At 62.4% G+C, this 55692-nt stretch carries 59 protein-coding genes (1 of these 59 only partly in view); 21 read left to right on the top strand and 38 right to left on the bottom strand.

What is annotated here, in order from left to right:
* The 3 genes from V7M64_RS13000 to V7M64_RS12990 all read left to right on the top strand — a co-directional run.
* Positions 1-1114: the 3' portion of an efflux RND transporter periplasmic adaptor subunit gene (locus V7M64_RS13000; protein ID WP_333679600.1), read on the top strand. The gene continues 146 nt to the left of window position 1, outside the view; 1114 of the gene's 1260 nt are visible here — the last part of the coding sequence; the start codon falls outside the window, past its left edge; its stop codon occupies positions 1112-1114.
* A gap of 141 nt (positions 1115-1255) precedes the next feature.
* A complete protein-coding gene (locus V7M64_RS12995; RefSeq protein ID WP_333679599.1) occupies positions 1256-4441 on the top strand; it encodes an efflux RND transporter permease subunit in 3186 nt (1061 codons plus the stop codon).
* A 1-nt stretch (position 4442) separates the two neighbouring features.
* Positions 4443-5876: an efflux transporter outer membrane subunit gene (locus V7M64_RS12990; protein WP_333679598.1), complete on the top strand. Its 1434-nt coding sequence runs from the start codon at positions 4443-4445 to the stop codon at positions 5874-5876.
* Positions 5877-6076: 200 nt separating this feature from the next.
* Here the strand turns inward: V7M64_RS12990 and V7M64_RS12985 are convergent, their stop codons facing one another.
* The 7 genes from V7M64_RS12985 to V7M64_RS12955 form a co-directional block, all read right to left on the bottom strand.
* Positions 6077-7087: an AI-2E family transporter gene (locus V7M64_RS12985; protein WP_333679613.1), complete on the bottom strand. Its 1011-nt coding sequence runs from the start codon at positions 7085-7087 to the stop codon at positions 6077-6079.
* A 155-nt stretch (positions 7088-7242) separates the two neighbouring features.
* Positions 7243-7551 carry a hypothetical protein gene (locus tag V7M64_RS12980; protein ID WP_333679597.1) on the bottom strand — a complete coding sequence of 103 codons (309 nt, stop codon included), beginning with the start codon at positions 7549-7551 and terminating at the stop codon, positions 7243-7245.
* Position 7552: 1 nt separating this feature from the next.
* Entirely contained in the window at positions 7553-8014 is a 462-nt protein-coding gene (locus tag V7M64_RS12975; RefSeq protein WP_333679596.1) for an ABC transporter ATP-binding protein, read from the bottom strand.
* A gap of 32 nt (positions 8015-8046) precedes the next feature.
* Positions 8047-8409, bottom strand: a complete 363-nt coding sequence (locus V7M64_RS12970) for a hypothetical protein (RefSeq protein WP_333679594.1) — start codon at positions 8407-8409, stop codon at positions 8047-8049.
* Positions 8410-8484: 75 nt separating this feature from the next.
* Positions 8485-8640, bottom strand: coding sequence for a DUF1328 domain-containing protein (locus tag V7M64_RS12965; RefSeq protein WP_333679593.1), 156 nt, complete (start codon positions 8638-8640; stop codon positions 8485-8487).
* Positions 8641-8986: 346 nt separating this feature from the next.
* Positions 8987-9985, bottom strand: a complete 999-nt coding sequence (locus V7M64_RS12960; RefSeq protein ID WP_333679592.1) for an alpha/beta fold hydrolase — start codon at positions 9983-9985, stop codon at positions 8987-8989.
* Positions 9982-10782 carry a lysophospholipid acyltransferase family protein gene (locus tag V7M64_RS12955; protein WP_333679591.1) on the bottom strand — a complete coding sequence of 267 codons (801 nt, stop codon included), beginning with the start codon at positions 10780-10782 and terminating at the stop codon, positions 9982-9984. Before V7M64_RS12955 ends, V7M64_RS12960 begins: the two co-directional genes overlap by 4 nt.
* A 617-nt stretch (positions 10783-11399) precedes the next feature.
* On the opposite strand from V7M64_RS12955, the gene V7M64_RS12950 reads away from it, so the two are divergent.
* On the top strand, positions 11400-11648 hold the full coding sequence (locus V7M64_RS12950) for a hypothetical protein (protein ID WP_333679590.1): 249 nt from the start codon (positions 11400-11402) through the stop codon (positions 11646-11648).
* 1 nt (position 11649) lies between these two features.
* Here the strand turns inward: V7M64_RS12950 and V7M64_RS12945 are convergent, their stop codons facing one another.
* Entirely contained in the window at positions 11650-12126 is a 477-nt protein-coding gene (locus V7M64_RS12945) for an Lrp/AsnC family transcriptional regulator (protein WP_333679589.1), read from the bottom strand.
* A gap of 138 nt (positions 12127-12264) precedes the next feature.
* Here V7M64_RS12945 and phhA point away from each other — a divergent pair, with 138 nt between their 5' ends.
* Positions 12265-13161: a phenylalanine 4-monooxygenase gene (gene phhA, locus V7M64_RS12940; protein WP_333679588.1), complete on the top strand. Its 897-nt coding sequence runs from the start codon at positions 12265-12267 to the stop codon at positions 13159-13161.
* A 97-nt stretch (positions 13162-13258) separates the two neighbouring features.
* On the opposite strand, the gene V7M64_RS12935 is transcribed toward phhA, so the two are convergent.
* From V7M64_RS12935 to V7M64_RS12885, 11 genes are all read right to left on the bottom strand, one after another.
* Positions 13259-13924: an SGNH/GDSL hydrolase family protein gene (locus tag V7M64_RS12935; RefSeq protein ID WP_333679587.1), complete on the bottom strand. Its 666-nt coding sequence runs from the start codon at positions 13922-13924 to the stop codon at positions 13259-13261.
* A 62-nt stretch (positions 13925-13986) separates the two neighbouring features.
* Positions 13987-14673, bottom strand: a complete 687-nt coding sequence (locus V7M64_RS12930; protein ID WP_333679585.1) for an RES family NAD+ phosphorylase — start codon at positions 14671-14673, stop codon at positions 13987-13989.
* Positions 14674-14773: 100 nt separating this feature from the next.
* Complete coding sequence (locus V7M64_RS12925) at positions 14774-15172, bottom strand: MbcA/ParS/Xre antitoxin family protein (RefSeq protein ID WP_333679583.1); 399 nt, start codon at positions 15170-15172, stop codon at positions 14774-14776.
* Between the two features lie 68 nt (positions 15173-15240).
* Positions 15241-16992 (bottom strand): DUF885 family protein, encoded by a 1752-nt coding sequence (locus tag V7M64_RS12920; protein WP_333679612.1) that lies wholly within the window; start codon positions 16990-16992, stop codon positions 15241-15243.
* A 23-nt stretch (positions 16993-17015) separates the two neighbouring features.
* Positions 17016-18662, bottom strand: a complete 1647-nt coding sequence (locus V7M64_RS12915; protein WP_333679582.1) for a SulP family inorganic anion transporter — start codon at positions 18660-18662, stop codon at positions 17016-17018.
* Positions 18659-19273 (bottom strand): ParB/Srx family N-terminal domain-containing protein, encoded by a 615-nt coding sequence (locus tag V7M64_RS12910; protein ID WP_333679580.1) that lies wholly within the window; start codon positions 19271-19273, stop codon positions 18659-18661. Before V7M64_RS12910 ends, V7M64_RS12915 begins: the two co-directional genes overlap by 4 nt.
* 214 nt (positions 19274-19487) lie before the next feature.
* Positions 19488-20192, bottom strand: a complete 705-nt coding sequence (locus tag V7M64_RS12905; protein WP_333679578.1) for a YafY family protein — start codon at positions 20190-20192, stop codon at positions 19488-19490.
* A 121-nt stretch (positions 20193-20313) separates the two neighbouring features.
* The gene (locus V7M64_RS12900; protein ID WP_333679577.1) at positions 20314-20940 is read right to left on the bottom strand and encodes a glutathione S-transferase family protein; all 627 of its coding nucleotides are present in this window, start codon (positions 20938-20940) and stop codon (positions 20314-20316) included.
* Between the two features lie 23 nt (positions 20941-20963).
* A complete protein-coding gene (locus V7M64_RS12895) occupies positions 20964-21368 on the bottom strand; it encodes a GFA family protein (protein WP_333679576.1) in 405 nt (134 codons plus the stop codon).
* Between the two features lie 24 nt (positions 21369-21392).
* Positions 21393-21656: a hypothetical protein gene (locus V7M64_RS12890; RefSeq protein ID WP_333679574.1), complete on the bottom strand. Its 264-nt coding sequence runs from the start codon at positions 21654-21656 to the stop codon at positions 21393-21395.
* A gap of 11 nt (positions 21657-21667) precedes the next feature.
* Complete coding sequence (locus tag V7M64_RS12885; protein WP_333679572.1) at positions 21668-22288, bottom strand: DJ-1/PfpI family protein; 621 nt, start codon at positions 22286-22288, stop codon at positions 21668-21670.
* Positions 22289-22437: 149 nt separating this feature from the next.
* On the opposite strand from V7M64_RS12885, the gene V7M64_RS12880 reads away from it, so the two are divergent.
* Complete coding sequence (locus V7M64_RS12880; protein ID WP_333679571.1) at positions 22438-23454, top strand: class 1 fructose-bisphosphatase; 1017 nt, start codon at positions 22438-22440, stop codon at positions 23452-23454.
* 109 nt (positions 23455-23563) lie between these two features.
* Here V7M64_RS12880 and V7M64_RS12875 read toward each other — a convergent pair whose 3' ends face one another.
* The gene (locus V7M64_RS12875; protein ID WP_333679570.1) at positions 23564-24442 is read right to left on the bottom strand and encodes a 2OG-Fe(II) oxygenase; all 879 of its coding nucleotides are present in this window, start codon (positions 24440-24442) and stop codon (positions 23564-23566) included.
* Positions 24443-24592: 150 nt separating this feature from the next.
* Positions 24593-26650 carry a M3 family metallopeptidase gene (locus V7M64_RS12870; RefSeq protein WP_333679569.1) on the bottom strand — a complete coding sequence of 686 codons (2058 nt, stop codon included), beginning with the start codon at positions 26648-26650 and terminating at the stop codon, positions 24593-24595.
* A gap of 103 nt (positions 26651-26753) precedes the next feature.
* Between V7M64_RS12870 and V7M64_RS12865 the strand changes: the two genes are divergently transcribed.
* A complete protein-coding gene (locus V7M64_RS12865; protein WP_333679567.1) occupies positions 26754-28520 on the top strand; it encodes a patatin-like phospholipase family protein in 1767 nt (588 codons plus the stop codon).
* A 9-nt stretch (positions 28521-28529) separates the two neighbouring features.
* The gene (locus tag V7M64_RS12860) at positions 28530-29066 is read left to right on the top strand and encodes a gamma carbonic anhydrase family protein (RefSeq protein ID WP_333679566.1); all 537 of its coding nucleotides are present in this window, start codon (positions 28530-28532) and stop codon (positions 29064-29066) included.
* A gap of 86 nt (positions 29067-29152) precedes the next feature.
* On the opposite strand, the gene V7M64_RS12855 is transcribed toward V7M64_RS12860, so the two are convergent.
* The 4 genes from V7M64_RS12855 to V7M64_RS12840 form a co-directional block, all read right to left on the bottom strand.
* Positions 29153-29671 carry a hypothetical protein gene (locus V7M64_RS12855; protein ID WP_333679565.1) on the bottom strand — a complete coding sequence of 173 codons (519 nt, stop codon included), beginning with the start codon at positions 29669-29671 and terminating at the stop codon, positions 29153-29155.
* Positions 29672-29810: 139 nt separating this feature from the next.
* Positions 29811-30107 carry a hypothetical protein gene (locus tag V7M64_RS12850; RefSeq protein ID WP_333679563.1) on the bottom strand — a complete coding sequence of 99 codons (297 nt, stop codon included), beginning with the start codon at positions 30105-30107 and terminating at the stop codon, positions 29811-29813.
* 104 nt (positions 30108-30211) lie between these two features.
* Positions 30212-31984, bottom strand: coding sequence for a peptide-N4-asparagine amidase (locus V7M64_RS12845; protein WP_333679562.1), 1773 nt, complete (start codon positions 31982-31984; stop codon positions 30212-30214).
* Positions 31985-32133: 149 nt separating this feature from the next.
* Positions 32134-33282 carry an alcohol dehydrogenase catalytic domain-containing protein gene (locus tag V7M64_RS12840; protein WP_333679561.1) on the bottom strand — a complete coding sequence of 383 codons (1149 nt, stop codon included), beginning with the start codon at positions 33280-33282 and terminating at the stop codon, positions 32134-32136.
* 99 nt (positions 33283-33381) lie between these two features.
* On the opposite strand from V7M64_RS12840, the gene V7M64_RS12835 reads away from it, so the two are divergent.
* On the top strand, positions 33382-33750 hold the full coding sequence (locus V7M64_RS12835) for a MerR family transcriptional regulator (RefSeq protein WP_333679560.1): 369 nt from the start codon (positions 33382-33384) through the stop codon (positions 33748-33750).
* Positions 33751-33831: 81 nt separating this feature from the next.
* Here V7M64_RS12835 and aroE read toward each other — a convergent pair whose 3' ends face one another.
* Positions 33832-34668 carry a shikimate dehydrogenase gene (gene aroE, locus V7M64_RS12830; protein WP_333679559.1) on the bottom strand — a complete coding sequence of 279 codons (837 nt, stop codon included), beginning with the start codon at positions 34666-34668 and terminating at the stop codon, positions 33832-33834.
* Between the two features lie 124 nt (positions 34669-34792).
* Positions 34793-34915 (bottom strand): hypothetical protein, encoded by a 123-nt coding sequence (locus tag V7M64_RS12825; RefSeq protein ID WP_333679558.1) that lies wholly within the window; start codon positions 34913-34915, stop codon positions 34793-34795.
* A 455-nt stretch (positions 34916-35370) separates the two neighbouring features.
* Between V7M64_RS12825 and V7M64_RS12820 the strand changes: the two genes are divergently transcribed.
* A complete protein-coding gene (locus V7M64_RS12820) occupies positions 35371-35628 on the top strand; it encodes a hypothetical protein (RefSeq protein ID WP_333679557.1) in 258 nt (85 codons plus the stop codon).
* Between the two features lie 161 nt (positions 35629-35789).
* On the opposite strand, the gene V7M64_RS12815 is transcribed toward V7M64_RS12820, so the two are convergent.
* On the bottom strand, positions 35790-37274 hold the full coding sequence (locus tag V7M64_RS12815) for a RimK family protein (protein ID WP_333679556.1): 1485 nt from the start codon (positions 37272-37274) through the stop codon (positions 35790-35792).
* Positions 37275-37569: 295 nt separating this feature from the next.
* Here V7M64_RS12815 and V7M64_RS12810 point away from each other — a divergent pair, with 295 nt between their 5' ends.
* The gene (locus tag V7M64_RS12810; protein WP_333679555.1) at positions 37570-38046 is read left to right on the top strand and encodes a GNAT family N-acetyltransferase; all 477 of its coding nucleotides are present in this window, start codon (positions 37570-37572) and stop codon (positions 38044-38046) included.
* Positions 38047-38102: 56 nt separating this feature from the next.
* On the opposite strand, the gene V7M64_RS12805 is transcribed toward V7M64_RS12810, so the two are convergent.
* A complete protein-coding gene (locus V7M64_RS12805; RefSeq protein ID WP_333679554.1) occupies positions 38103-38378 on the bottom strand; it encodes a hypothetical protein in 276 nt (91 codons plus the stop codon).
* Positions 38379-38499: 121 nt separating this feature from the next.
* Positions 38500-39189 carry a hypothetical protein gene (locus V7M64_RS12800; RefSeq protein ID WP_333679553.1) on the bottom strand — a complete coding sequence of 230 codons (690 nt, stop codon included), beginning with the start codon at positions 39187-39189 and terminating at the stop codon, positions 38500-38502.
* Positions 39190-39506: 317 nt separating this feature from the next.
* Between V7M64_RS12800 and V7M64_RS12795 the strand changes: the two genes are divergently transcribed.
* The 7 genes from V7M64_RS12795 (at position 39507) to V7M64_RS12765 (ending at position 44937) form a co-directional block, all read left to right on the top strand.
* The gene (locus V7M64_RS12795) at positions 39507-39704 is read left to right on the top strand and encodes a lipoprotein (RefSeq protein WP_333679552.1); all 198 of its coding nucleotides are present in this window, start codon (positions 39507-39509) and stop codon (positions 39702-39704) included.
* Between the two features lie 11 nt (positions 39705-39715).
* Complete coding sequence (dapF, locus tag V7M64_RS12790; RefSeq protein WP_333679550.1) at positions 39716-40552, top strand: diaminopimelate epimerase; 837 nt, start codon at positions 39716-39718, stop codon at positions 40550-40552.
* A gap of 43 nt (positions 40553-40595) precedes the next feature.
* Positions 40596-41279 (top strand): DUF484 family protein, encoded by a 684-nt coding sequence (locus V7M64_RS12785; protein ID WP_333679548.1) that lies wholly within the window; start codon positions 40596-40598, stop codon positions 41277-41279.
* Positions 41280-41287: 8 nt separating this feature from the next.
* Complete coding sequence (gene xerC, locus V7M64_RS12780) at positions 41288-42175, top strand: tyrosine recombinase XerC (RefSeq protein ID WP_333679611.1); 888 nt, start codon at positions 41288-41290, stop codon at positions 42173-42175.
* A 98-nt stretch (positions 42176-42273) separates the two neighbouring features.
* A complete protein-coding gene (gene hslV / locus V7M64_RS12775) occupies positions 42274-42807 on the top strand; it encodes an ATP-dependent protease subunit HslV (RefSeq protein WP_333679546.1) in 534 nt (177 codons plus the stop codon).
* A 75-nt stretch (positions 42808-42882) separates the two neighbouring features.
* Entirely contained in the window at positions 42883-44223 is a 1341-nt protein-coding gene (gene hslU, locus V7M64_RS12770; protein WP_333679545.1) for an ATP-dependent protease ATPase subunit HslU, read from the top strand.
* Between the two features lie 99 nt (positions 44224-44322).
* The gene (locus tag V7M64_RS12765) at positions 44323-44937 is read left to right on the top strand and encodes a hypothetical protein (protein WP_333679544.1); all 615 of its coding nucleotides are present in this window, start codon (positions 44323-44325) and stop codon (positions 44935-44937) included.
* Positions 44938-44981: 44 nt separating this feature from the next.
* On the opposite strand, the gene V7M64_RS12760 is transcribed toward V7M64_RS12765, so the two are convergent.
* Positions 44982-45668 carry a glutathione binding-like protein gene (locus tag V7M64_RS12760; protein ID WP_333679543.1) on the bottom strand — a complete coding sequence of 229 codons (687 nt, stop codon included), beginning with the start codon at positions 45666-45668 and terminating at the stop codon, positions 44982-44984.
* Positions 45669-45821: 153 nt separating this feature from the next.
* On the opposite strand from V7M64_RS12760, the gene V7M64_RS12755 reads away from it, so the two are divergent.
* From V7M64_RS12755 to V7M64_RS12745, 3 genes are all read left to right on the top strand, one after another.
* Positions 45822-46277: a hypothetical protein gene (locus V7M64_RS12755; protein WP_333679542.1), complete on the top strand. Its 456-nt coding sequence runs from the start codon at positions 45822-45824 to the stop codon at positions 46275-46277.
* Positions 46278-46362: 85 nt separating this feature from the next.
* Positions 46363-47259: a ribokinase gene (rbsK, locus tag V7M64_RS12750; protein WP_333679541.1), complete on the top strand. Its 897-nt coding sequence runs from the start codon at positions 46363-46365 to the stop codon at positions 47257-47259.
* Between the two features lie 416 nt (positions 47260-47675).
* Entirely contained in the window at positions 47676-49427 is a 1752-nt protein-coding gene (locus V7M64_RS12745; protein ID WP_333679539.1) for a ShlB/FhaC/HecB family hemolysin secretion/activation protein, read from the top strand.
* 76 nt (positions 49428-49503) lie between these two features.
* On the opposite strand, the gene V7M64_RS12740 is transcribed toward V7M64_RS12745, so the two are convergent.
* The 7 genes from V7M64_RS12740 to rpmH all read right to left on the bottom strand — a co-directional run.
* On the bottom strand, positions 49504-50211 hold the full coding sequence (locus V7M64_RS12740) for a hypothetical protein (protein WP_333679538.1): 708 nt from the start codon (positions 50209-50211) through the stop codon (positions 49504-49506).
* A gap of 167 nt (positions 50212-50378) precedes the next feature.
* Positions 50379-50687: a hypothetical protein gene (locus V7M64_RS12735; protein ID WP_333679536.1), complete on the bottom strand. Its 309-nt coding sequence runs from the start codon at positions 50685-50687 to the stop codon at positions 50379-50381.
* Positions 50688-51065: 378 nt separating this feature from the next.
* Positions 51066-51848 carry an integrase arm-type DNA-binding domain-containing protein gene (locus V7M64_RS12730; protein WP_333679609.1) on the bottom strand — a complete coding sequence of 261 codons (783 nt, stop codon included), beginning with the start codon at positions 51846-51848 and terminating at the stop codon, positions 51066-51068.
* Positions 51849-52010: 162 nt separating this feature from the next.
* Positions 52011-53363 carry a tRNA uridine-5-carboxymethylaminomethyl(34) synthesis GTPase MnmE gene (gene mnmE, locus V7M64_RS12725; RefSeq protein WP_333679534.1) on the bottom strand — a complete coding sequence of 451 codons (1353 nt, stop codon included), beginning with the start codon at positions 53361-53363 and terminating at the stop codon, positions 52011-52013.
* Positions 53364-53414: 51 nt separating this feature from the next.
* A complete protein-coding gene (gene yidC, locus V7M64_RS12720; RefSeq protein ID WP_333679533.1) occupies positions 53415-55106 on the bottom strand; it encodes a membrane protein insertase YidC in 1692 nt (563 codons plus the stop codon).
* 60 nt (positions 55107-55166) lie between these two features.
* Positions 55167-55547 (bottom strand): ribonuclease P protein component, encoded by a 381-nt coding sequence (rnpA, locus tag V7M64_RS12715; protein ID WP_333679531.1) that lies wholly within the window; start codon positions 55545-55547, stop codon positions 55167-55169.
* Between the two features lie 12 nt (positions 55548-55559).
* On the bottom strand, positions 55560-55692 hold a 133-nt coding region (gene rpmH, locus V7M64_RS12710; protein ID WP_333679608.1), incomplete at its 5' end, for a 50S ribosomal protein L34.

Below are 55692 nucleotides of genomic sequence, written 5' to 3'. Positions count from 1 at the left end.
GCGCCCGGTCAGCGACAGCGCCGACTTCACCGGCCAGTTGCAGGCGGTCGATACCGTCGACGTACGCCCGCGCGTCAGCGGTTACGTCAATAGTGTGCTGTTCAAGGAAGGTACCGAAGTACACAAGGGCGACGTGCTGTTCGTGATCGACCCGCGCCCGTTCCAGGCCGAAGTCGATCGGCTGAGCGCCAACGTGGCGCAGGCGAAAGCGCAACTCGCACTGGCCCAGGCCAATGCCGACCGCGCACGCCGCCTGCTTGCCCAGCACGCGGTATCGCAGGAAGACGCCGACAGCCAGAACACTGCCGAGCAAAGCGCAAAGGCCACGCTGGAAGCGTCCACCGCGGCGCTGGCCACGGCCAAGCTCAACCTGGACTGGACGCAGGTACGCGCACCGATCGATGGCCGCGTCAGCAATGCGCACATCCAGGCGGGCAACCTGGTGTCGAGTTCCGACGTGCTCACCAGCGTGGTGTCGGTCAATCCGGTCTACGTCTATTTCGACGTGGATGAACACACCTGGCTGAAACTCGACCGCCTGCGCCGCGATGCGATCAAGAACGGCCGCACCCCGCGCATCGAAGCCACCATGGGCCTGTCCGACGAACAAGGCTATCCGCATGAGGGTCGCATCGACTTCGTCGACAACCAGGTACGTCCGGGCTCCGGCACGATGCGTCTGCGCGCCGTGTTCGACGAAGAAAACGGCCTGCTCACCCCTGGCTTGTACGCACGCGTGCACCTGCAGGCCGGTCAGCCGCGTTCGCGTGTGCTGATCGACGATCGCGCCGTCGGCACGGATCTGAGCAACCAGTTCGTGTATGTGGTGGATGGCCAGCACAAGGTGCAGTACCGCAAGGTCGACATCGGTCCGCTGTTCCATGGCCTGCGCGTGATCGATGACGGCCTCAACGCCGGCGACGTGGTGGTGGTCAATGGCCTGCAGCATGTGCGTCCGGGTGCGGAAGTGAATCCGCAGCAGGTGGCGATGGATTACCGGCTGGATGCGCAGGACAAGGCCTTGGTCGATGCGGCGGAGACGAATCCGGACAACAAGGATTCGCGCACGGCGCAGGCGGATGGCAGGAATGCGCAGAAGCGTTCGCAGGGCTAAGCAGTTTGCTTCTAGTGAGGCTAAGCGCCTACACGTCTCGGTGAACACACTATGCCGTCATCCCCGCGAAAGCGGGAATGACGGCAAGGAAATACATGGCTCCTCGCAAACGAGGAGCGCATTGAATTTAAGAGAACTTCAATGAAAAACATCGCACAGTTTTTCGTCGACCGGCCGATCATGGCCGCCGTGCTTTCGCTGATCTTCGTGATCGCGGGCAGCATCGCGGTATTCAAGTTGCCGATCAGCGAATACCCCGAAGTGGTGCCGCCCACCGTAGTGGTGCGCGCGAACTACCCGGGCGCCAGCCCGGAAGTGATCGGCGAAACCGTCGCCACGCCGCTGGAAGAGCAGATCAACGGCGTGGAAGGCATGCTGTATTCCTCCTCGCAGGCGACCAGCGACGGCCAGATGACGCTCACCGTCACCTTCGCGCTGGGCACCGATCTCAACAACGCGCAGGTGGAAGTACAAAACCGCGTCTCGCAAGCCTTGCCGCGCCTGCCGGAAGAAGTGCAGCGCCTGGGCGTGACGACGCAAAAAAGTTCACCCGACCTCACCATGGTGGTGCACCTGACCTCGCCGGATAAGCGCTACGACATGCTCTACCTGTCGAATTACGCGCGCCTGCACATCAAGGACATCCTCGCCCGGCTTGATGGCGTGGGCGACGTGCAGCTGTTCGGCGCCGGCGAATACAGCATGCGCGTATGGCTGGACCCGAACAAACTGGCCCAGCGCAGCTTGACCACCGGCGACGTGGTGCACGCGATCCAGGAGCAGAACGTCGCCGTGGCTGCCGGTGCGCTGAATGCGCCGCCGGTACCGGGCAATACCGACTTCCAGCTCAATATCCACACGCAAGGCCGCCTGAGCACCAAGGAAGAATTCGGCAACATCATCGTGCGCACCGATCCGGATGGCAGCGTGGTGCATCTGCGCGACGTCGCGCGCATCGAACTGGGTTCCAACCAATACGCCTTGCGCAGCTTGCTGGACAACCAGCCGGCGGTGGCGATTCCGATCTTTGCGCGGCCTGGTTCCAATGCAATCCAGATCTCAGACGAAGTCCGCGCGACGATGAAGGATCTGAGCAAGGACTTCCCGCAGGGCATTGAGTACCACATCGTGTACGACCCGACGGTATTCGTGCGCGGTTCGATCGAAGCCGTGGCGCATACGCTGGTGGAAGCGATCTTCCTGGTCGTGCTGGTGGTGATCCTGTTCCTGCAGACCTGGCGTGCGTCGGTGATTCCGCTGGTGGCCGTGCCGGTGTCGCTGATCGGTACGTTCGCGGTGATGTACGTGGCGGGCTTTTCGCTCAACGCGCTGTCGCTGTTCGGCCTGGTGCTGGCGATCGGCATCGTGGTGGACGACGCGATCGTGGTGGTGGAAAACGTCGAGCGCAATATCGAGCTGGGCTACACGCCGCGTGAGGCCACGCGACGCGCGATGAACGAAGTGACCGGGCCGATCATCGCCACGGCGCTGGTGCTGTGCGCGGTGTTTATCCCGACGGCGTTCATCAGCGGCCTCACCGGCCAGTTCTATCGCCAGTTCGCGTTGACGATTGCCATTTCCACGGTTATTTCCGCCTTCAATTCGCTCAGCCTGAGCCCGGCGCTCGCCGCCGTGCTGCTGCGTGGACACGATGCGCCGAAGGATCGCGTGGCGATCCTGATGGACAAGGCCTTCGGCTGGCTTTTCCGTCCGTTCAATCGCTTCTTCCATCGCAGTGCTGATCGCTACGTCGGCGGCGTGCGTCGCATCGTCGGCCTTGGGCCGGTGGCGCTGGTGGTATATGCAGGCCTGATTGCGCTCGCCGGCTTCGGCTTCCATCACGTGCCGACCGGCTTCGTGCCACAGCAGGACAAGCAATACCTGGTGTCGTTCGCGCAGTTGCCGGATGCCTCCTCGCTCGACCGCACGGAGGACGTGATCCGCCGCATGTCGGCGATTGCGCTCAAGCAGCCCGGCGTGCAGAGCGCGGTGGCATTCCCGGGCCTGTCGATCAACGGCTTCACCAATGCCACCAACGCAGGCATCGTGTTCGAGACGCTGAAGCCGTTCGAGGAGCGTCGCGATCCTTCGCTCTCCGCGGGTGCGATCGCTGCCGCGTTGAACCAGAAGTTCGCCACGATCCAGGATGCGTACATCGCTACCTTCCCGCCGCCGCCCGTGCAAGGCCTCGGCACCATCGGGGGTTTCCGTATCCAGATCGAGGATCGCGGCCAGCTTGGTTTCGACGAGTTGTACAAGCAAACGCAGAACCTGATCACGCAGAGCCGCAAGGTGCCCGCGCTGGCGGGACTGTTCTCCAGCTATCAGGTGAGCGTGCCGCAGATCGATGCGGATGTGGATCGCGAGAAGGCGAAGAAGGAAGGCATCGACCTGAATGACGCGAACGAAGCGCTGCAGGCCTATCTGGGCTCGCTGTATGTCAACGACTTCAATCGCTTCGGCCGCGTGTACCAGGTGAATGTATCGGCCGAGCCCGCGTTCCGGCATGAGCCGCAGAACATCCTGCAGCTGAAGACCCGCAACGACAAGGGCGAGATGGTACCGCTGGGTTCGTTCCTGACGGTGCGCCGTACCGCAGGCCTGGAACGCGTACAGCATTACAACGGCTACATCACGGCTGAAATCAACGGGGGTCCGGCGCCGGGCTTCAGTTCGGGCCAGGCGCAGGCGGCGATGGAAAAGCTCGCGCAGGAAAACCTGCCCAACGGCATGAGCTACGAGTGGACCGAGCTCACCTATCAGCAGATCCTTGCCGGCAACACCGCCATCCTGGTGTTCCCGTTATGCGTGCTGCTGGTGTTCCTGGTGCTGTCCTCGCTGTACGAGAGCTGGTCGCTGCCGCTGGCGGTAATCCTGATCGTGCCGATGGTGCTGCTGTCAGCGATTGCCGGTGTATGGCTGTCGGGAGGCGACAACAACATCTTCACCCAGATCGGCTTGATCGTACTGGTGGGCCTGGCGTGCAAGAACGCGATCCTGATCGTGGAATTCGCACGCGAACGCCAGCATGAAGGCATGACCCGTTATGACGCGGTGCTGGAAGCGGCTCGCCTGCGCTTGCGCCCGATCCTGATGACGTCGATTGCCTTCATCATGGGCGTGGTGCCGCTGGTGACCTCGCACGGCGCCGGGGCGGAAATGCGCCATGCGATGGGCGTGGCGGTGTTCTCCGGCATGCTCGGCGTGACCATCTTCGGCCTGATCTATACCCCATTGTTCTACGTGCTGATCCGCGCCGTGGTGGAACGCCGCGAAGCGCGCAAGAAGCAGCACGCATCCAACTTGCCCGCCTTGGAGGGGCATTGAGATGACTCGTCTTCTACGTAATACCACCTTGTTTGCGGCACTCGCGCTGGCCGGTTGCGTCAGCGTGGGACCGAACTACAAGGCGCCGAACACACCACCGGCCAACGTGCAGAACGTCGATACGGCGCGTGAAAGCAACGCACAGTTCCAGGCCACGTGGTGGAAGCAGTTCAACGATCCGGTGCTGGATGCGCTGATCCAGCGTGCGGCCAAGGGCAGCCTCGATTTGGCGCTGGCACGGGCGCGGCTGGCCGAATCGCGTGCGCTGCTCGGCACGGCGAAATCGGATCAGATTCCCACCCTCGACACGACGATCGATTTCCAGCGTGCGCGTGAGCAGCAGCCCGGCTTCACCACGCAGCGGGTGACGACCGATACGTATCAGGCAGGTTTCGATGCCTCGTGGGAACTCGATCTGTTCGGCGGCATTCGTCGTTCGGTGGAGGCGGCGCGTGCGGATCTCGGCGCCAGCGAAGCTTCCATGCACGACGCACAGGTAAGCCTGTTCGCCGAAGTCGCACGCAACTACTTCGCGTTGCGCGGTACGCAACAGCGCCTGGCGATTGCCCAGCGCAATATCGCCAACCAGGCGGATTCGCTGAAGCTGATCAATGCGCGGGCGCAAATCGGTACCGCCTCGGAACAGGACGTGGCGAGCGCCAGCGCACAGCTCAGCGCGGCCAAGGCGCAATTGCCGGTGCTCGATGCGCAGATTCGCAGCTACGAATACCGGCTTGCGGTGCTGGTGGGCGAGCGTCCGGGCGAGCTGGACGTCGACGTATCGCCGACCACGTTCAAGCCGATCACGACCGTGTTGCCGATCGGCGAGAACGGCGACGTGCTTGCACGCCGCCCCGATGTGCGCATCGCGGAACGGCAATATGCAGCCGCCACCGCACGCATCGGCGTGGCGAAGGCGGATTTCTTTCCGCATATCACGCTGGGTGGCTTCGTCGGATTTCTCGCCGGACAAAGCAATAATTTTGGCGGTCCTGCGTCGCGGGCCTGGTCATACATGCCTAGCATCACCTGGAACGGTTTGAACGTGGAACGCGTGCGTTCGAACCTGCATGCCAGCGAAGCGCGTGCCGATGCCGCCGAAGCGAATTACCGGCGCACGGTGCTGCAAGCAGTGGAAGATGTCGACAACGCTGTAGTCAACTACAACGCCGAGCACGCACGCGTGGAGCAGTTGATGGCGCAGGCGGACCAAAGCCGGCGTGCGGCCGAATTGGCACGTGTGCGTTATCGGGAAGGCGCGACCGGTTATCTGGAATTGCTGGATGCCGAACGCGTGCAGCTGTCCGCCGAAGATGCGCTCGCGCAATCGGAAAGCGCGATCGATACGCGCGCGGTCGCGTTGTACAAGGCGCTTGGCGGTGGCTGGCAAGCGTGTGACGACGCCAGCTGCTCGAACCTCGCCGAGGCACCATGACGTAAACCCACCATCCACCGCCGTCATTTCCGCGAAAGCGGGTGTCCATTCATTGGTGCACCGGAGCAAATGGATTCCCGCTTTCGCGGGAACGACGGCCATACATAGCGACGTAGGTTGCGTGAGGCGGTGAGGCGGACCCGAACCCCAACATCACCGCTCATTGGCATACCGTTGCCGTAATGTTATTCCGGTAAATCTCAGCGCTGCACCATCCGTGCAAACCACTCCCATCCGCGCACGCGCTCGGCGATCAGCTTCGCGCTGGTCAGCATCGGTACCGCCAGCAGCGCTCCTGGCACGCCCCATAGCCAGCCCCAGATCAACAGCCAGATCAGGATGGCGATGGGGCTCACGCGCATGCGTCGCCCCAGAATCATCGGCGTAATGAGATTGCCCTCCACCGCCGTGATGCATGCGAAGCACAGCGCGGGCAACAACGCGTCGGCCAGCACTTCGAAATGGATCAGCCCCACGAACAGCAAGGTGGTGGTGGTAACGATCGCGCCCACGTAGGGAATGAAGTTGGCGAACATCGCCACCGTGCCCCATAGCAGCGGATCGGGCATGTGCAGCAGGTACAGCATGCCGGCGGTGGCAACGCCGAGCGATGCGTTGATGAGGATGGTGGTAAGGATGTAGCGCGACACTTCGGTCTGGATGCCGCGCACGATGCTTACCGCGTGCCGCTTATAGCCGAAGCTCGGGGCGATCTCGACCAGCCGCCGCAGGATGAGGTCGCCATAGACCAGGAAGAAATACACCAGCAGCAATACGGTGAGCACAGCGGCCAATACCTTCGGTGCGCCGGCCAGCACATCCCACGCGCTGATCGCAACGTCCCCGGGATTTTGCGCCGACAGGGTGGGGTGGCCGTTGACCAAGGTCTGCGTGGCGCGGCTTGCCGCTTCCAGCGGGCGGGTGAGGTGTTGCAGCTTGGGAACAAAGCTGCGGATCTGCGACGGCGCGCTATGCAGCCAGCTCAGTGCGGGCTGGGTCAGCATGCTGATGCCGGCGACGATGCCCGCCATGAGCGTGACCATCAACACGCTCGCGCCGAGCCAGCGCGGTATGTGGTGGCGCGTGCCGCGCGCGACGATGGGGTTCAACGCCAGGCCGATGAAGGCGGCCAGCACCAGCGGAATGATCAGCGCCTTGACCAGGGTGACGGTGTAGAGCAGGGCGAGGATCAGCAGCGCGTTGAGCGTCATGCGGATGGCGCGCACATGGCCGCGCAGGCGATAGACGCCCCGCGTGGCCTGTTGCACCTGTTTCGCCCGGCCGGCGGAAACCCGCGCGGACGGCGCTCCGCGCGGTGTTTCATCCACGGGGGCCACACTGGGCCGCGCCGTGGGGTCGACGGCGGTCATGGTTCGTCGCTGTGGCTGGCGTAGGTGCCGTCGTCCATGCCCATTTCGGCGATCAGGCGCGTGCCGTACGCGACCACTTCCGCCAACCCGGCGCTTACGGAGGCGAGCAGCCCCGGCACCCTGAGCGGGCCTACGCCCAGGCTGCCGAGCACGAACCCCGCGCCGGCAGCGGCACCGACCGTCGCCAGTGGATGGTGGTAGCCGCGTTCGAGCAGGGCGGCGGCCGGCCTGGCCATTTCCTCGCGATGCCGGGCCACGCGCTGGCGCGCCTGGTCCACTCTGGCCAGTTGCTTGAACAAGCCCATGTCAGACCCCCTTGCCGGTATCGATATCGCGCTCGGCCTTGTAGAGCGTATCGCGCATGATCGCACGCCATTCCTGCCGCGTGCCCGGCAGGCTCATCCAATGCATGCAGCGGCGGAAGAGCAGGATGGTGCCAAGCAGTACCAGCACTTCCAGCACGGAGAGCACGGCCAGCGCCCAGATCCACGAACCCAGCCATTTGGCCAGCAGAAAACCGATCAAGCTGAGCAAGGTGAGCCCGAGCCCCACCCCCGCGATGGTGGCACCCAGGCCCGCTGCAAGCAGCCAGGACACGGCGCTGCGCGCCAATCCCAGTTCGGCCGCGAGCAGGCTCAGTTGCGCGCCGAACAGGCTGCGCACCGCGCGCGCGAGCCGGCCCAGGTCGTCGAGCAAGCCGTTCGATTCGGCTTCGCTGCCTGGCTTGGGCTGCGCATCTGCTTGGTTGTCGCGCACGGAATCGTGCATCGCCCGCCTCCGTGCCTAGTAACCGGCCAAGTTCAACGACGCAGGATGCGGCCGAGCAGCCAGCCGGCACCAAGGGCAATGGCTACGGCCTGCACAGGTTTCTCGCGCACGTATTCGCGTACTTCTTCCAGCCATTCGTCGGCGCGTTCCCTGGCATGGTCATACGCTTCGCGCCCACGCTCGGTGGCCTCGCTGACCTTGTCGCTGGCGCGATTGGCGGCGTGCGCGGCCTTGTCGGTGGCGTGATGCACGCGTTCTTCGACGCGATCGGCAGCGCGATCAAATTTTTCCTTGCTGCTCGCTACGGCATCGGAAGTGGCCTGTTTAATGCGCTCGGCGCCTTGGTCGATGCGTCCGTGGACGTTGTCGTCGTTCGTCTGGACTTCGTTGTTCATGACGTTGCTCCGTGAGATCAGAAGGTTCACTCTAACGGTTTGCCGCGCTGTTGGCTGAATCATTCCGCACATTGTTCAGCTGGCCCGGCGGAAAAAAGCGATCACCGCCAGCACCAGAAACAGCACGAACAGCAGCTTGGCAATCCACGTGGCCGTACCGGCTATGCCGGTAAAACCAAGCAGGGCAGCGATCGCGGCGATGACCAGAAAGACCAGGGCGTAGTGCAACATGCCAGCATTCCTCCTCGATCCGAAGGACATCCTGTCGCGGCCCGTATTCCATGTGCCATACAGCGTGCTGTGCCGGCGTGAAAATTGCTCTTTTCGGCTTGTTCTGCGAACGGGTACTCAGGCAGCCACGCCGGATTGAGGCGACGGGTGACGCTCAGCAAGATCCGCCGGCACGTGCCCGGCCGTCGCCGCGCACAGTTCCTCCAACGAGAACGCGTGCAGCAACGGCAAAGCCGGCGTGTCCAGCGCGTAAACGCGGACGTGGTAGCCGGCTAATCGTTTGTCATGACATGCAGTTTTGCCCCCGGACCGTCATCCCGATAAGCAGGTATGACGGCCACTGGGGTTATGCGATGGCGTTGAAACGTGCAGAGATGTAGTCGTCGCAGAAGCTGGTCATGTCCCAGCCGCGGATAAAGCCGCAGTGTCCGCCATAGGTGGCGATATCGAGTTCGACGTTGTTCGGCAATTCCAGTCTCTCGAACGCCGTGACCGGAATCACCGGATCATCGCGCGCGGTCAGGATGGTGGCCGGAATCTGCATCTGCTGGAGGATGCGGCCAGCTACCGAATAGCCGTCCAGATAGGCTTCGAGCGAACCGAAATCGGTATGGCGCAAGACCAGCGATTCGGTCAGGCCGCGCAGGTTCTGCTTCAATTCCTGCAACTCGAAGTACTGCACTTCCGGAAACGCTTTCTGCTTGGCGCGCAGCGAGCGCCGCCACTTGTTCATGAAATACGCCTGGTAGAACCATGGCGCGGATTCTTCCAGCGAGAACAGACCTTCACTGGGATCGATGATGGGACACACCGCCAAGGCATAGTTGAGCGGGATGCCATGCGCCGGCGCCTGCATCGCTACGCGCAGCGCGAAATTGCCGCCGAGCGAAAATCCCGCCAGCGCCATCACGCGGGCAGGCCAGCGGCGCGCGATATCGCCCAGCGCATGCACCACTTCATCGATGCGGCAGGAATGGAACAGCGCTTCGTTGAGCCTGTGGCTTTCGCCGTGGTCGCGGAAGTTGAGGCGGAAAACATCCCAGCCGTCTTCCAGCAGGCGGCTGCCGGTTTGCAGCACGTAGGTGGAATCGACACTGCCTTCCCAGCCGTGGAACAGCACGGCCAGGCCGCGCGCTGCCGATTGCCGTTTTTGCGGTGTGAAAGAACCGGTCAGGCGAATGCCGCTGCCACCGTCCACCATTACTTCCTGCGCACCATCCAGCACGCGATACGCACGGCGCGGCAGCAATGTGCGCCGCACGCCGCTGGAAGAGAGCATGGTTTGGATATGGCCGCTGGTCAGCGGCCACGGCGGTTGAAAGTCGCGTCCTTGCGGCAACGTCATGCAGCGCGATCCTCGAGCGCGGCGGCAATGCGTTCGCGCGACAGCTCCGCCATGCGGCGACGGCCGTCGGGACTGGCCGGTACCGGCTCCAGGAAATGCACTTCCGCATCCATCGCCGCGCCACCGAGCATGCGCAGGAAATTTTGCAGGAAGTTCTCGTTGTCGCGGAAACCGGCATCGATCTGCCGCTTGCCAGCGCGCACAAAGCGCAGCGCCACCGGCTGCACGGGAACTTCTGCATCGAGCGCCGCCTGGAAGATGCGCGCATGGAACACTTTCAGCACACCGTTGTGGCCGGTGCCGCCTTCGGGAAACACCGCCACGGACCGGCCGGCGCGCATGCGTTCCACCATCACCTGCATCACCGCCGCCAACGAGTGGTTGCTGCCGCGCCGATGGAAGATGGTGCCCCCGCTCGCCGCCAGCCAGCCGACCAGCGGCCAGCTGGCGATTTCCGCCTTGGCCACGAAGCAGGCCGCGCGCTGGCTGTGCAGCAGCTCGATATCGATCCACGAGGTGTGATTGGCGACGAACAGCACCGGATCGCTCAGCGGCTGCCCGACGCGTACGGAGCGCAAGCCGAAGACACGCATCAGTCCGGTGGACCACGCGCGGATCATGCGATGGGTGAACGGTTCGCGCCCGTTCTTCATGACGTCATCGCGGCGCCAGGTGAGGATGAACCCGCACAGCATGATGCCAAGCACTATGTGCACCAGCAGCAGCGGCACGCGCCACAGGTAACGCAGCGGGCGCAACAGGTCACGGTCGGAGGGGGTAACGGCGTCGATGCTCATCAGGGTGGTTAGTTTAGCGTTAATCGACCACGTAAACGCACTCTCCCGGCTGTCGCGTGTTGAACACAATGCTTGACCTTGACCCGAGGTCAATTCCTGAGCTCGACGCCGGTATGAAGAAACCAAATCCTAAGCTGTCCATCAGCGTTGCCGAATGCGCCCGCCGCACCGGCCCGAGCGCACGCGCCCTGCGTATCTACGAACGCGCAGGGCCGATCAAGCCATCGCGGTCGGCGAACGGTTGGCGAGTCTATGGCATGAGCACCTGGTGCGGCTCGACGCCATCGTGGTCCTGAAGGCCGGGGGCTGAGCCTCGCGCAGATTCGCGCGGCCCTTTCCAGCCCTTCGCCGCTCGCACTTCGCGAAGTGCTGCACATGCAACTGGACGTCTGGCGCAAACGCAGGATCGCCGCCGACGAGGGCGCAAGTCTGGTGCAGATGGCGCTTGCCAACCTTGATGGCCACGAGCTGTTATCGATCGACGATCTCTGCCAACTGGCCAGGGGATTGGAAATGCACAACCTTCAAGCCATACGCCGCGAGGCCTGGATCCAGCCGACCACGCAGCGTGGAACTACGACGCGTCGATCAACCACCGCGCCACCGAGCCGCCTGCGTTGCGCCTTACCACCCATGCATTCGGCGAGCACGATGCGCCGGTGGTGTTCGGCTGGGTGGTCGCAAGGCATCAAGTCGTTGCGGCGACGGCGGCATTCATGGCGGGCGTGTTGCGCGTGCAGCTAGGCAGCTATCCCACGCCGTTTGTCATCGCAGGTGCGACAGGTGTGATGGCAGCGTTCCTCGCATTGCGCAGTCGGCGCCGCGATGATTCGGTGCCGCTGCAGCTGGCGAACGAGAACGGCTGAATCACCGTTCCAGTTGCGTCAACGGCAAAGCCCCTGCCCGCTTTACCGTGCGCAGCACGAAGCTTGAGTTCACGTCCGCCACGCCGGAGGCATTGAGCAGACGATCGAGCAGGAAGCGCGAGAAGTGCTGCAGGTCCGCCACGTAGATGTGCATGAGGTAATCCATGTCGCCGGTGAGCGCGTAGCAACTCACGACCTCATCCCAGCCATTTACACGCTCTACGAAGCGCTCGATCACATCGCTTTCGTGGCGCGTCAGCTGCACGCGCACGAATGCCTGCAAGCCCAGCCCGACGGCTTCCGGATCGACCTGCGCGCTATAGCCGGTAAGCACTCCCTCCCCCTCCAGCCGTTGCAGGCGGCGCAGGCAGGCGGAAGGCGACAGGTTCACCCGCTCGGCCAGCTCCGCATTGGTAATGCGCCCCTCGGCCTGCAGCACGGCCAGCACACGCAAATCGGTGCGATCCAGGGTGACCATGCACGATATCTCCTGCCAAAACTCGTATGACGCATGATTATTGCGCGTATGGCGCTTTTCCGCACAACAACACAAGGAACATGCGCGATGTGGGACGTATCCTATGGATAACCCCGCACGTCCTTTTCGGAGCCGTCGATGGACACGTCCAGCCCCCCACGCCGCGTCGAACACCAGCAGACCGACCGTGGTTATGTCCCCGTCTACGCCACCGGCGTGGTGGAACAGCCGTGGTCCAGCTACAGCCGCACAGACCATGAGGTGTGGGACACGCTGTACAAGCGCCAGCGCGAGCTGCTGCCCAGCCGGGCCTGCCGTGAATTCCTGGCAGGCGTCGAACGCTTCGGCCTGGGCGACGGTGGCATTCCCAAATTCGCCGATCTCAACCAGGTGCTGGGCAAGACCACCGGCTGGGAACTGGTCGCCGTGGAAGGCCTGTTGCCGGACGAAGTGTTTTTCGACCACCTCGCCAACCGCCGCTTCCCGGTGTCCTGGTGGATCCGCAAGCCCGAACAGCTGGACTACCTGAGCGAACCGGACCTGTTCCACGACCTGTTCGGCCACGTGCCGCTGCTGCTCAATCCGGTCTTTGCCGACTACATGCAGGCCTATGGCCGCGGCGGCATGAAGGCCTTCGGCATCGGCCCCGAAGCGCTGATGAACCTGACGCGCCTGTACTGGTACACGGTGGAATTCGGGCTCATAAATACCGGCGAAGGCATGCGCATCTACGGCGCGGGCATCGTCAGCTCCAAGGGCGAATCGATCTACTGCCTGGATTCAGCCGCCCCCAACCGCATCGGCTTCGGCCTGGAGCGCGTGATGAACACGCGCTACCGCATCGACACCTATCAGCAGACGTATTTCGTCATCGACAGCTTCGAGCAACTGTTCGAAGCGACGCGGCCGGATTTCACGCCGATCTATGCCAAGTTGCAACAGCAGACGGCGCGCGCGGCGGCGGATGTGCTGGAAAGCGATCGCGTGTTCAATCGCGGCACGCGCGAAGGATTTGCGACCGACGCGGATACTTGATGCGCCAGTTGTCGCGTAGGACGATTTAGCGCAGGGTAACCCGATGTCTTCGAAGCACATGGCGGGGTTACGCTGTTAACCCAGCCCACGCGTTACGTCACCGCCCGTGTGCGTCCACCCACGGCTTGAGCAGCCCGATCCACAGCTCATAACCCGTGCGGTTCATATGCAGCCCATCCTCGACGAACCATTTCGGCTGCGGTTGGCCATCAGCCCCGAGCATCGGCGTGAATATATCGATATACGCCACGTTCTTCTGTGTCGTCGCGTAGTGGCTCACCAACTCATTAGCCTGCCTGATCTTCGGCAACAGTGCCTTGCGCGCCATGCTCGGTTTGATCGCGACAAAAGCAATCGCCACCCCGGGATCGAACGAGCGCACCTTGTTCACGAACGCCACGAAATCGTCGTGCACTTGCTGCGGCGTGTGGCCGTCATACAAATCGTTGTCGCCCGCGTACAAGACGATCGCGCGCGGATGGTAGGGCTTGATGATGCGGTCGGCAAAATAAGTGGAGTCGCTCAGCTCTGAACCGCCGAAACCGCGGTTGATGACGTTCACTTCGGGGAAGTCCGCCGCCACGGATTTCCAATGCTCGATCGACGAACTGCCGATAAACAGCACCGCATACTGCGGCGGTGGGTTGGCGCGATCGGAGGATTCGAACGCCTCGATCGCGGCATTCCACTGCGCATGATGGGTCTGCGCGACACAAGCGAAAGACGGTAGCAGGGCAAGCAACAGCGGCAGCAGGATCTTCATGATGTTCCCGCGAGGATCGTGGAAGTGGCGATCATAGTCCCGTGACGGACATCGCCAGCGCATCAACGGCGCTTCAATTCGCTCACCTCAAGAACTTGCGCAATATGCTGGCCATCCCAGCGATAGATCAGGTGCTGCGCCTGCACGCAGGGTGCAACCACGTCGGGATAGAACGCCGCCAGGCATTCGCCACCGCGATGACGCACGCTGTCGTACACGATGCCGTTGGAGCCTTCTTCAAGCAGCTTGCGCGCAAGCTTGATGCTGTCGGCGTAGCTGTCCGGGTCATGCGCCTGCATCCAGCCGCCGCGGATGTCGTGCAGCTTGCAGTCGATGCTGGTGCGGTAGCAACGCATCTCCGCATCGCATGCAGGCTCTGACGTAGCCGCAAGAAAGCGCTCGCGGTGGTAGACGGTTTCTTCCACGGCGGTGATCACGTTGCGCGCCGCATAAAACACGCCCCAGGTGCCGTCGGAAAAGCGGCTGCCTTCCGGATTCAGATGAGTGAATGCGGCCATCACCGGTGTCGAGCCAGGGCCGCTGATACGGCGATCCCGCGGCACCAGGCGCAAGGCATCCGCCTCTTCGCGCAGGCGCGGATTGGTCATCGCTTCGATGGCGAAGATTGCATCCATATCGGCCGGATCGGCAATGCGATCGAACAAGCCGGCTGGCGGAAAGCGGCTCGGCACGATGCGATAGGCATGCGCCCAGCGGATGCGGCGTAGGGGAGGCGTGTCGGTAGGCATGGCGTGGGCCGCGGCACATCACCGCAGCATCGTGTTCGTCCGTGTTCGACGTTGAGGGAAATGATGCCGGAACGACTTCTCGCCAACTGCGACGGTGCGCTTACCAGCCGCGTTGCGCGTCCAGGTATTGTCGAACGACGTACAGATCGGCCACGTTGCCCGACAGCATGCGATCCAGCGCCGATTGCCCGCCGAACAGCGGCGAGCGATTGGGTTTGTGCAGCCAGGCATCGGCTTGGTCGTGATTGGGAAACAGGATCTGCAGTGCCTTGTAGATGCCGAGCAAATAGCTGATGCGCTCCAGCGTATCGCGTCCCAGTGCACCGTCCTGGTGACGCTTCCATTTATAGAAGGTGGATTCGGGTGGTTCGCCCAGCAGCCGGCGCTGTTCGCTGATGCGCAGGTTCCAGCGTTCGGCCATGTTGAAAAAGGCGCGCAGGGCGGGGCCGCTCATTTCCTCGGCAGGGGCAAACCGATGATGGAGGGCATGGGCTGTCATGGCTGACTCTCCCGATAAAGTTTAAATGCATACTACTTCATCTGTGAAGTTCGTGCCAAGGCCCCCATTTATGGCTGATGCTTGGCGCAATCGCAGCCGGGATCCGGCTCCGGACCGCCTTCGGCAATAAAACGGTCGATGCGCTGCGCCAGCACCGGCAGCGGTACCGAGCCGATGGACAGCACCGTATCGTGGAAGGCACGCAGATCGAACTTCGGCCCCAGCGCCTTCTCGGCCTTGGCCCGCAAATCAAGCATCTTCAAATAACCCAGCTCGTACGATAGCGCCTGTCCCGGCCAGCTGATGTAGCGGTCGACCTCGTTGGCGATCTCGCGATCGGAAAGCGCCGTGTTTTCGGTCATGTAGTCGATGGCCTGCTGGCGGGTCCAGCCGAGGTGGTGGATGCCTGTATCGACCACCAGGCGGCAGGCGCGCCACATCTGGTAGGTGAGATAGCCGAAGCGCTGGTAGGGCGTCTTGTAGATGCCCATCTCGTTGCCGAGATATTCCGCGTACAGCGCCCAGCCTTCGCCATAGGCGGAGATGTAGCTGTTGCGGCGGAACGCGGGCTGGTCGTGCTGTTCTTCGGCCAGTTCCAGTTGCAGGGCATGGCCGGGATACGACTCGTGCAAGGTCAGCGCCGGCATGTTGTAGAGCGGGCGCGATGGCAGGTCGTAGGTGTTGACCAGATAGACGTCCGGACCGCCGCGCCCGGAGGTGTAATACGGCGCGATCGCATCCGGCACTGGCTCGATGGTGAAGCGCGAACGCGGCAGGTGGCCGAAGAACTTGCCCAGCTGGCCATCCACTTCCTTGGTGACCCACGCGGTCTTGTCGAGCAGCTCCTCTGGCGTCTTGGCGTAGAACTGCGGGTCGGTGCGCAGGAAATGCAGGAAGTCGGCGAAGCTGCCCTTGAAGCCGGTGGCATGCAGGGTGTCGAGCATCTGGGCGTGGATTTTTTCCACCTGCTCCAGGCCGATCTTGTGGATGGCGTCAGGGTCCAGATCGAGCGTGGTGTATTCGCGGATCTGTTGGCGGTAGTAATCCTTGCCGTCGGGCAGGGCTTCCGCCGCCAGCGTGGTACGCGCTTGCGGCACATATTCCGTGCGGAAAAAAGCGAGCAGCTTTTGATAGGCCGGAATGACGGCGCGGTTGATCTTTTCGCGCGCGTCCGCCTGGATCGCCGCCGCCGTCACCGCTGGAATGCTCGATGGCATGTGCTGCAGCGGCTCATAGAAAGAGGTTTGCGTGGGGTCTTTCGCATCGGCGACGGCCGCGATGGAAACATCGCGTCCTGCCAATACCGCCTTCGGCACGCTGAAGCCGCGCTTCAAGCCCGCGCGCATGTTGGCGATTTCCTGGTCGAAATACGCGGTCACCTGGCCCAGTCGATCGACATACCGGCGGTAGTCGGTCTCGTTATGCAGCGAATCGGCGCCCAGGTCGCCGTCGAGTTCGCTCCAGAATGCCGAGTCGCTGTTGAACGGCATCTGCCATTGCTTGAACTGCTGGTCGGCGATGAAATTGCGGATCTGCTCGCGATAGATGGCGTAATTCACCTGCTGCGCGGGCGAAAGCTCCTTCGGGTTGATCGCCTCCAGCTGGCTCATGACTTTTTGCCAGTAATCGAGCCGCTCTTGTTGGCGCCTGGCATCGACCTGGTCGAGGCGGCCATTGTTCGGCTGCCCTTCGCCGGAAGCGCTCACACCGGCCTGTCCGGTACGCCAGGCCCATTCCTGCTCGTAGAGATGCTTGAAGCGTGCGTCCGCGCTGGATTGTTGTGCGAAGGCCGGCACGGTCAGCAGCAAGCCTGTGACCATGCAACCGATACGGATGGCGTGTTTCACTGCGTTTGATTCCCTGTGGAAGACATGGCGGCCATGGAAGCCGACACGGCATCTTCCACGCTCCAGCTGTCCAATGCCTGTGACGAAAGCTGGGGCAGGGCGGCGCGCAGCAGCAAGGCGCGTGTTTCATCCTTCACGCGGGCCACGCGCAAGGCGACACCGCGCGCCTGCAACCAGCTGGAAAAGTCGCCCAGCGATTCGAGCGCTGTGCTGTCCAGGTCGGGCGATGCCTCCAGGCTCAACACCACCTGCTGCACGTCGCTGCGTGCTTCGATCTGCTTGCGCGCAAGCGCCATGACGGCTTCGGCATTGGCGAAGAACAGCGGTTCTTCCGGGCGCAGGATCAGCATGGCCATCGGTTGTACCGCCTTCGGGTGCTGCGCGATGTCGACGAAATCATGGCTCCCGGCAAGCCGGCCAAGCACACTGACGCGCGCCGAAGCGAGTTGGCGCAGCAGCAGGACCAGGCTGAAAGCGATCGCGAATAGCAAGCCATTGAGGATGCCCACCGACAACACCGCGACCACCGCAGCCAGCGCCAGCAGACGATCACGCTTCCATTGCAGATACGGGTGAAAGACCGACAGGCGCCACGACTTGCTTACCGCATGAATCACAATCGCGGCCAGCACGGCGAGCGGAATGCGTTCGATCCAGCGCAACAGCAGCAACACCATCAACAGCACGGTGGCCGCGGCGATCAGCCCTGCCAGCTTCGATTGCGCGCCCGCCGCTTCATTGGCGGAAGTGCCGGAATAACCCGCGCCCACCGGCACGCCCTGGCACAAGCCGCTCAACACGTTCGCCACACCCAGTACCAGCAGGTCGCGATTCGGCGACCCCGTGTCGTTGTGCTTCAACGCAAAACCGCGGATCGAGCTGTACGACTCGGCATACAGGATCAACAGCAAAGCGGCCGCCAGTTCCGCGCTCGGCAGCCATTGGCCGCTGGATGGCCACATCGGCATGCCGATGCTCATCTGCAAATGGATTGCCCCGGTAAGCGGTACGCGATGTGCCGCCAGCCAGTCGGAAGCGGCCACGCCCAGTGCAATCACCAGCAAGCTGCCCGGCAGGCGACGCAAGCGCTCGCAGGCATACAGCACCAGCAGCGCGAGCACTCCTGTGAGCAAGGTCAACGCGTGAACCTGCCCGGAGGTGCGCACCAGAGTCACTATCAGCAAGGGCACGAAATCGCCGCGCAAATCCGGCCAGCCGCCCAGATGCGGCAGTTGCTTGAGCGCGATGACGATCGCCAGCCCGAACGTGTAGCCGCGCAACACCGGCCGCGCGATCAGATGCGACAGGCCACCCAGGCGCGCGGCACCCGCGATGAGGAAACATCCGCCACCCAACAGCACCAGCGTGGCGGCTACTGCGACCCGATTTGCGCCTCCGCCGGCCAGCAAAAGCGTGCCCGCTGCCAGCACCGCTGCCGAGGACGATGTGGACGAGACGATCGCGAAACGGCTGGTACCCAGCAATCCATAACAGACCAGGCCGACAAACAACGCCACCACACCCGCTTGTGGCGGCATGCCTGCTATCCCGGAGTAAGCAACAGCCTCCGGTAACAGCAAACCCGCGATCCCCAGGCCGGCCAGCACGTCGGCGATGCGGGCCGACGAGGTGGCAGCGCTCATGGGATCTTTCCGCTCCAGCCAGGCAAATAGGCAGCTTCATGCGAATGGGCGAGCAGCAGGGCGTCCTGCAACAGCTTGGGCGTCACGCGATCGCCCTTGAGTTTGAGGTTGCGCCGATAGAATTCCGCCCACAGGAATTCCGAATAGGGCGTGGCGTCTTTGGCATAGCCGCCGCCAGTGCGCACGCGCGCAGCCAGGGCGCGATAAGGATCATCGGCCAGGTCGGTGAGGTTGCGCGGAATCGCGTCGTATTCCTGCCGCTGGCCGTGTTCGTTGTACGGATGCGCCCAGCGGTTGAATTCCATGGTGCGCCAGAACACGTCCGCGTCCAGCCAGGAAAAATCGCGCTGGATCATTACCGGCACTGCCTTGACGCCTTCCTCGCACAGGGCAAGGCCAAGGTGATGGTGATCGACGATGAAGACCTGATGCTTCGGCCCCAATACGCCGGGAAACCAGTGCGCGGCGAGCAGCTCCTTGCGTTTCTTCTTGCCTACCTTTTCCCACTGCGCGCGTTTCTCCGCTACTTCCGCCTTGCCCACGGTCATCTGGGTAGGGCGCAGCTTGGCCGGCGCAATCGACAACAGAGGATGACGCACGCCTGACGACATGGGGATGCTCCTGCGATGGCCCTGGTTGGCGCAGGGTAGCGTAAGAGCACAGGCGTTGGTTGAGCTATCCCGCACTGATCCCCATGGCACTCACTTGAGGTGGGACGCTCGATGTTCGCGAGGAACTGTTTGCTCCCCAGCATGCGGGGAGGGAGAAGATCACTGTGAGCGTGACGTTTCGTGGCTGGAATTAGTGCATTGACGCTAACCAAACCTACTCAAGGCCCGAGTAATAGCCGCGCATCGCCTGCATGTAGGAACCCAGGTCACGATCCGGCGCGCTCTGGAATACCTCGCCGGTCTTGTCCATGCGGTCGATGCGATCCGGCCGGAAATTGCGGAAATCCTTGCGCAGCCGGCACCAGGTGCCGAGTGTCCACTTGCCGCCCCAGAACGCCAGGCATAGCGGTTCCACCTCGCGTTCGCTGGCGCGGCCCGCCTCGTCTTTGTAGAGCAGGCGCAACACATGCTGCGCTTCGATCGCGGCGTGCAATTGGTCGATGCGTTCGGCAAACGCGGTGGAATGCTCGTCACGCCAGATCGGTGCGTAGATGCGCGTGCGTGACGAACGCTCGCGCAGTTCCGGCGGCAGCACCGCCTCGATCTTCATCAGCGCGGCTTGCGCGCCGGCAGCCAGTTTCTCACCTGCGAACGCACGGACGAATCGCGTGCCGACCACCAGTGATTCGAGCTCTTCGGCGGTAAACATCAGCGGAGGGATGTCCGAGCCCTTGCGCAGCATGTAGCCGACGCCGGCCTCGCCTTCGATCGGTACGCCCGAGAGCTGCAGGTCCGCCACGTCGCGATAGACCGTGCGCAGCGATACCCCCAGCGTTTCCGCGAGCTGGCGCGCCTGCAGCGCGGTACGTCGACCGCGCAGGGCATTAATGATGAGGAAGAGGCGGTCAGCACGACGCATCCATGCATGATCGCCCAGGTTGAGCTTGCGGGCCAGCGTCCGAAGTCATGCAGGCCCGTCGCAACGGGTGAGACATGGCTATGCGCGACGAATGAAAACATGCCCATGGCCATCGACCATCTCACGCAGCCTGCTGCGCCAGGAATTCAGCATCGCGGGCGGCGACGCGCTGCATGGCCGGGCGCGTGACCACGCGATCGATATAGGCGCGGATCTGCGGCGTTTCCGGCACCAGCTTGAACAGGGTAGTCCAATGCAAAGCGCCGCCCCATAGCACGTCCACCGCGGTGAACCGCTCGCCGAGCATGTACGGCCCTTTGGCCAGTTGCAATTGCAAGGTGTTGACGACATCGTCCCAGGTGCCATAGGGCGACGTGGAAGGTGGCGCCGGTTCGCGATTGAGCGAGCGATCGACCAACGCCGGCTCGAAGCACGAGCCATAGAACACCAGCCAGCGCAGATAAGCACCACGCAGCGGATCGTTGATCGCCGGTGCCAATCCCGCCTCCGCATACAGATCGGCCAGATACATGAATATCGCCGGCTGCTCGGTAATCAGCACGTCGCCATGCCTGATCGCGGGTACCTTGCCCATCGGGTTGATCGCCCGATAATCCGGCTGGCGCGACTGGCCGGCCTTGAGGTTGACCAAGTGCAGTTCGTAATCGGCATTCAATTCTTCGAGCAATGAAAACGTGCCGCCCGAACGGCTGTTGGGTGCGTGATAAAAAGCGATCTTGCGATTCATGTCGTCACCTTTGAACTGGAGGTTTATAGATGCCGCGTTTCAGCCGGCGCGTTTTGCCAGTTGTTGTTGCGGCCATCGGAAAAATGCATCGGCGCCTCGATAAGCTCCGCCGGTTCGACGTCGTCCAGGCAGAACACGTTGACGAAGTAGAACTCGCCGCCGAGCACGTCGAGATTGCCCTTGCCGAACGGCCGGACGCCGCAATGCTTGCAGAACAAGTGATGCATGCTGTGGCTGCCGAACTGATAGTCGGAAAGCTCGTCTTCGCCACGGATGAGCCGGAATGCATCCGGCTTCACGATGACGCCCCACTGCCGTGCCTTGCTGCAGATGGAGCAATTGCACCGTCCCGTGCCTTGGGTGAGGTCGATATCCGCTTCGAGCTTGACTGCGCCGCAATGGCAGCTGCCGTGATAGGTCTTTTGCATGACGATTCCCGAATAGTGGATGGGTTATGCGCCGCTCAAGCCACCCGACGGTTCGTCCGTCGAGCGCATGTGCAAGCTGGTGGAAGCAGCGGCCGGCATGACCAGCACGCGCTTGCGTTGCGGATCGAACGCCGGTGTGAGTTGCACGATCCGGTCGCCCTTTTCCGGTTTCTTTTCCTGCTTTTCCTGTGGCACGGGCAGGCAATATTGGCCGTCCATCAGCAGGCCTCGCAGATACATCGGCCGGTACGCGGCCAACACCCGATCAATGAAGCGATTAGTGCTCATCACCTAACCCCTTACGCTGCGCGAACGACTTCGATGGGTTGGCCGGCAAACCACGGTGGCGGCACGGCATGCTTGAACAGGCGATACCAGTGTTCGCGGTCGCTGGTGTTGTACAGGTCCAGCGTGTGGATGATCTCCCGCGCAAACTCGATGCTGCCCAGGTGGTTGGCCGTGATGACGCCGCCATCGCTCACGGCAAGTACGTTGGCGTCGTACTGATCGTGGCCCGTGTAGGCCGGCGCTTCGCGACCGATCTGTGCCGGCCAGTTGCCGGTGTGGCGGCAATGGTCGAGCAAACCGGCACGCGCCAGCACCGGCACGCCCTGGTCGATGGCAGCCACCGGTGCACCAGCTTCATAGACGCGCCGTGCGACGGATGCCGCCTGTGCAAGCTGCGTGGACAACCACAGGTGCCCACCTGGCAGGATCAGCAAGGCGGCGGCATCCAGATCAAGCTCGTCCACACTGACGTCGGGCAACACCTGCAAGCCGCTCATCGATGTAACTGCATCGCGCGTGAAACCGGCGCTACGTACTTCCCATTCCCCCGGGCGGCGGATTTCAGCCAGGGCCAACGCCACCTGCCAATCCGCAAACCCTTCGAACACCAGCACATATATCGTGTCGCGCATGATCGTCCCTCCTTTTCGATGGTGGGAGCTTGCGCCCCTGCTACTGCCAGCGTGTTGTCAGCAGGAGCCTGCGGGCCGGTTCAGCCCGTCGACTGGCTTCCGCAAGCCTGAGTCGTGACAATGGCGGCCCCTTTTCCAGCAGGTTCGCCATGAAGCCCATCTCGCTGATCCAGTTCCTGATCGAAGAACGCCGCGCCGGCCACGTCAACGCCGAACTCACCTTGCTGATCGAAGTGGTCGCGCGTGCGTGCAAGCGCATCGCGGTGGCCACCAACAAGGGCGCCCTCGGCGGGGTGCTGGGCGAGGCGGGCACCGGCAACATCCAGGGCGAAGCGCAGAAGAAGCTGGACGTGATCTCCAACGAAATCCTGCTGGAGGCCAATGCCTGGGGCGGCCAGCTCGCCGCATGTGCATCCGAAGAAATGGAAGATCCGCAACCGATTCCCGACATGTATCCGAAGGGCAATCACCTGCTGCTGTTCGATCCGCTGGATGGCAGTTCCAATATCGACGTGAACATTTCCGTCGGTACCATTTTCTCGGTGCTGCGCTGCCCGGATGGCGTGACCCATCCCAAGGCTGAGCACTTCCTGCAACCCGGCACCACGCAACTCGCTGCCGGTTATGTGGTATATGGCCCCGCCACCGTGCTGGTGCTGACGTTCGGGCACGGCACGCACGAGTTCACGCTGGATCGCGAAGTGGGCAGCTTCACCCTCAGCCGTCGCGATATCCGCATTCCTGAAGAAACGGCCGAATTCGCCATCAACATGTCCAACCAGCGCCATTGGGAACCGCCGATGCAGCGCTACATCGGCGAATTGCTTGCCGGCAAGGATGGCCCGCGCGGCAGGGATTTCAATATGCGTTGGGTGGCCTCGATGGTGGCCGACGTGCATCGCATCATCACCCGCGGCGGCGTGTTCTTTTATCCGCTGGATGCGAAGATCAAAAGCAAAGGTGGCAAGCTGCGCTTGATGTATGAAGCCAATCCAATGGCCTTCATCGTCGAACAAGCCGGTGGCGCCGCCACCACCGGACGCGAGCCCATTCTCGGATTACAGCCGACAGGCTTGCACCAGCGCGTGCCGGTGTTTCTCGGTTCGAAGAACGAGGTGGAGGTCGCGACGCATTACCACCTCGAGGCCGATGGCGCGATGTCCTGATCGTCGCTTTTGTAGGTTGGGGTGAGGCAACGCCGAACCCCAACATTCCCGCACTTGCAGGTCCCGTTGGGGTTCGGCTTCGCCTCACCCCAACCTACAAAAGGAGCAACTACGCGGCGGCTTCACCGTAGCGGCGCTGGCGCATCCACTTGGTGACGATCCATTTCTCGCCGCGCGTCACCGGCGAGCCACCATGCAGAGTGAGCTTGTCGAGCTGGTTCTGGCTGTTGGTGTACTCGAAATAGACGGCTGAACCTTTTTTTGGCACCACTTCCATGCCAATTTCGGGAAAGATGGTGGTGCCACCCTCTTCCACTTCGTTCAAATACATCACCATGGTGGAAACGCGCTGGCCGCCGATGGTCATCTGCACCTGGCTGCCGGGATCTTCCGGCGGAAAGTAATCGAAGTGCGGCTTGTATTCGCCGCCAATGCCGTAGTGCAGGATCTGCAGGCCTTCGCCGTTTTCGACTGGCCAGTTCATCACTTCGGAAATGCGCCGATCCAGGCGCGCGATGAAGGGGTCGGCATTGAGGGGGAAGAAGGTGCCTTCGCTGCTGCGATCGGAGATGACTTCGTGCTTACCGGTAAGCGGATCGACCGTGGTGGAACGACGCATCTTGTCGGCGGAGCGGCGGATCAGTTCATCGCATTCTTCTTCGCTCAACACGCCGTCGAGCACGGCGATCATCGGACGAATCACGCGCGTGACCACACGCACGTCGCGATCGGAAGTACGGATCAGGTTGCCGGCGTGGAGCCGCGGCTTTTCATAGACGTAGCCGACGGCAGGTTGGGCTTGCGGTTGCGGCTTCGTCGTTGCGACAAAGGGACCGCTCATGACGCCGTTGACCGCTGCGCGCGCGAACACCGGATCGAAATGATTGCGCACCATGTCGTCGATCAGCGACTGCGGGGCACAGCCGCGGGAGAGGTTTTCCTGGATCCAGTTGTGCCATTCGGGCGGCAGGTGCGTCATCGCATTCATTGCAGAGTCCTCAGGTCTACAGCGCTGTCGTTCGGTAGCGGTCTGCGCCGCCGATGGTCGCAGGGCGGCTCGGTGGCGATTGTGAACCTGTTGGCCCGATCAGTGCGAGAGGAGAAGCCCCTCTCCCGAAGGGAGAGGGGAGCAAGCCGGTCACGCCAAGCCGTGGCTGCGCAGCAGGGCTTCCGGTTCCGGCCTGCGGCCGCGGAACGCAATAAAGCTTTCGATCGCCGGCCGGCTCGCGCCTACCGCGAGGATTTCGCGGCGGAAGCGCTCGCCGGTAGCCGGATCGATCACGCTCTGCCCGTCGCGCGCGCGTTCCTCGAAAGCGCCGAACGCATCCGCGCTCAGCAACTCCGCCCACAAGTAGCTGTAGTAGCCCGCCGCATAGCCACCCGCGAAGACGTGGGTAAACGCATGCGGAAAACGCTGCCATGCCGGCGGATGCAATACGGCCACCTCATGGCGCGCCTGCTCCAGCACCTCGAGTGTGCGTGCTCCCCTGGCGGGTTCGTATTGAAGATGCAACAGGAAGTCGAACAGCGCGAATTCGAGCTGGCGAACCAGGAACAGGCCGGCATGGAAGTGCCGCGCCGCGAGCATGCGTTCGAACAGTTCGTCGGGCAGGCGCTCGCCGGTTTCCCAATGCCTGGCAAACATATCCAGCGCTTCGCGATTCCAGCCGAAGTTCTCCATGAACTGGCTGGGCAGTTCCACCGCATCCCATTCCACGCCGTCGATGCCGCCCACGGAAGGCAGCGGCACCTCGGTCAGCAAATGATGGAAGCCGTGACCGAACTCATGGAACAAGGTCAGCACGTCGTCGTGCGTGAGTAGCGCGGGGCGGCCTTCGGTCGGCGGCGCGAAATTGCAGGTGAGGAAGGCCACCGGCAATTCCAGATGCGTATCGTCGTCGAAGCGTGCACGGCACACGTCCATCCATGCACCGCCGCGTTTGCCGCTGCGCGCGTAGAGATCGATATAGGCGCCGGCAAAGATGTGTCCGTCGGCATGGGCGACGTCGTAGTAGCGCACGTCCGGATGCCACACGTCGATGCCGTCGCGTGGCTTCAGCGTGATGCCGTAAAGCTTCTGCACCAGGCCGAACAAGCCGTCGATCACCGCCGGCAGGGGGAAGTACGGCTTGAGCTGTTCCTCGTCCAGCGCGTACTGCTTCTGCCGCAGTTTTTCCGCTGCGTAGGCAACATCCCAGGATTCGAGGTTGTCGAGTTTCAGTTGCTCGGCGGCAAAATCGCGCAGCGTAGCAAGTTCTTTCTGTGCCACCGGCTTGGCGCGCGCGGCAAGATCGCGCAGGAAATGCAGCACTTCGTCCGGTGCGGAAGCCATCTTGGTGGCCAGTGATTCTTCCGCCGCGTCGTTGAAGCCAAGCAACTGGGCTGCCTCGTGGCGCAACGCCATGATCTTGTCGATGCGCGCCGTGTTGTCGTACTTGCCGGCATGCGGTCCTTGATCGGAAGCGCGCGTCTGATAGGCCCAGTAGACGCGCTCGCGCAGGCCGCGATTGTCGGCATAGGTCATCACCGCTTGCACGCTGGGTTGCTTGAGCGTGACCAGATAGCCTTCCAGGCCTTTTTCCTTCGCGTACTGGCGCAGCACGGCACGGCCCGATTCGGGAATGCCGGCCAGATCGCGCTCGTCGGTAATGTGTTCCTGCCATGCGTCCGTGGCGTCCAGCACGGCGTTGGAGAATTCGGTGGAAAGCTTGGACAATTCCACGCCGATATCGCGGAAGCGCGAGCGCGCGGGTTCTTCCAGCGCGACGCCGGAGAGCCTGAAATCGCGCAAGGCATGTTCGACCAGGGCGCGTTGCGCGCGGGAGAGTTCGGCGAAATCCGGGGCATCGGCTATCGCTTGCACGGCAGCGTAGAGATCGCGGTTCTGTCCGACTTCGATCGAATAGTCGGTGAGCATTTCTTCGGCCGGTCCGTAGACCTTGCGCAGCGCTTCGCTATCGGCCACCGAGTGCAGATGCGAGACGGGCGACCATGCGTGCGCGATGCGCTGGTCGAAACGTTCCTGCGGCAACATTACGGATTTGAAATCGTGCGGGGCACCGGGTGCGGTCAGCGCGGCGATGCCGGCGCGGCTGTCGGCCAGCAGGGTTTCCACCGCAGGCAGCACGTGCTCGGGTTGGATCCGGGAGAACGCCGGGAGTGCGCTGTCGGCCAGCAGGGGGTTGTCTTGGCTCATGGTTTCGCTCCTTACAGGCCTGGAAGGGTGCTGGCGCTGCGGGCCGAAATCAAGCCGGATGAAACGCATACGGTGTCATCACGCCCGTCGTACCATCGCGCGCATGCTACCTGCCGACGTTCACACCCTGATCGGTCGTGTCCCGCTGTTTTCGCACCTGACGGATGCACAGCGGGCGACACTGGCCGGCTATCTGCGCTGGATTTGCCTGCCTGGCGGCCAGTCCCTGTACCGGGCTGGCGAAGTGGCCGATGCGCTGTATCTGTTGCGCAGCGGCAGCCTGGGTGTATTCGACGGCGCTACCGATCTGGTTCGGCAAGTCGCGGCGGACGATTGCGTCGGCGAGATCAGCCTGCTGGGCGGCGAGGCGCTGCGCTACAACGTGCGTGCGTTGCGCGATTGCGAGTTGCTGCGTCTGGATCATCAGCATTTCGAGCAGCTGATCGAACACCATCCACGCGCGATGATGGGCATGGCGCGGCAGGCGGTGGATCGGCTGATCCGGCGCGAACGCCACGTGGAACCGCCGGACAAGCCGCGTACCTTTGCGATCTTGCCGGTCGACGAAGCCGTTCCCGTGCGCGGTCTGGCGATGCAGCTTGCGCAAGCGCTGGAGGCCTTCGGCAGCTGTGTGGTGATCGATGCCGAGCACGGCGCCAACCGCGGCAGCGACTGGTTTGCAGAGCGCGAATCCCAAGTGCGTTTCGTGATCTATCTGGACAGCACTGGCGATGCGTCCTGGCGCCTGCGCTGCCTGCGCCAGGCCGACGTACTGCTGCTGCCCGCGCTGGCGGCCCAGCCGGCCACGCCCTGGCCGGAAGCGGCGCCAGGGCATCCGGCGCGCGTGCGGCATCGGCCGCGGCATCTGTTGCTGATCCATCCTGCGCACCGCGTGCTGCATGGCGCAGCACGACGTTGGCGCGGACAGTTCAGTGGCGACCTTCATCATCACCACATCTGCGGCAACGGCGATATTCCACGCATCGCACGCCTGATCAGCGGCCATGCACGTGGACTGGTGCTGGCCGGCGGCGGTGCACGCGGCCTGGCGCACCTGGGCGCGCTGCGCGCATGGCAGGAGACCGGACACGACTTCGATGCGATCGGCGGCACCAGCATCGGCGCCATCATCGGCGCGGGGCTCGCCAACATGTGGAGCGTCGAGGAAATGATGCGCGTGTATTACGAGGCCTTCGTGCGCGGCAAGCCGCTATCGGATTGGACGGTGCCGCTGGTGGCGCTCACGCGCGGACGGCGCGCGGCGATCATGCTGCGGCGCGCGTTCGGGGCGATCGATATCGAGGATCTGGAGCGCCCCTTTTTCTGCGTCACCACCAACCTTTCGGGCCAGGGCAAGGTAGTGCATCGACATGGGCCGCTGTGGCTATGGCTGCGTGCGAGCAGCTCGATTCCCGGCATTCTGCCGCCGGTGCTGCACCACGGACAGGTGTATGTGGACGGCGCGCTGGTCGACAACCTGCCCACCGATGTGATGGCGGAGGACGGCATTGCGCACATCACCGCCGTGAGCATCCGCGCCGATATCGAACTGCGCGCCAAGACCGAGGAGTTCGCCACGCCGCCATGGTGGCGCTTGTGGCTGCGCCAGCGGCGCGGCGTCGGTTGGCCGCCGCTGGTGTCCACGCTGACCCGCGCGGCGATGGTGAACAGCGAGGAGACCAGCGAACGCTGCCGCGCGCAGGCCGATGTGTTGATCACGCCGCCGCTGGAGCACGTGGGCATGCTCGATTGGCGCGACTGGCAATTGGCGGTGGATTCCGGCTACCAGGAAACGTTGCGCGTGCTGGAAGAACAGCAACGCCATCCATCTCACACGAGCGATACGGCACAGCTCCCGCTCGAAGGCTAAACTGGGCGCATGAATTCCTTGCGTCCCTTCAAGGGCATCCTGCCCACTCTCGGCGCCCGCGCCTATGTCGATCCGGCCGCCACCGTCATCGGTGACGTTGTGCTCAACGATGACGTTTCCATCTGGCCCGGCGCGGTACTGCGCGGCGATGTGAACCACATCCGGGTCGGCGCGCGCAGCAATATCCAGGACGGCACCATCGTGCACGTGACGCACGATGGCCCGTATTCGCCGGGCGGCTTTCCCACGGTTATCGGTGAAGGCGTCACCATTGGCCACGCCGCGGTGATCCATGCCTGCACCATCGAGGACTACTGCCTGATCGGCATGCACGCCATCGTGCTGGACGGGGCGGTGATCAAGCAGCACGGCTTCGTCGGCGCCGGCAGCGTGGTGCCACCGGGCAAGGTGGTGGGCGAGGGCGAGCTGTGGCTGGGCAATCCGGCCAAGCGCGTGCGTCTGCTGACGGACAAGCAGATCGAGCAGCTGCATTATTCCGCCGATCACTACGTGCGCTTGAAAGACGTCTACCTTGCCGGGGGCTGATGCTGCGTAGTCTGGGATGAAATCCCAGCATTCAATGCGCAAAGAAGCTGGGAGGTCATCCCAGACTGCGCGGCAATGCAGCGTCGCTAATTTCCGCCGGCCTGTTGCGCCTGGATGCGTGCCGCTTCGGCCTCATGCTTGCGCCGCTCGATCACCCGCTGTGCATCGAGCACGCTACCGAGCAAGGCGAGCTTGTAATTGTGCGGATCGTATTGGCGCAACAGGGAAAGCTCGCGCTGGGCTTCATCCAGGCCGCCACCGTTGATGGTGCTTTCCACCACGTCGCAAGCGGGCTTGAACGCTTCGCGCAGGCGCTTCTGCGCGATGGCGTCGTTGGGGTCGAGCTGCAGCACGCTGAAATAGAACTCATACACGTTGCTGCCGACCGGGGACACCAGGCGTTGTTCCCGGTAAGCCCTGTCGGCCAGATCCAGCATCACACCCACTTCGCTGCCATCGTTGGCCGTGTGACCCGCAGCCTCCTTGCCGCTCGTTTGCGTACGCGCATACCAAAGGCCGCCGCCGATCACTAACAGCAGCACCGCGCCAAGCACGAGGAATAGCAAACCGCGCCGGCTCGCAGTGAGGGAAACGGAAGAAGACATGCTGACCTGCGCTTTAAATCCTGGAGCAACTGCCGCCTGACAAAAAAGGACGGCACCCTGTCGGGATCAAGTTAACGCGGTAACGTGTCAGCAAAATGACTCAAGCTTTCGAATATGACAGCTTGAGTACAAGCGATCCTCAGTGGAAGTCGCCGCCGATGATGTGCCCGTCTTTATCCAGGTTCGGGAAGAAGCGCGAGTTGTCGTAGCGGATTTCCATCGTGCTGATGGTGCCGGGCAACATGAGTTGCACGCCCGGGTACATCTTCTTGAATTCTTTCTGCGTCGGATGCGTGTTGATGAAGTTCTGGAACGAGGCCATATCCGAAACGCCATGCCTGTCCACCGGTGTGCCGTCCGGACGCGTGCCTCGATGGCAGCCAGCGAGGGCAACGGCCACGCCAAGAACGGAGAGGGCAAGCAGACGGGTACGCATCGGTAAGGGCTCCAGTGAGCGGCAAGCTCAAGTCAGATGCCGGCAAACCTAGCATGCCGGCGCCCCCTCAGACCATTGCAGGGGGCGCCATGTTCACGCGTTGCTTACCAGGGCAGCAAGCTGTCGCCCAGGTAGGGCGAGCCATCCGGATGCGCAAACCACAACACCCGGTTTTGCCCGCCGGGGCAACCCTTGCCGGTGCTGTAGGCCGTCACCAGGTTGTTCGCCGAGCTGACACTGCCGCGATAGCAGCCGCCCAGTGAATCGTTGAACGCAAAGTCTTGCGTTGCCTGCTGGCCGCTATGGCTGACGATCTGGAAGTTGCTGTTGAGAACCAGCGTGTCGGAACCCGCAATGTGGTTGTGCACGTCCGACGAATAAAGCGGGAAACCGCCGAGCCTCAGGCCGGCGTGCTGGTCGTAGCCCTGCTTGATCGAGGTGAGGATCGAATAATCGCCGTTCGATTCGATCGTCTCGTTGGTGTCCACATGCAGCGGATAGCGGAATCGCGCCTCATATTCGCCGCTCAGGAAATTGCCGATGCGGCTGCGGCTGACGCCCTCCACCTTGGTGAGCTGGTCGCTGATCTGGTGGAAATCGTTCGCGGTGATGTCGAAGGTTTGCGTGTCGGCGAAACTCACCGTCTGGTCGACCGTGGTGGTGACGCGACCATGCGAAGTGTTGACGTAGCCTTCGATCACGAAATGCCGGCTGAGATCGGTGGTGACGGCGCCAGTGACGTTGCCGGACGAATCCTGCTGCAGTGTGCTGCCGATGGTCGGCGTGGGCGGCTGGTTGGCCAGCGTGTTGCGCACCACGGCGCCACTGACCTGCTTCGCGCCTTCATCCTGATACACCAGCAAGCTTGCGGTGGTGGAGAAGTAGCTGTTCGCGCCTTGTACGTTGACCGCTACGGTATGCGGCGAGCCGTTGCTGAGGACGCCGGCGAACGGCGTCAGATCCACGCGATAGGGCATGAAGTTCAGCGTCTGCACGCCGGGCGTCGGTTTCCAGATGTAGAGGTCGATGCCGCCGGTATAGATCCACGGATACACCGGCGCCACGCCCGCCGCCTGGCCATCGATGCTGACTTCGGCTTCGCGGAAATTGCCGCCGCCGCATTCCTCCGCTTCCGCGGCGTACTGGTCCGGCACGCAGGTGTACCAGAACTCGTCGTTGCTCTGGCTCTGCGTGAACACGTCCAGGTAAGCGCGTTCCACGTTGCTCGGCAACGTCAGCGTGGCCGCCATCTGGCTGCTGGAGTTGTTCAAGGTGACGGTGCTGCCTACCGGATCGCTACCCAGCGGATACACCGCATCCGGCACGCGCGGCGCAGGCGCCACCACCGACGCCGGATAGAACAACAGCCGCGCACTGCCATGCAGCGAGCTCGTGTACTGGCTGTTGACGATGTTGCCGATAAACACCTGCCCGTTGCCGGCAGTGCGCAACAGCGCGCTGTAGTCGGTCAGATCGCGCTCCACATGCCAGCTGCGTTCTTGGGTGGAACCGGGCTCCTGCGTGGTGCCGAAATAAAGATTGACGCCGCTCAGGAAAATGGTGGCCGTGCGATCGAACTGCACGCCGGGGTCGATCGAGAAATCGCCCTCCAGCACCACCTTCGACCAGCGCGTGCCGCAGCCGGCGGGCGGCGTGTAGCTGAAAGGCCGCGGGCTGTAGTCATTGAACGTGTCATTGCTGAAAAGCTGCACCACGCACGGCTGTCCCGGCGGACGCGGCACGGTCGGATCGGCGACCATGACGTTGCCCGAACCGACAGGACTGCTGTTACCCGGTGCCGCCTGCGCGACACCACCCAACACCAAGGAAAGCCCGGCGACGGCCAGGCAACGACTGAAACACCCCTTCGGCAACATGGTGCAACTCTCCCCACAAGTGATGCCCCCCGTCCGCCAAAACTAGCATGGCGTTTGTTTTGGAAGTGCCAAATTTGGCGACTGTCAGGAGTGTCACGCGGCGTCTTTGCAGACAATGCGCCCTTGGGGCGGGAAGCCGTCGCCAACGCTCAGCTGTTGCCAAACCGCGCATACGGTTCACGCGCGACGATCACCTTCGTCGTCCGGGTGGTGAAAGCATCCGGCGCGTCCTCCCAATCGGCGATCAGCGTCGCGACCTTGAGTGGATCGAACAGGCCTTGCCGCACCAGTTCGATGACATCGGGCAGGTCGCGACGTGGATGCGATATGCCCACGTGCAACGTCGCGCTGTTGGCATACATTTGCATCAGGGGCAGCCCAGTCTGCCGGGCGAAATAGAACCCTGTCGCTGTGCAGTGTCCGCCTGGCGCGAGCGAACGCAGCGCATAGCGCAGCCCAGCCGTGGTGGAGCTGGCATCCACGGAAACAAGATAAGGGCCATGCACGCGTGGCGCGTGACGGTTGAACCAAGCCGCTCCGCGCTTGCTTTCTATAACGCTGGCGCCGAGTGTTTCGGCGATGCGCAACCGCTCAGGATCGTAGTCAACGTAGTCCACCCGCGACGCGCCAAGCGCCACCGCCATGCCGGCGGCATAAAGCCCGATACTGCGCGCGCCACCACCCACCACCAGCACCGGTGCGCCTGGTTGCTGGGCAAGTGCCGGACCGACACTGCGCCAGGCGTCAGGCATGTTGTCGCTGGCGCTGGCCAGCTTGAGCGGCTCGATATCGGCGGGCACCGGTACCAGCATGGCGTCGGCGAATGGTACGCGCAGCAGATCGCAGACCGTTCCGCCCCATGGACCCATCGATGCGCCAAAACCATAGCCGGAGAGCAACGTACTGCCCGCCCGCGTGCAATGGGAGGTATGTCCGCGATGGCAGGTCGCACAACTGCCGCACGATATCGACCAGGGCACGATGACGAGCTGGCCTTTTTGGATGTGCTTGACGTCTTCGCCGCGCTCGACCACCTCGGCAATGCATTCGTGCCCGATCGCAAACGGCTTGCCATAGGGATACGGCCCAAGCAGCTCCGGTACCAGCGGATCGAAATAATGCAGCGCGACGCCCGCTCGCAAAGCGGTGGTCACATGATTGAAGATCGGCAAGTTATCGCCATCGCAGCGCGCGGCAATCACCGGCCGCACCAGGGCCTCCCCGGAACCACCCAACGTCGGCGACGCCACCGACCGCCACGCCACGCGCCGAGTCTTGATAAACGCCAATTCCCTCATATACCGCTATCTGTTGTGACATTGGGGGCAGTCTAAAGTCGGGACCTGGGTCCCAGGTCAAGCACATTGAAACGGCCAGGACAAAAATGAGGAGCGGGCATGAGAACGGGAGTATTGGTTAAACGTGCGGGCGTCACGCGCGACACGCTGCGCTATTACGAACGGGAAGGACTGATAACGCCACCGGTACGTTTGATGAATGGCTACCGCGATTATCCGGAACAAGTACTGGAAGAAATCCGCTTCATCCGATTAGGCCAGTCCGTGGGCTTGCCGTTGCAAATCATCCGCCGCGCCATTCCTTATCTGGTCGCGCCACGGCCTGGCTGCCAGGAACTGCGCGCGGTCTTGGAAGCACAAATGCGTGCGCTGGACGAACAGATGGACGCGCTGCGCCTGGCGAAAGCCCGGCTCAGCAAATGGCTTCTCGCCAATCGCGCCGCAGCGATCGACACAGCCTCGGCATGAGGCTTGGCTGCTTTCAACGCTTTGAGACAGGCGATGCAAACGGCAATACGTTCGGATCCGCTCGGCACGCCATGCTCCTGCTCACGAACCTTGCGCGCGCAACGCCTGATACACCGGCTCCGTGTCGGGCCGCTTGCCGTGCCACAGTTCGAAGGCGTCGGCCGCCTGCTCCACCAGCATGCCGAGGCCGTCATACGCATAGCGCGCACCGGCGGCACGGGCCCAAGCCATGAAACCGAACGCGGATTTGCCGTAGCCCAGGTCGTAGCAGCTGGCGCGTGAGCCAACCAGCGAGAACGGCAGGCTGAGTGGCTGGCCGAGCGTGCCGGCCGAGGTGGCATTGACGATCAGGTCGAAGCTGCCGATGTCGGCGAGATCCTTCCAATAACGGGTATGCACGCGCGCCGGTTCGCCGATCGCATCAGCGAGGGCGTCGGCGGCTTCGGGCGAACGGTTGACGATGGTCAGCGTCTGCACGCCTGCTTCGAACAACGCCCAGGCTACGGCGCGGGCTGCGCCGCCGGCACCTAGCAACAGGGTGTCGTGGCCACGCAAATCGAGATCATGCCGATCGGTAAGGTCGCGCACCAACGCGGCACCGTCTGTGTTATGGGCGGATAGACGTCCATCTGCCAGGCGCGTAAGCACGTTGGCGATACCTGCCCGCTTGGCCGCTTGCGTGTGTTCGTCGGCCAATGCGAAGGCGGCGGCTTTATGCGGCAGGGTTACATTGGCACCGCGGCTGTCTTCGTCATGGAAAAATTGCTTGACGGCTTCGCTGAAGGCTTCCGGTGCGGCGTCGATGGCGCGGTAATTCAGCGCAATGCCGAACTGCCCGGCGAACGCCTGGTGGATTTGTGGCGACAAGCTGTGCGCGATCGGATGGCCGAAGACGGCGAAGTGCAAAGGTTGGGGCATGCGGCAGCTCCTGCGTGGGCGGCCATTGTATGCGCTTAAGCCCGCGGCAAATACTTATGGCGCCCCAAACCCCAATGTCGCCATAGACCCGATACCCGTCATTCCGGCGAAGGCCGGAATCCAGTTAAAAGCGGCGTGCGCAGCACACGACATAAAGGTAGCGTCCGTCGAAGCCGAACGGCGACAACGCCGAATATTGCAGGCCATTGCCGCGGTCCTCGTAACCGCCGCTGTTGGTCAAAGCCACCCTGGTCCGTAGCGCCGCGCCGCGTGGCGGGACGCAATGCATCGTTGCCGTCGTTGATGGCCGGATGCGGAAAGTCGAGCGAGGGTAGAAGACGGTTGAGCGCGGTGTCCAGAGCTCCGGCACCGGTCGATGCCAGGTCTTTCGGTGACAACACATCGATGGGTGCTGGTGAATCATCCACCGTGCGAGTTGTACTGCGTGTGTCGGTAACGACGACTTGTTGCAGTTGCTTGGTGTCGTGGTTGTCTTGCGTGCTGCTGGTCGTGGTGTCTTGAGCATGGACTCACGATGCGCACAGCAATGCGGACGTCACTGATAACCACAATGCATGCCGTCGAAACGACGCCGTATCCAAACCAATAGGCATGACTTACCCCTCCCCGCCGTTAGAGATCGCAAGCTATGAGACGAACCCGGGGCAAGCTGTTTCCATCGCGCAGCCCTTGGAGTTCGCCATGCAAAACCCATCGATCGACCCCAGCCGTCATCCGCGCCTGCTCGCCACGGCTTTGCTTTGGTTGTTCGGCGGCAGCCTGCTGCTTGCCACGACGCTGGTGCCTGCCCGCACCGACTTGCTCGGCTGGACGCCGTTCTTCTGGCTGTTCGTTGCGCCACTCGCGGTGGCGCTGACGTTGGAACCGCGTTTGCCCAGACAACTGCTGAGCCTGCGCAAGCAGCGTCGTCGCAGCACCTCGCAGTTGATCTGGAACTGAGTCCGCTTGGCAGTGGAGCCGCTGCGGCGTGGAGCGCCGCGGCAGGGATGATCGCCGGCTGGAAGGGAGTGGTCGCGGCTTGGCGGTCAGCGCGAGGGAATGCGCCAGCGATTCCGGTTCGCCCAGGGAAGGGTGGCCGGAATGGCCCTATGACATATCGCTCAGGCGACGATGCCCATGCGCTTGCGCTCCATGCGGCGCAGGAATTCCTGCATGATGCGCCGATAGAGATCCTCGCCCAGGTACTTGTCTTCCACGCCGGCATCGATGGACGGATTGTCGTTCACTTCGATCACCACGACCTTGTCGCCCACCTGCTTCAAGTCCACGCCGTAGAGGCCGTCGCCGACGGCACTGGTCGCTTTCAGTGCCAGCTTGACGACATCGGCAGGGGCATCGCGCACGGGGATCGTTTCAAAGCCACCGGATTTGTCCGTGCCTTTCGCGCCGTGGTTATAGATCTGCCAGTGACCGCGCGACATGTAGTACTTGCATGCGTATAGCGGCTCACGATTGAGCACGCCCACGCGCCAATCGAAATCGGTGTAGACGAACTCCTGCGCCAGCAACAGCGCGCTGTGCTGGAACAGTTCGCCGGCCGCTTTTTCCAGATGCTGCTCGCTTTCCACCTTGACCACGCCGCGCGAGAACGAGCCATCCGGAATTTTCAGCACCATCGGAAAGCCGAGCTTTTCGGCGACCTCATGCAGGCCCTTGGTGTCGTCGCGATAAAGAATCTCGGTGCGCGGCACGGCAAGCTTGCGCGACACCATCAGATCGTTGAGGAAGATCTTGTTCGTGCAACGCAGGATCGAGCTGGGATCGTCCATCACCACCATGCCTTCGCGTTCGGCGCGGTGCGCGAAGCTATAGGTGTGGTTGTCGCTGGCGGTGGTTTCGCGGATGAACAGGCCGTCGTATTCGGCGAGGCGCTGGTAGTCGTTCTTGCCGATCGGATCGACTTCGATGCCCAGCTCCTTGCCGGCCGCGACGAACGACTTCAACGCCTTCTTGTTCGACGGCGGCATGGCTTCGTTCGGATCGACCAGCATGGCCAGGTCGTAGCGGTATAGCCGCCTTGCGCGAGGCTTGCGCCACAGCTTTTTGGAGAAGCGGTCGAGTTCGGCGGCGAAGGCGTCTTCCTGCGCATCGTCCAGCGTGTGCAGGCCGACCGGCTTCACGGAGGAGATCTGCCACACGCGCTCGCGCTCGAATTCGACCCGCAGCAGCGGGCAGGGGTAGGTTTCGAACACTTGTCGCGCCAGGTCCTGCAGTGCGGGATAAGCCGTTTCCCCGAAGTAGACGAGGATGCCGAAGTCAGTGGTGTCGCGCCCGCCCGCCGGGAGAAAATGCGTGAGCTTGGCGTTGAGATCGTCGATGGCCAGGCCGTAGAGCGAGCGGCGGCGCAGGTCGTTCACCGTGCGCACGGACGGCATCACGCGGTGTCCGCGCGCTTCGGCCAGCAAGGAGACGTAGTAGCCCGTGCCCAGGTACTTGTAGCTGCGGCACAGGTTGATGACGTGCGTGCGCTCTTCATCGCCGCCAACCGGCTCGCGCAGGTAGTCCATGGCGGTGACGACGTCGACGGATGGATAGTAGGAGCCCCAGTCAGAAGCTTTCTCGACGACGATGACGAGTCGGGTCATGACACCTCAAGGAGTCAACAGGTGGAACGTCGTCACGTGGGGAAACGAGGCGGCGCAGCGCAAGGCGGCAGTGTCTTGCAGCTTGGCGTGGCGCACAAGAGCAGGTGGTGAAGCGGGATTAAATGCCCTGGGATTGACCTCGCCAAGCCCTCGGCGCGCTACGTTGGCCAAACGCGTGAACGGCACCCGTGTAGGTCGTCCGTCAGCCATCCAAACAGATGATTTCCTGCCCATACTGCACTAGAGTGCCGCGCTTCCCTGACCCACCCGTTACCGAGCTTCGCGAGTACCACCGATGACACCATCGCCTGCGACCGCCGCCGTGCGGGTGCGCCGCGCCGAACTTTCCGATCTCGATGACCTGGTCGCGCTGGAACAGGCCACGTTCGACAGCGACCAGATCAGCCGTGCGCAATTTCGCCGTCACCTCGACAGCGATTCGGCGCGGGTGCTGGTCGCCAGTGCCAATCGGCGCCGCTTCCTGGGCACCGCGATGGTGTTTTTCCGTAAAGGCAGCCAGGTGGCGCGACTGTATTCGATTGCCAGCCTGCCCGAAGCCCGCGGCAAGGGCGTGGGCACCGCCCTGATCGACGCGGCCGAAGCGGCGGCGCGCCAGCGGCGCTGCCAGTCGCTGCGGCTGGAAGTACGCACGGACAACGACAGTGCGATCCGCCTGTACGAGCGCCTGGGTTACGCCCGCATCGGCCCGGTAAAGAAAGAGTTCTACGAGGACGGTTCGGACGCTTTCGTCTACGAGAAGATACTGGCTTGAAGCAGGCTGACATGAAGCGGGCTCCCACGCGGGAGGCCGCTTCGCATCAGCACCACTTAGCGGTGGTGTTCGTTGGATTCTTCCGCCGCTTTCTTGAGTTCCATGTTGGCCTGATCGAGCAGCGCCTTGGCGCGCGCGGCGTGGCCGCCCAGGTCGAATTCATTGGCTTGCTGCGCATCGGCAACACGCTTGTAGGCCTGATCCACCAGATGCTGGGCGGCTGCCAGGTTTGGATGGCGCCGGCCGCTGACATCGCGCACCGGCTGCTGGGCGGCGGCGGTGGCGAACACGGCAAGACCGCCAATCATGCTGATGAGCGCAATGCGTTTCATGTTTTCTTCCCCTTCGATAGCTGCAGGGCTGGTTGATGGTGGCGGGAATCTACCAGGGCCACATGACAGCGGCCACGAGCGAGTTCTTGCGAGACGTTCTTTCGATCGCGCGTCGAAGAACTCACCCGCCGAGGGGCTGGCCGATGCGTTGCGCCGTGGCATCGTCGGGCCTTGCCACCAGGGCGCCGGTGCGCATCAGGCTTACGCTGTAGTGCCCGCCGTCGACCAGCGGCAGGAAGGCGCCGCTGCCAAACAGCGTGTCCACTTCGGGAAACCAGCGCGGCACCTGTTTCTTCAGGTCGAGCAGGTCGCCCGCACCGGCCTGGCTGAAATCGATCACCGTGCGCGGCGCGGTAGTCTCCTGGCTGGCGTCGTCGTAACGGCCGGAGATGCGGTCGAGCCGGTACAGCGGCGGCAGGCCGGCGAGCATGGCCGGCAGCTTCCACTTCAGCACGATGGCGTCGACCTGAAAGTCGTCGCCGGCGAGCGCGACATTGCGCGTACTGCCATCCGGCCAGGTCAAGGTCAGCGCCCAGCGTTGCGGCGACAGAATGCGGGAGTCGATCTGCACCACCGGCTCTTCCTCGCTCAGGAAACGGTAGCCGCGCAGCGATATGGCCATGCCGGCGAACAAGGCGGCGACGACCAGGCAGATCACCAGCAGCAGCGCATGACCGGTGGCGGCAAGATGACGGCGGTTGCGCACGTGCTGGCGTGCGGCCAGCAACTGTGCCAGGGCGAGCAGCAGGACCACACCCGCGACAATGGCGAGCAGGGTAGCGGGTAGGCGCAGCACTTCGTTCCAGTTCATCGGGGCACTCCAGGAAAGCAACTGCAGGTCCGTTGCAGCGCGCACATCATAACGGCGCGTGCATCCAGGGATGCTCTGATCCATTCCATGCACCCGCCACCACATACCGTGCGGCCCCAACATGTTGAATCAGAACGATGGGGTGACGTCCAGAAGGCCGGCAGGCTGCACCGCGCGGCTTGAACCGACGGCCAAGTCTGCCCTGGCCACGCAAGACACCCTACGGGCCTTCTGGACGTCATGCCGGCAGCATGGAATGGATCAGTGCATCCCTGGGCTTGGCTATACTGCGGGCGATTTCCGAGGGATCCCCACCCATGCGCCGATTGATTCTGCTGCTGCCGACCTGCCTCGCCCTGGTTGCGATCGCCGGCTGCGGCAACAAGGGCCCGCTGTACTACGCCAAGCCCACGCCGCCGCCGCTCCATCAGGCGCACGCACCGGCACCGGCGAGCACCGCCGCCGCGCCGGCCAGCGCCAGCAGCGTCGACACCAAGCCGTTGAGCGGAAGCTGATTGCGCGTGATATGAACTTGCGTTTTTCCAAGATGCACGGGGCCGGCAACGACTTTGCCGTGATCGACAGCCGCGACAGCGCGCTCGCACTGAATCCCGTCACCATCCGCGCGATGGCCGACCGCCACACCGGTATCGGCTTTGATCAATTGCTGAGCGTGGAACCGGCTCGCGATGGCGTGAGCGCTTTCTACTACGGCATTTGGAATGCCGACGGCTCACCGTCGGGCCAATGCGGTAACGGCGTACGCTGCGTGGCGGCATGGCTGCAGCGCGCCGGGGCGCTGGCGGTCGGCAAAACGGTGCAGATCCAAAGCCCTTCCGGTCCAATAGCTGCGCGCGTGGTCGATGCGCAGCGCGTGACCGTGGACATGGGCGAGCCGATCTTCGAGCCGGCGCGGATTCCGTTCCAGGTAGCGCAGGCCGACGAACGCTACGTGCTGGACGTCGACGGCCAGGCGCTGGAGATCGGTGCGGTGTCCATGGGCAATCCGCATGCGGTGATCGTGGTCGACGATCTGCACGCGCCGATACTGGAGCGCCTCGGCCCGGCGATAACCGGCCACGCGCGCTTTCCGGAAGGCGTCAATAGCGGCTTCGTGCAGAAGCTGAGTCCCAAGCACCTGCGCCTGCGCGTGCACGAGCGCGGCTCCGGCTGGACGCTCGCCTGCGGCACCGGTGCGTGCGCGGCGATGGCCGTGCTGCGGCACCGCCATGAAGTCGATGCACAGGTACAGGTCGATCTTCCCGGCGGCACGCTGCAGATCGATTGGGCCGGCCCCGGCGAACGGCTGTGGATGACCGGACCTGCAACCTTCGTCTATGAAGGCGAGTGGCTGGACGATTGATGTTGCTGCACACTCCAACCCAGGGTTCAGAGAGGCTCCTTGCATGACCAACGCCCTGCTCGAAGAAACCATCAAGGCCGGCGACGTGGCCGCATACTTGCGGCGACATCCCGGCTTCCTCAGCGACTACCCGGAACTGGCCACGCTGCTCACCCTTCCGCGCGAGCAAGGCGCGGTGGCGTCGCTGGCGGCCTACCAACTGCAGGCCTTGCGCGACAAGAACAGCGAACTGGAACGCAAATTCGCCGAGCTCACGACCATCGCCGCCGAAAACGAGCGCCTGATGCAGCGCGTGCACGACCTCAACGTGGCCGTGCTGCGCGCCAATACGCCGGAAGTGGCGGCACGCAGCGTGGTGGCCAGGCTCTCGGAAGATTTCGGCACCGACCACACGCGCCTGGTGCTGTTCGGCACGTTCACGCTGCCGCCGGCGGACTGGTTGGTGCTGGAACCGGAAGGCCGCGGCGCATTGCCCGAGTTCGCCGATTTCCTGGGTCATCACGAACCGGTCTCCGGACGTTTGTCGGCCGATCGCCTGCAGCGGTTGTTCGGCGCCCAGGCAGCACAGATCAAGTCGGCAGCGCTGATGCCGTTGGGCGAGCTGGGATTGCTGGCCCTGGGCAGCAAGGACCCTGATCACTTCCAGCCGGGCATGGGCACGGTGTTCCTGAAGATGATCGCCTCGACGGTCACCGCGGCGCTGGCACGGATCCAGGACGGCGCTTGAGCAGATCGATGGACGCCCAGCCACAGGTCGAGGCATGGCTCGCACGGCTGGGCGGCGAACGCAAAGCGTCACCGCATACGATCGAAGGTTATCGGCGCGATCTGGACAAGCTGCTGCGCTACATGCAGAAGCTGCAGATCACCGCATTCGAACACTTGCAGCCGCACCACATGCGCGCCTTCGTCGCGGCGGAGCATCGCGGCGGCCTGGCGCCGAAGAGTCTGCAGCGCCTGCTTTCTTCTTGCCGCAGCCTGTTTCGCCAACTCACGCGCGAGGGCTTGCTGGCGCACGACCCGCTGGCCGGGGTGCGCGGCCCGAAAGTCCACCGCAAACTGCCGCAGGTGCTGGACGTGGATGAAGCCGCCGCGCTGGTCGAAGGCGATGGCAACGACGACGCACTCGGCGTGCGCGATCGCGCGATGCTGGAATTGTTCTATTCCTCCGGCCTGCGCCTTTCCGAATTGACCGGCTTGCGCTGGCTGGACCTGGATCTCGATGCCGGCGAAGTGCGTGTGCTCGGCAAGGGCAGCAAGACACGCATCGTGCCGGTAGGCCGGCATGCCATCGCCGCGTTGCGTGCACTGGGCAACGCGGAAGGTCGCACGGCGGATTCGCCGGTATTTCGCGGCCGCCAAGGCGCGCCGATCAGTCCGCGCACGGTGCAGGCACGCATGAAAACACTTGCCATGCGCCAGGGCTTCGCCAAGCACGTGCATCCGCATTTGTTGCGGCATACCTTCGCCAGCCACATGCTGGAATCGTCGGGTGATCTGCGTGCCGTGCAGGAATTGCTCGGCCATGCGGATATCGCCACCACGCAGATCTACACGCATCTGGATTTCCAGCACCTTGCCAAGGTGTACGACGCGGCGCATCCGCGGGCGCGCCGGAAGTAACCTCGCCGATCGGCAGCCCCTTCAGCCGCGTGCCAAGCGGCTTGGATTCCAGCAACGCGGCCCCACCTCTGGCCAATTCACTGTTTACGGAGTCCTCCATGGAATCCTTCCACGCCACCACCATCGTTTCGGTGCGCAGGAACGGCCGCGTCGTGATCGGCGGTGACGGCCAGGTCACGCTGGGCAATACCGTGATGAAAGCCCATGCCCGCAAGATCCGCCGCCTGGGCAAGGGCGACGTACTGGCCGGCTTTGCCGGTGCGACCGCCGATGCCTTCACCCTGTTCGAACTGTTTGAGCAGAAGCTCGACAAGCACAGCGGCAATCTCACCCGCGCTGCCGTCGAGATGGCCAAGGAATGGCGTACCGATCGCCGCCTGGGCCGGCTCGAAGCCATGCTCGCTGTGGCCGACAAAGAGGCTTCGCTGCTGATTTCCGGCAACGGCGACGTGCTGGAACCGGAGCATGGCCTGATCGCGATCGGCTCCGGTGGCCCCTATGCGCAATCCGCCGCGCTCGCCTTGATGGAGAACACCGATCTAGATGCACGCGCCATCGTGGAACGTGCGTTGAAGATCGCTGGCGACATCTGCATCTATACCAATCACAACACCACGATCGAAGAACTTTGATGGAGTCGCAGGAACGCCGTTTTCATATCGCCGCGTTCCCTGTTCCCTGATCCCGCTTTTTTGGATTTAAAGCCCATGTCCGAACTCACTCCCCGTGAAATCGTCAACGAACTCGACCGCTACATCATCGGCCAGCACGACGCCAAGCGCGCCGTGGCCATCGCGCTGCGCAACCGCTGGCGCCGCATGCAGCTGGAACCGGCACTGCGCGAGGAAGTGACGCCGAAAAACATCCTGATGATCGGACCCACCGGCGTGGGCAAGACCGAAATCGCGCGCCGCCTGGCGACGCTGGCCAATGCACCGTTCGTGAAAGTGGAAGCGACCAAATTCACCGAGGTGGGGTATGTCGGCAAGGACGTGGAATCGATCGTGCGCGACCTCGCCGACGTTTCCTACAAGCTCACCCGCGAGCAGGCGATGAAGCGCGTGCGTTCGCAAGCGGAAGACCGCGCCGAGGATCGCCTGCTGGATGCCCTGCTGCCGCGTCGCATGTCGCCGACTGACTGGAGCCATGATCCCGAACCGGCTTCTTCTTTGGAAAGCGATACGCGCCAGAAGCTGCGCAAGCAACTGCGCGAAGGCGCACTCGACGATCGCGAGATCGAGCTGGACGTCGCCATGAACGTAGGCGTGGAGATCATGTCGCCGCCGGGCATGGAGGAGATGGGTCAGCAGTTGCGCCAGATGTTCCAGAACCTGGGCGGCGCGCGCACGCAGAAGCGCAAGCTGGCGATCAAGGCGGCGCGTCCGCTGCTGGTCGAGGAAGAGGCGGCCAAGCTGCTCAACGACGAGGAAATTCGCGCCCAGGCGGTAGACGCAGCCGAGCAAAACGGCATCGTGTTCATCGACGAAATCGACAAGGTGGCACAGCGCTCGGAGTGGGGCGGCGCGGGAGTGAGCCGCGAAGGCGTGCAGCGCGACCTGCTGCCGTTGGTGGAAGGTTCGACCGTGTCCACCAAATACGGCCCGATCAAGACCGACCACATGCTGTTCATTGCCTCCGGCGCGTTCTCGCTGGCCAAGCCATCGGACCTGATTCCGGAATTGCAGGGACGCCTGCCGATCCGCGTGGAGCTGTCCGCACTCTCGGTGGATGACTTCAAGCGCATCCTGCGCGAGCCGCACAACGCGCTGACCAAGCAGTACGTGGCGCTGCTGGGGACCGAAGGGGTCACCGTCGGCTTCCAGGACTCCGGCATCGACCGCCTGGCCGAGGTGGCCTATCAGGTGAACGAGCGTACCGAGAACATCGGTGCCCGCCGCCTGCATACGGTGATGGAGCGCCTGCTGGAACGGATCTCCTACGAAGCTGCGGACAAATCCGGCGAAAATTACATCATTGACGCCGAATATGTGGATAAAAACCTCGGCAGCCTGGTCAAGGACGAGGACCTGAGCCGATACATCCTCTGAGTCGCGGCCGTTCGCGTAACACTTTGTTTTTATTACAACCATATGGTCCTTAGCACGCTGTAAACAAGCGGCCGGACCCCCTCTGGTAAAATTCTCGCCATGGGTACGATCATTGAACTGAAGGCCACCGGCTCGCGTGCGCAACTCCGCGAAGCGCAGCAGAAACAGCAGCTGGTGCGTCTATGGCGCGGGGAATTGGAACACGGCAGCTTCTGCGGCTATGTCGGCAGCGTGGGCCGTGAATTTTTTCTGCTCTGGGTCGTGGGTGATGGCATCACCTACGACGGCATGTACGTGATGCGTCATCGCGACATCACCGAACTGGAAGCACCGGACAAGCACAATGACTTCATGCAGAAGGCACTCGTGCTGAAGAACCTAATGCCGCGCCTACCGCGTAGCTTCCCACTGGACAATATCCGCGAGGTGGTGCAAGCCGCCAGCACGATGGCACCGGTGATCGGCGTGCACGTGGATAGCGAAGACGAATCGGAAGTCTGCTACATCGGCCACCTGATCAGCGTCGAGGAAGACGGCTTCAACATGCAGGAAATCACCCCCGACGCGGAGTGGCTGCGTGAACCCTCCTTCTTCTCATGGGACGAAGTTTCCACGGTGACGATGGAAGACGGTTACGCGCAATCCCTGCTGGCGGTAGCCGGCGCGCCACCGCCGTTGCTGCAAGGCGATTCCGGCGTGGGCCGGGCCCAGTAAGCCGTAAGTACAAGAGCAGCCCGCCACATGGCGGGCTCTTTTTTTCACCGTCCGAACAGATGCCGGCGCGCTTCTTCGTCCGTGCGCAAATCCGTCCTGCCCGAGATGGTGTCGGCAATTGCATAGGCGCGTCGCGTGGCATCCCGATTACGGATACGCTCGAACCAGCGCTGCAGATGCGGAAAATCCTCCAGCTTCATACCCTGGTTTTCGTGCGGCACGATCCATGGATATGCCGCCATGTCAGCGATGGTGTAGTCATCGCCGGCAATGAAATCCCGCCCGTCCAGCCGCTTGTCCAGCACGCCGTACAGCCGGCGCGTTTCACGCACATAGCGATCGATCGCATATGGAATCTTTTCCGGTGCATAGCGGTTGAAGTGATGGTTCTGCCCGAGCATGGGCCCAAGACCGCCCACTTGCCAGAACAGCCATTCCAGCGCGATGAACCGGCCGCGCAGATCGCCGGGCAGGAAACGCCCGGTCTTTTCCGCCAGGTACTGCAGGATCGCGCCTGATTCAAACACGCTGACTGGTTCGCCGCCGCCGGCAGGTTCCGTATCGACGATGGCCGGCATGCGATTGTTGGGAGAAATCTTGAGGAAGGCCGGTTCGAATTGCTCGCCCTTGCCGATGTTCACCGGCTTGACGGTGTAGGGCAACCCGGTTTCCTCCAGGAACAGCGTGATCTTGTGACCATTGGGCGTGGGCCAGTAATGAAGTTCGATCATGGTCGACTCTCGGGCGGAAAGTCCCAGCGTCGGGGCCGCGATACAGGCTTTCAAGGTGACGGAGCCTGGGCAGGTAAACGCGACAGGCACTTCATCGTTCTTACCTTGCCGGCCATCGACCGATGGCCTCACCCGACGAATTCGGAGAAACCCATGAACAGGTTCGCTTTGCGTTTCGCTCTGCTCGGCTTCGCGCTTGGGGTCGTGAGCTTTGTTCCCGTTACGTTTGCGCAAGACAGCAACGCACCCGATTCGAGCAACGTTCCGGCTCAACAACATCGTATGCCCGATCCGCAAAAGCAGGCCTCTCGCCTCGCCAGGAGGCTGGGGCTGAGTGACGACCAGGCATCCAGGCTGGCTACGATTCTGCAGGATCGCCAACAACAGCTCAGCGCCGTACGCAGCGACAGCTCGCTGGCCCCGCAAGATCGCCGCGCCAAACTGCGCTCGATCCAGCAAGCTGCCGATACGCAGATCGATGGCGTGCTCACGCCCGAACAGCAGAAGCAGTATGCAGCCCTGAAGCAGAACATGAGAGATCGCCGCCAAGCCGCCGGTGGCGCGTCGGCCTCCGGGATGGACAGCGGGTCGGACAACGACAGCCACTGATCGGGCGGGCTTGGCTACCGAGCTACCCTCACCACCGCTCAACGTTTACGCTCGCACATGGGACTCAGCATCTTGCGAGCGCTTCATGACCCGCATCGTCGTCGTCGGCAGTATCAATATGGATCTGGTTACCGTGGCGCCGCGTTTTCCGGCGCCCGGCGAAACGCTGATGGGTGAGCGCTTTCTCTCCGTACACGGCGGCAAGGGCGCCAACCAGGCCGTGGCTGCCGCTCGGCTCGGCGCGCAGGTTCATATGGTCGGCGCCGTAGGCGACGATGCTTTCGCGGGGCCTTTGTGCGAAGGCTTGGCAAGCGAGGGCATCGACCTGGCGCACGTTGCACGCATGGAAAACTGCTCCAGCGGTACGGCATCCATCACCGTGGCCGGCGGCGAAAACGAGATCGTCGTGGTACCAGGAGCGAACGCGCGATTGATGCCTTCGCACGTCGCCAAGGCGCAAGCCATCATCGCCAGCGCGGATGCCGTGCTGGTGCAAATGGAAATTCCGCTGGAAACGGTCGAAGCGACGTTACGCGTGGCTCACTCGCAACATGTGCCCGTGATTCTCAATCCCGCACCGGCGCAGCGTTTGCCGACGGAATGGCTGCAGCTTGCCCGCTACATCACACCGAATCAGCACGAGCTGGCCACCTTGCTTGGCGCCGATCCCACCGAAGACTTCCGCGAGCTGATGCGCCACGCACCGTGTCCGGTCGTACTGACACGCGGTGCGGACGGCGCGTGGTTTCGCGAACAAGACGAACCTCGACACCAGCGCGGATTCGACGTGGAAGCCGTGGACACGACCGGCGCGGGCGACACCTTCAATGCGGCGCTTACCGTATTTCTGCCCGAAGGCCTGCCGGTAGCCGTGCGCAAGGCATGTGCCGCGGCGGCGCTGTCCGTCACGCGCCTTGGAGCACGTACCGGCATGCCGCATCGTGCTGAGGTCAATGCCTTGCTCGTGAATCACGGCTGCTGACGGTCATCCTCATCAGCCAAGTCCGAATTTGCGGACTTCCAAATGATTGACGGCATGTCACGTTCCATTTGTAAGTGGCCGTGCGTCAACACCGGTTCTTCGCCAAGCGCTGGTTTTTAGCGGACTTCCTCGAAAGGAATAGCTTGGCGGCCGTTATCGGGCACGCAGGTGACCGCGAAAAAGCGCTGTTCAAATCGGGACAAGTCCGATTTAAAGACGAATGCATTGTGCGTAGCATTTCATGTTTGTTCGCCTGAAGTCTTCAGGCCATTGCGTAGCTGCACGGTGTTGTTGCGACGCACAGCGCGCAGGACATGCATTCCCATATGTCCGGACACCACGTCATTCACGGCACGGAGCCCCGATCAATGCGCACAACGGCAAGGTGCCTACCTGGTCGACTGCATCACCTCGGCTTGGGATTCACGAGCCTGGTGGGCGTGGTTTTCTTTCCCTGCGCGCAGACCGTCCACGCGCAGAATACGTCCATACCAGGCACTTCTTCAGGCCGCCTGCTGCAGCAGAACCAAAGTCTGTTGGCACCTGCACCGGCGAACAAATCTTCCGATGGCAGCGAAGATGGTGGACAGACGACATGGCAGGGCGATCGCACGCCATCGCAGACGCAGTCGTACGTAAACGTGCGGCGGTTCGTGCTTGACCAAACCTTGCCGGAACCGGCTTCCACCCATGTGCGTCAACTGTTTTCACAAGTAGAAGGGCGGCGGTTGAGTTTTTCCGAGGTCGCGCGTGTGCGCGCGGCGCTCAATACGGTGCTTCGCACCGATATGGACGTACTTACCTACGCCGTCTTGCCGCCACAGGAAGTGGATGACGGTACGGTGCGTTTTGAAATTCATCACGGCCGTATCGAGAAGGTTTTGCTGAAGAACGATTCGCTCGTTTCCGACGCGACACTGACTCGCTTTCTTCCCGCCACCAGGCCCGATGCCGCGGGCGAGGCGCCCAGCCTGTCCGACGTCGAGCACACGCTACGGCGGATGACTGCGTTGCCCGGTGTCGCCCGAGTGCAATCCGCATTGGCACCCGGGCAGTCCATCGGCACCACGGACGTCACGTTGCAGGCGACGGCGGATGCTCGCGTCAATGGTGTCCTCGTTGCGGACAACTCCGGTTCGGCCACCGCAGGCCGCAATCGTGTCGGCGCGCAGCTCTTCGTCAACAGTCCGCTGGGCTTCGGCGACCAGTTTCAAAGCTTGTTGTTCTATGCACCGCCCAAGGGACAGGCCCGTGCGAGCTCGGGCGGCGATACGGCGATCGGCCAGCTGACCTATGACGTGCCGCTCGGCTACACCGGCATGCGCGGAGGCGCGGCGTATGCCCAGGTTCACTACCGGCAGGGCGGACCGAACCGGCAACTGTTCGAAGCCAATGGCACTGCCGAAGTGGCGGGCGTCTACCTCAGCAAGCCGTTGATCGATCACGATGGCGCCCAGTTGGCCGTCGGCGCAACGATCGACTACAAGCGCTTGCGGGATGGATTCTTCGAGGTGGATTCCAAGCGCCACTCGATCGTGAGCGGCGTCAAGGCCTCCGGGTACCGGCAAGCCGTGCTTGCGGGAAAACCCAACGCCGTGCAGTTCGATGCCTCTGTGCAAACCGGATACCTCACCCAGGCAAAGCTTGGGCTGTTCGATTCGGAAGACTTTCCGACCGCTGGACATTTCAGCAAGTTCAACGGCAATGTCCTGTATGCGCAAGGGCTCCCTGCCGGATTCACGGCGTCGGTGAAAGGCAGTGCGCAACTGGCAAGCCGTCATCTCGATGGATCGGAGCAGATGTCGCTAAGCGGCTTGCAAGCTGTGCGCGGATACGGTCCCGAGTTACTGAGCGTGGATCGAGGCGCCGTAGTGCAAGCCAGCCTCTCGCGATCGATCGATCCGGTTCCTGGACTGTCCGCCAGCGTGTTCTACGACCACGGACGCGGACAAATCAACAAGCAGCAAGCGCTCGGTGGCGTCGCCAATACGTTTACGGTGCGCGCGGCTGGCGTGGGCCTTGGCTATCAGTCCAAGCGAAAAGTGACGGTGAACGTGACGTGGGCCAAGCGCATCGGCGTCATGCCGGAAGGACAGCCGGTGTCGCCGGGCAGCCAGGTTTGGATATTGCCCGTTCAAGCGTCGACATGTACTCCACTCCCAGTCTAGTTCTGCATATCGCCGGATGTCCGCTATGGATCGACATCGGACCATTCGACTTTTACTGCCAAATATGGATGAAAAACTATCCCTGCAATATACGCACGCACTGCGCCCTTTCTCTTATCACTGATTGCATCCAAGGAAGCTTCTCTACTTCCAATGGCGTGCTCTTATGCAGTTCTTGCCGCTGCGCCTCCGTCATATGGGAGAACATCGCCTCGGTATTGCACTGGCAAAACGTCAAGCCACGATCGAAATCTCTCAAACCTCTGTTTGAATAGGCCTTCATACAACCTACAGTTGCATCGGATTTATCTTGATCCAGTGCCATCCGCGGACTCGGAGAGTAGGTCGCGATCAGAAATGCGTAAGCCCGTGGCGTTTGATTCTTGACGTAGCTTCTTCCCGAAAAAACATCCGTGGCAGACTGAATGCATGTATTTCTATCTAACTGCACGGCCAACGCATAAGCTGCGATAGCATTTTTTACAATGACGTCGCCTCCCCGAATCGCTAAGTCGCTCACAACCATTTTCTGGCGGATATTTTGCGCCGCAACAACCATCTCTCTGTTGTCACCTTGCCACATAAAAGCCGCCATCCGGTATATGAATGACTGACTCGGATTCGCACGAGCGCACGTATCCATGTCTGCGTCGATAATCTTGGCCGCTGCGAGAACCATCGATGCAGCCTGCTCAAGATTGTCAGCATCCGCAATGGTGGCGGCATTTGCATTGTGGGTCGCGCATATAAGTATCGCGACTACTAGCGCTCCTAAAATTCTCATTTCGCCCCTTTTTTGACACTCTTCCGTATGGTGGTGGTCCGATTCTGCTCAAGCCACCGTAAATGAAATCTTCCACTATTCGCTGGAAATCTTCATTATGTCCGCAAATCTTCTTTGTTTTCGGAGTTCGCCTCGGATCAGAAGCAGGCATGTGAATTTGCGATCATCTAGATCTTTCGAAGCTTCGGAATACCTGGCCCGCTCCAGAAGATCCCACTGATCAAACCTGAAACCAAACCTTCCTCGCGCATTAACTGAAAAACCGCGGCTGGCGTCCAACCAGGTCCAGCGTCGAGGAATGGCACCTCTAACGATTGCAACCAGGTGAGCAGCGCCGCGAGTTCGGACCAGTCGCGGAAGGGTACGACCGCTACCTCGTCAATAACCGTCCCAGGTAGCTCCAACGCCTTTCGAAGGCTCGGAGATTCGCACTGAACAATTATTTCGTCGGACCGAATATCCTTCACGTAATCCATTAACCCCCCTGTTTCTGCCTTCGCACAATGTCCGCTCAGGTCAAAAGCAGATACTTCCAATCACATACCGAACATTACTGTTCTGTGCCATCGGCATCATATACCCGCCCCAAACACAGGTCATAGAGCCCTGTTGGATCTTCATCTGCGATGGGAATGGAGGGGCAACTTCCGACAACCGATTTCTCCGGTTGTGGTATTGCCTGCTTCCAAACGACCGCCCGCCGATCAGCAAGCACAACCCAATAGATCGGCTGCTTTCCCTCCTCGACCAACACCGCCCCATCCATCAACGCCGGCCGGCTTCGGAATCCAATCCTTAACTGTCCGCTCTGGGTGGAAGCGGACGTTGGTGATTGGTAAGCATTTCAAAGGTTTTTAGAAAAGCACGCGCTGCGATGCATCAAAAAGTGCGGCACCCGGTATGGATCTCAGGAAATCGAGAATCCAGAGAATGTGATTGGTGTATTGGCGGTCGTCGTCTTCATTAAAGACTACCCGAAGCTCCTCTGGTTTTAGGATGCGTTCGCGTGATCCGGCAGGTGCAATGTGCCGTGGATTAATGCTCGATGCCGGGTTGAGGCTGACATCACCTCGACTTATTGCGTAGTCAAAGACTCGCTTCACTACGCTTTGAACTCTGCGTGCTGCTTGGCCATGCCCTCTCGCGCGCGCAGTTTCGATACATTTCCAGATCGCCGATCGATCAATATCAGCGGGTGCCAGTTTACCGAGTACAGGCAGGATGTCCCTTGTAATGTAAGTCTCGTCCTGACGCGCATTCTTGTTGGCGGGACGAAGATCATCACGAATCCAATCCACTGCTAGTGACTCAAACGTTCTGGCAGTTGAACTGCCTGCTATCAACTGCCTTTTTTGTGCCGCCGGCGATATTCCGCGTTGTACCGCCGAAACCATCTCGCGATACCGTTCTCTCGCCATGGTCAAACTCATCCCCGGGTAGTTACCTATCGTTGCTTTCTCCCGCTTTCCGTTGAGCTTGTATCGGTAGCGAAACGAGAGAGTTCTCGAAGGCAAAACTTCGACCATAAACCCTTGGAAGCGGTTATCCGTCTCGTAGCATGTGTATCGGCTTTCACGCGGTTTGAGGCTCTTTAGAAATGTGTCTGAAAAGCTGCGTTTCGCTACGACTGGGACCACCAAGTTGATTTTTTCAAGCCTACCATCTTAGTGGTCCCATTGGTGGTCCCAAGTTTGGGCGGCTTCGACTGGAAGCTAGTGGACGTCACTGGACAATGAAATGGCTTAGTAGCGCGATTTACTTCGCATCAGACACACCCGTGGATGTCCTCGGACTTCTCGCTACTTGCCGATGCAGAACGAACTGAAAATGGCCCCTAGCAAATCATCGCTGGTGTAGCCGCCGGTGATTTCAGCTAGCGCGTGTTGCCCCTGTCGTAATTCCTCGGCCGCAAGTTCGCCGGAGCGGGTAGCAGCGAGCACATGCGCTGCGCGATCCAGGTGATCGGATACGCATTGAAGCGCCAGCACGTGTCGACGGCGTGCACTGAACGCGCCTTCGCCGCCGCCGGCACCGGCCAACTGCTTCAGGTATTCGCGCAATGCGTCGAGACCTTCGCCGGTTTTTACCGACAGCCGTAGGCTGGGCACGCCATGGTGCATGCCTGCAAGCGGCGGTTCGCCGTCAAGGTCGATCTTGTTGATGACGCGTAGGCGTTCGATGTTGGAAGGAAGATCGCGCAACCATGCAAGGTCGGCATCTGCGTGCTGCGCCTCGGTGACCAGCAGCACGACGTCGGCACGTTCGCGTTCGCTGTGCGCGCGGCGCACGCCTTCGCGCTCCACGGGATCGTGCGTGTCACGTAGACCGGCGGTATCGGCCAGCTCCAATACAATGCCGTCCAGCGAGATGTTTTCGCGCAGTACGTCGCGCGTGGTGCCTGCGATGTCGGTGACGATGGCACGTTCGCTGCCGGCAAGCGCATTGAGCAAGCTCGATTTGCCGGCGTTCGGGCGGCCGACGATCGCGACACGCAGGCCGTCAGTGAGACGCACGCCGCGTTGCGCTTCGCGCAGCAATTCGGCGAGTTGCGCACGTAGCGATTGCAGTTTCTGCGTGATGGCGGGATCGGCGAGAAAATCGATTTCTTCCTCCGGAAAATCGATCGCAGCCTCGATGTGCACGCGTAGTGCGATCAGCGCTTGCAGCAAAGCATCCACTTTGCGCGAGAACACGCCTTCCATCGATTGCAGTGCTGCGCGTGCGCCGGCTTGCGAACGTGCGGCGATCAGATCCGCAACGGCTTCCGCTTGCGCAAGATCGAGCTTGCCGTTGAGGAACGCGCGCTCGGTGAATTCGCCCGGGCGCGCGAGACGGGCGCCGAGTTCGCATACGCGGCGAAGCAGCATATCGAGCAGCACCGAACTGCCGTGGCCTTGCAGTTCGAGCACGTGTTCGCCGGTGTAGGAAGCGGGAGCAGGGAAGTACAGCAGCAGACCGCGATCGATCAACTCGCCGTCTGCGGTGCCGAACGCAGCGAAATGCGCATGGCGAGGGGAAGGCGTACGACTCAGCAGGGTTTGCGCGATGAAGGGCGCACGAGGACCGGATACGCGCACGATGCCAACGCCCGCCGCGCCGGGTGCGCTGGCGATGGCGGCGATGGTGTCGTCATGGAGAGCTTGTGCGGTCATGTACCTCAGCATAAACGCAGAGGGCGGCCTACGGCCGCCCTCGTGAAGTTCTTATGCCGCCGCTTTCGCTGGCACCGCATCGGTTCGACGCATCACCCACCACTGCTGCAGCAGACGGCACAGGCCGTTGACCACGTAATAGAGCACCAGGCCCGACGGGAAGAACAGGAAGATCACCGCGAACATCAGCGGCATGAACTTCATCATCTTCTGTTGCGTGGGGTCCATGCCCGGCTGCACCGGCATCAGCCACTGCTGCGCCAGCATCACGATGGTGTACAGGATCGGCAGCACGAAGTACGGGTCGGCCGCCGACAGGTCGTGAATCCAGCCGAAGAATGGCGCCTGGCGCAGTTCCACGCTATCGCGCAGCACGTAGTAGAGGCCGTAGAAGATCGGGATGGTGACCAGCAACGGGAAGCAACCGGCCGCCGGGTTCACCTTCTCCTTTTTGTACAACTCCATCATCGCCTGCTGCATCTTCTGGCGATCATCGCCGTAGCGCTCCTTCAGCGCATCGATGCGTGGCTTGAGCTTGCGCATCTTGTTGGCCGATTCGAACTGCGCGTTGCTCAGCTTGAAAGTGGCCAGGTTGATCAGCAGCACCAGCAGAACGATGGAAACGCCCCAATTGCCGGTGAGCTTGTCGAGCTGCGCGAGGATCCAATGCAAAGGCTCGGCAAAGATTTTCAACATGCCGTAGTCGATGGTGAGGTCCAGCCCAGGAGCGATCGCGCCAAGCTGCGAGGGCAGTTTGGGGCCGACGTAGAGCTGCGCGGTGTTGTCCGCATGCTGGCCGGGCGCCACGCTGATTTGCGGGCTCACGCTGCGGATGACGTAGCGCGGCTTGCCGTCGGTCTCGTTCACCACGGCGGTGGAGAAGGTGTTGGCTTCCTTTGCCGGCGGAATCCAGGCGCCGAGGAAGTACTGCTGCATCATCGCGACCCAGCCGCCAGTGACCTGGTTCTTGTCCAGCGGCTCCTTTTCGAACTTGTCGAAAGCAAGCTTGTTGAATTTCTGGTCCGGGCTGTACCACACAGCGCCGAAAAAGCCGTAGCGTGACTGGTCGGAAATGCGTTGCAGGAAGTTGCTATACACCGGCGCAGGGCGATCGACGCGCTGCAGCTGGTGATACGCATTGCCGTCCCAGGACTTGCCGCTGCCGTTGTCGATCTGCTGATCGAGGTCGATGACGTAGCTGCCGCGATGCAACGTGTAGCGCTTGAGCACCTTGACGCCGGAAGGATCGGTCCAGGTGAGGTCGACATTCAACGTGTCCTGGCCGGACGCAAGCTGATAGCTGCTCTGCGTCGCCTGGAAGAGCGCGCGATGGTCCGGTGCGGCGCCGTCGGCGCTGACCAGACCGCTTTGCGCAGCGAAGTAGTCGCTGGCACTGTCATCGAGCAGGTGGATCGGTGACGGGTTGGGATCGTGCTTTGTGCGTGGCGTGACCGGGTATTCCAGCAATTCCGAACGCACGATGCTGCCGCCGCGCGTATCGATGGTCAGGCGCAGCACGTCGGTGGTGACGGTGACAAGCTGGCCCGTGCCTTCGCCCGCATTGCCGCTCGAAATCGACGGCAGAGCGCCCGGTACATTGCTGCCACCGTTGGCACCACTACTACTGTTCGATGCGGCAACCGGTGTGGGCGGATGCGGGCCGTAATCCTGTTCCCACTGCTGGAACAACAGGTAGGCCACAGCCAGCAAGGCAAAGAGAAGGAAGGTGCGCGTTTGGTTCATCGCGTAGCGATCCGGAAGAGGCCCCGCCATGGCGGGCCAGGGGGACAAGAAAGAGGGAGATCAGCACGCCATTGTGGAGGTGTCGCCCTCGCGCTTCAACGGCGGCAATTTGCGCCAGAGGGCATCGAGCTCGGCCAGCAGCACGGAACCAGGCAGTGTGCAGGCTTGTTCGCGCGCCATCACCATCAGATCCACCGGTGGCAGCGCGTGGCGGGCGCGGCGAAATGACTCGCGTACCAGCCGCTTGATGCGATTGCGATCGACGGCGCGCTTGGAAACACGCTTGGAAATGGCGAGGCCCAACCGGGCGTGCCCCACTTCGTTCTGGCGATAGCGCACAGAAAAACAGCGGCCGCCGAAGCGACCGCTGGCTTGACGCAAGACTGCAAAGTCACCGGCTCGGCGAATCCGCGCCTCGCGCGGCAGGCCGGCGGTGCCCATCAGTGCGATCGCTTACGGGATCAGGCGCTTACGGCCCTTGGCACGGCGGGCATTGAGTATCTTGCGACCATCGGCCGTGGCCATACGAGCACGAAAGCCGTGCGTGCGGGCGCGCTTGAGCTTGCTGGGCTGGAAGGTCCGCTTC

It is taken from the genome of Dyella sp., assembly GCF_036746095.1.
Taxonomy (GTDB): Bacteria; Pseudomonadota; Gammaproteobacteria; order Xanthomonadales; family Rhodanobacteraceae; genus Dyella_B.
Note: the sequence above shows the minus strand (reverse complement) of the source record. Positions and strands in the feature narration are given on the sequence as shown.

Excerpts from the sequence above, each read along its gene's own strand:
- V7M64_RS12900 (WP_333679577.1), bottom strand. The coding sequence starts at position 20,940 with ATGAATCGCAAGATCGCTTTTTATCACGCACCCAACAGCCGTTCGGGC.
- V7M64_RS12820 (WP_333679557.1), top strand. The coding sequence starts at position 35,371 with ATGCAAAACCCATCGATCGACCCCAGCCGTCATCCGCGCCTGCTCGCC.
- V7M64_RS12735 (WP_333679536.1), bottom strand. The coding sequence starts at position 50,687 with ATGGATTACGTGAAGGATATTCGGTCCGACGAAATAATTGTTCAGTGC.
- V7M64_RS12795 (WP_333679552.1), top strand. The coding sequence starts at position 39,507 with ATGCGCCGATTGATTCTGCTGCTGCCGACCTGCCTCGCCCTGGTTGCG.
- V7M64_RS12865 (WP_333679567.1), top strand. The coding sequence starts at position 26,754 with ATGCTACCTGCCGACGTTCACACCCTGATCGGTCGTGTCCCGCTGTTT.
- aroE (WP_333679559.1), bottom strand. The coding sequence starts at position 34,668 with ATGCCCCAACCTTTGCACTTCGCCGTCTTCGGCCATCCGATCGCGCAC.
- V7M64_RS12935 (WP_333679587.1), bottom strand. The coding sequence starts at position 13,924 with ATGAAGATCCTGCTGCCGCTGTTGCTTGCCCTGCTACCGTCTTTCGCT.
- V7M64_RS12885 (WP_333679572.1), bottom strand. The coding sequence starts at position 22,288 with ATGCGCGACACGATATATGTGCTGGTGTTCGAAGGGTTTGCGGATTGG.
- V7M64_RS12930 (WP_333679585.1), bottom strand. The coding sequence starts at position 14,673 with ATGCCTACCGACACGCCTCCCCTACGCCGCATCCGCTGGGCGCATGCC.
- V7M64_RS12970 (WP_333679594.1), bottom strand. The coding sequence starts at position 8,409 with ATGAACAACGAAGTCCAGACGAACGACGACAACGTCCACGGACGCATC.
- hslU (WP_333679545.1), top strand. The coding sequence starts at position 42,883 with ATGTCCGAACTCACTCCCCGTGAAATCGTCAACGAACTCGACCGCTAC.
- V7M64_RS12890 (WP_333679574.1), bottom strand. The coding sequence starts at position 21,656 with ATGAGCACTAATCGCTTCATTGATCGGGTGTTGGCCGCGTACCGGCCG.
- V7M64_RS12740 (WP_333679538.1), bottom strand. The coding sequence starts at position 50,211 with ATGAGAATTTTAGGAGCGCTAGTAGTCGCGATACTTATATGCGCGACC.
- V7M64_RS12760 (WP_333679543.1), bottom strand. The coding sequence starts at position 45,668 with ATGATCGAACTTCATTACTGGCCCACGCCCAATGGTCACAAGATCACG.
- rnpA (WP_333679531.1), bottom strand. The coding sequence starts at position 55,547 with ATGGGCACCGCCGGCCTGCCGCGCGAGGCGCGGATTCGCCGAGCCGGT.
- V7M64_RS12920 (WP_333679612.1), bottom strand. The coding sequence starts at position 16,992 with ATGGTCACAGGCTTGCTGCTGACCGTGCCGGCCTTCGCACAACAATCC.
- V7M64_RS12965 (WP_333679593.1), bottom strand. The coding sequence starts at position 8,640 with ATGTTGCACTACGCCCTGGTCTTTCTGGTCATCGCCGCGATCGCTGCC.
- mnmE (WP_333679534.1), bottom strand. The coding sequence starts at position 53,363 with ATGACCGCACAAGCTCTCCATGACGACACCATCGCCGCCATCGCCAGC.
- hslV (WP_333679546.1), top strand. The coding sequence starts at position 42,274 with ATGGAATCCTTCCACGCCACCACCATCGTTTCGGTGCGCAGGAACGGC.
- V7M64_RS12960 (WP_333679592.1), bottom strand. The coding sequence starts at position 9,985 with ATGACGTTGCCGCAAGGACGCGACTTTCAACCGCCGTGGCCGCTGACC.
- V7M64_RS12755 (WP_333679542.1), top strand. The coding sequence starts at position 45,822 with ATGAACAGGTTCGCTTTGCGTTTCGCTCTGCTCGGCTTCGCGCTTGGG.
- V7M64_RS12875 (WP_333679570.1), bottom strand. The coding sequence starts at position 24,442 with ATGAATGCGATGACGCACCTGCCGCCCGAATGGCACAACTGGATCCAG.
- V7M64_RS12975 (WP_333679596.1), bottom strand. The coding sequence starts at position 8,014 with ATGCACGATTCCGTGCGCGACAACCAAGCAGATGCGCAGCCCAAGCCA.
- V7M64_RS12800 (WP_333679553.1), bottom strand. The coding sequence starts at position 39,189 with ATGAACTGGAACGAAGTGCTGCGCCTACCCGCTACCCTGCTCGCCATT.
- V7M64_RS12850 (WP_333679563.1), bottom strand. The coding sequence starts at position 30,107 with ATGCGTACCCGTCTGCTTGCCCTCTCCGTTCTTGGCGTGGCCGTTGCC.
- V7M64_RS12915 (WP_333679582.1), bottom strand. The coding sequence starts at position 18,662 with ATGAGCGCTGCCACCTCGTCGGCCCGCATCGCCGACGTGCTGGCCGGC.
- V7M64_RS12910 (WP_333679580.1), bottom strand. The coding sequence starts at position 19,273 with ATGTCGTCAGGCGTGCGTCATCCTCTGTTGTCGATTGCGCCGGCCAAG.
- phhA (WP_333679588.1), top strand. The coding sequence starts at position 12,265 with ATGGACACGTCCAGCCCCCCACGCCGCGTCGAACACCAGCAGACCGAC.
- V7M64_RS12980 (WP_333679597.1), bottom strand. The coding sequence starts at position 7,551 with ATGGGCTTGTTCAAGCAACTGGCCAGAGTGGACCAGGCGCGCCAGCGC.
- V7M64_RS12845 (WP_333679562.1), bottom strand. The coding sequence starts at position 31,984 with ATGTTGCCGAAGGGGTGTTTCAGTCGTTGCCTGGCCGTCGCCGGGCTT.
- V7M64_RS12925 (WP_333679583.1), bottom strand. The coding sequence starts at position 15,172 with ATGACAGCCCATGCCCTCCATCATCGGTTTGCCCCTGCCGAGGAAATG.
- xerC (WP_333679611.1), top strand. The coding sequence starts at position 41,288 with ATGGACGCCCAGCCACAGGTCGAGGCATGGCTCGCACGGCTGGGCGGC.
- V7M64_RS12765 (WP_333679544.1), top strand. The coding sequence starts at position 44,323 with ATGGGTACGATCATTGAACTGAAGGCCACCGGCTCGCGTGCGCAACTC.
- V7M64_RS12990 (WP_333679598.1), top strand. The coding sequence starts at position 4,443 with ATGACTCGTCTTCTACGTAATACCACCTTGTTTGCGGCACTCGCGCTG.
- V7M64_RS12955 (WP_333679591.1), bottom strand. The coding sequence starts at position 10,782 with ATGAGCATCGACGCCGTTACCCCCTCCGACCGTGACCTGTTGCGCCCG.
- V7M64_RS12985 (WP_333679613.1), bottom strand. The coding sequence starts at position 7,087 with ATGACGCTCAACGCGCTGCTGATCCTCGCCCTGCTCTACACCGTCACC.
- dapF (WP_333679550.1), top strand. The coding sequence starts at position 39,716 with ATGAACTTGCGTTTTTCCAAGATGCACGGGGCCGGCAACGACTTTGCC.
- V7M64_RS12860 (WP_333679566.1), top strand. The coding sequence starts at position 28,530 with ATGAATTCCTTGCGTCCCTTCAAGGGCATCCTGCCCACTCTCGGCGCC.
- V7M64_RS12945 (WP_333679589.1), bottom strand. The coding sequence starts at position 12,126 with ATGGTCACCCTGGATCGCACCGATTTGCGTGTGCTGGCCGTGCTGCAG.
- V7M64_RS12810 (WP_333679555.1), top strand. The coding sequence starts at position 37,570 with ATGACACCATCGCCTGCGACCGCCGCCGTGCGGGTGCGCCGCGCCGAA.
- rbsK (WP_333679541.1), top strand. The coding sequence starts at position 46,363 with ATGACCCGCATCGTCGTCGTCGGCAGTATCAATATGGATCTGGTTACC.
- yidC (WP_333679533.1), bottom strand. The coding sequence starts at position 55,106 with ATGAACCAAACGCGCACCTTCCTTCTCTTTGCCTTGCTGGCTGTGGCC.
- V7M64_RS12995 (WP_333679599.1), top strand. The coding sequence starts at position 1,256 with ATGAAAAACATCGCACAGTTTTTCGTCGACCGGCCGATCATGGCCGCC.
- V7M64_RS12815 (WP_333679556.1), bottom strand. The coding sequence starts at position 37,274 with ATGACCCGACTCGTCATCGTCGTCGAGAAAGCTTCTGACTGGGGCTCC.
- V7M64_RS12840 (WP_333679561.1), bottom strand. The coding sequence starts at position 33,282 with ATGAGGGAATTGGCGTTTATCAAGACTCGGCGCGTGGCGTGGCGGTCG.
- V7M64_RS12880 (WP_333679571.1), top strand. The coding sequence starts at position 22,438 with ATGAAGCCCATCTCGCTGATCCAGTTCCTGATCGAAGAACGCCGCGCC.
- V7M64_RS12805 (WP_333679554.1), bottom strand. The coding sequence starts at position 38,378 with ATGAAACGCATTGCGCTCATCAGCATGATTGGCGGTCTTGCCGTGTTC.
- V7M64_RS12855 (WP_333679565.1), bottom strand. The coding sequence starts at position 29,671 with ATGTCTTCTTCCGTTTCCCTCACTGCGAGCCGGCGCGGTTTGCTATTC.
- V7M64_RS12905 (WP_333679578.1), bottom strand. The coding sequence starts at position 20,192 with ATGCGTCGTGCTGACCGCCTCTTCCTCATCATTAATGCCCTGCGCGGT.
- V7M64_RS12870 (WP_333679569.1), bottom strand. The coding sequence starts at position 26,650 with ATGAGCCAAGACAACCCCCTGCTGGCCGACAGCGCACTCCCGGCGTTC.
- V7M64_RS12785 (WP_333679548.1), top strand. The coding sequence starts at position 40,596 with ATGACCAACGCCCTGCTCGAAGAAACCATCAAGGCCGGCGACGTGGCC.
- V7M64_RS12895 (WP_333679576.1), bottom strand. The coding sequence starts at position 21,368 with ATGCAAAAGACCTATCACGGCAGCTGCCATTGCGGCGCAGTCAAGCTC.
- V7M64_RS12835 (WP_333679560.1), top strand. The coding sequence starts at position 33,382 with ATGAGAACGGGAGTATTGGTTAAACGTGCGGGCGTCACGCGCGACACG.